This is a genomic window from Oscillospiraceae bacterium MB08-C2-2 (genome assembly GCA_035621215.1).
Lineage (GTDB): Bacteria > Bacillota > Clostridia > Oscillospirales > Ruminococcaceae > WRAV01.
On record CP141729.1, the window covers coordinates 57,672 to 115,342 of the forward strand.

47 protein-coding genes and 2 tRNA genes (1 of these 49 only partly in view) are annotated in these 57,671 nt (G+C 50.5%); 27 read left to right on the forward strand and 22 right to left on the reverse strand.

Annotated elements, in window-relative coordinates; genetic code table 11:
- Nucleotides 1-28: 28 nt before the first annotated feature.
- The 3 genes from U6B65_00290 to U6B65_00300 all read left to right on the forward strand — a co-directional run bounded on the left by U6B65_00290 (nucleotide 29) and on the right by U6B65_00300 (nucleotide 4,424).
- Nucleotides 29-1,180 (forward strand): iron-containing alcohol dehydrogenase, encoded by a 1,152-nt coding sequence (locus tag U6B65_00290; protein WRS27598.1) that lies wholly within the window; start codon nucleotides 29-31, stop codon nucleotides 1,178-1,180.
- A 44-nt stretch (nucleotides 1,181-1,224) separates the two neighbouring features.
- Nucleotides 1,225-3,177: an NAD(P)/FAD-dependent oxidoreductase gene (locus U6B65_00295; GenBank protein WRS27599.1), complete on the forward strand. Its 1,953-nt coding sequence runs from the start codon at nucleotides 1,225-1,227 to the stop codon at nucleotides 3,175-3,177.
- A gap of 65 nt (nucleotides 3,178-3,242) precedes the next feature.
- Nucleotides 3,243-4,424, forward strand: coding sequence for an MFS transporter (locus U6B65_00300; protein ID WRS27600.1), 1,182 nt, complete (start codon nucleotides 3,243-3,245; stop codon nucleotides 4,422-4,424).
- Nucleotides 4,425-4,680: 256 nt separating this feature from the next.
- Here U6B65_00300 and U6B65_00305 read toward each other — a convergent pair whose 3' ends face one another.
- The 10 genes from U6B65_00305 to nifH all read right to left on the reverse strand — a co-directional run bounded on the left by U6B65_00305 (nucleotide 4,681) and on the right by nifH (nucleotide 15,453).
- Entirely contained in the window at nucleotides 4,681-5,499 is an 819-nt protein-coding gene (locus tag U6B65_00305) for a homocitrate synthase (protein ID WRS27601.1), read from the reverse strand.
- Nucleotides 5,496-6,467 (reverse strand): isopropylmalate synthase, encoded by a 972-nt coding sequence (locus tag U6B65_00310; GenBank protein ID WRS27602.1) that lies wholly within the window; start codon nucleotides 6,465-6,467, stop codon nucleotides 5,496-5,498. Before U6B65_00310 ends, U6B65_00305 begins: the two co-directional genes overlap by 4 nt.
- Before the next feature lie 60 nt (nucleotides 6,468-6,527).
- Nucleotides 6,528-6,836: a 2Fe-2S ferredoxin gene (locus U6B65_00315; protein WRS27603.1), complete on the reverse strand. Its 309-nt coding sequence runs from the start codon at nucleotides 6,834-6,836 to the stop codon at nucleotides 6,528-6,530.
- 5 nt (nucleotides 6,837-6,841) lie between these two features.
- Nucleotides 6,842-9,517 (reverse strand): nitrogenase component 1, encoded by a 2,676-nt coding sequence (locus U6B65_00320; protein WRS27604.1) that lies wholly within the window; start codon nucleotides 9,515-9,517, stop codon nucleotides 6,842-6,844.
- Nucleotides 9,495-10,832 (reverse strand): nitrogenase iron-molybdenum cofactor biosynthesis protein NifE, encoded by a 1,338-nt coding sequence (gene nifE / locus U6B65_00325; GenBank protein ID WRS28967.1) that lies wholly within the window; start codon nucleotides 10,830-10,832, stop codon nucleotides 9,495-9,497. Before nifE ends, U6B65_00320 begins: the two co-directional genes overlap by 23 nt.
- Nucleotides 10,833-10,916: 84 nt before the next feature.
- Nucleotides 10,917-12,281 (reverse strand): nitrogenase component 1, encoded by a 1,365-nt coding sequence (locus U6B65_00330; GenBank protein ID WRS27605.1) that lies wholly within the window; start codon nucleotides 12,279-12,281, stop codon nucleotides 10,917-10,919.
- Nucleotides 12,281-13,876, reverse strand: coding sequence for a nitrogenase molybdenum-iron protein alpha chain (gene nifD, locus U6B65_00335; GenBank protein ID WRS27606.1), 1,596 nt, complete (start codon nucleotides 13,874-13,876; stop codon nucleotides 12,281-12,283). The genes U6B65_00330 and nifD overlap by 1 nt, the downstream gene beginning before the upstream one ends.
- A 13-nt stretch (nucleotides 13,877-13,889) precedes the next feature.
- Nucleotides 13,890-14,273 carry a P-II family nitrogen regulator gene (locus U6B65_00340; protein WRS27607.1) on the reverse strand — a complete coding sequence of 128 codons (384 nt, stop codon included), beginning with the start codon at nucleotides 14,271-14,273 and terminating at the stop codon, nucleotides 13,890-13,892.
- Nucleotides 14,274-14,286: 13 nt separating this feature from the next.
- A complete protein-coding gene (locus U6B65_00345) occupies nucleotides 14,287-14,610 on the reverse strand; it encodes a P-II family nitrogen regulator (protein ID WRS27608.1) in 324 nt (107 codons plus the stop codon).
- Nucleotides 14,611-14,634: 24 nt separating this feature from the next.
- Nucleotides 14,635-15,453, reverse strand: coding sequence for a nitrogenase iron protein (nifH, locus tag U6B65_00350; GenBank protein WRS27609.1), 819 nt, complete (start codon nucleotides 15,451-15,453; stop codon nucleotides 14,635-14,637).
- Between the two features lie 322 nt (nucleotides 15,454-15,775).
- Here nifH and U6B65_00355 point away from each other — a divergent pair, with 322 nt between their 5' ends.
- Both U6B65_00355 and U6B65_00360 read left to right on the forward strand, forming a co-directional pair.
- The gene (locus U6B65_00355; protein ID WRS27610.1) at nucleotides 15,776-16,396 is read left to right on the forward strand and encodes a Fe-only nitrogenase accessory AnfO family protein; all 621 of its coding nucleotides are present in this window, start codon (nucleotides 15,776-15,778) and stop codon (nucleotides 16,394-16,396) included.
- A gap of 18 nt (nucleotides 16,397-16,414) precedes the next feature.
- Entirely contained in the window at nucleotides 16,415-17,386 is a 972-nt protein-coding gene (locus U6B65_00360) for a hypothetical protein (protein WRS27611.1), read from the forward strand.
- Nucleotides 17,387-17,466: 80 nt separating this feature from the next.
- Here the strand turns inward: U6B65_00360 and U6B65_00365 are convergent, their stop codons facing one another.
- The gene (locus U6B65_00365) at nucleotides 17,467-18,411 is read right to left on the reverse strand and encodes a helix-turn-helix transcriptional regulator (protein WRS27612.1); all 945 of its coding nucleotides are present in this window, start codon (nucleotides 18,409-18,411) and stop codon (nucleotides 17,467-17,469) included.
- Nucleotides 18,412-18,634: 223 nt separating this feature from the next.
- Between U6B65_00365 and modA the strand changes: the two genes are divergently transcribed.
- From modA to U6B65_00380, 3 genes are all read left to right on the forward strand, one after another.
- Nucleotides 18,635-19,474: a molybdate ABC transporter substrate-binding protein gene (gene modA / locus U6B65_00370; GenBank protein WRS27613.1), complete on the forward strand. Its 840-nt coding sequence runs from the start codon at nucleotides 18,635-18,637 to the stop codon at nucleotides 19,472-19,474.
- A gap of 103 nt (nucleotides 19,475-19,577) precedes the next feature.
- Nucleotides 19,578-20,267 carry a molybdate ABC transporter permease subunit gene (gene modB / locus U6B65_00375; GenBank protein WRS27614.1) on the forward strand — a complete coding sequence of 230 codons (690 nt, stop codon included), beginning with the start codon at nucleotides 19,578-19,580 and terminating at the stop codon, nucleotides 20,265-20,267.
- A 40-nt stretch (nucleotides 20,268-20,307) separates the two neighbouring features.
- The gene (locus tag U6B65_00380; protein WRS27615.1) at nucleotides 20,308-21,357 is read left to right on the forward strand and encodes an ATP-binding cassette domain-containing protein; all 1,050 of its coding nucleotides are present in this window, start codon (nucleotides 20,308-20,310) and stop codon (nucleotides 21,355-21,357) included.
- Nucleotides 21,358-21,715: 358 nt separating this feature from the next.
- Here the strand turns inward: U6B65_00380 and U6B65_00385 are convergent, their stop codons facing one another.
- The 5 genes from U6B65_00385 to U6B65_00405 all read right to left on the reverse strand — a co-directional run bounded on the left by U6B65_00385 (nucleotide 21,716) and on the right by U6B65_00405 (nucleotide 31,346).
- Nucleotides 21,716-27,274: an S-layer homology domain-containing protein gene (locus U6B65_00385; protein WRS27616.1), complete on the reverse strand. Its 5,559-nt coding sequence runs from the start codon at nucleotides 27,272-27,274 to the stop codon at nucleotides 21,716-21,718.
- A 409-nt stretch (nucleotides 27,275-27,683) separates the two neighbouring features.
- Nucleotides 27,684-28,562, reverse strand: coding sequence for a response regulator (locus U6B65_00390; protein ID WRS27617.1), 879 nt, complete (start codon nucleotides 28,560-28,562; stop codon nucleotides 27,684-27,686).
- Complete coding sequence (locus tag U6B65_00395; protein ID WRS27618.1) at nucleotides 28,540-30,441, reverse strand: histidine kinase; 1,902 nt, start codon at nucleotides 30,439-30,441, stop codon at nucleotides 28,540-28,542. The genes U6B65_00390 and U6B65_00395 overlap by 23 nt, the downstream gene beginning before the upstream one ends.
- Before the next feature lie 747 nt (nucleotides 30,442-31,188).
- A tRNA-Gly gene (locus U6B65_00400) sits at nucleotides 31,189-31,264 on the reverse strand.
- A 5-nt stretch (nucleotides 31,265-31,269) separates the two neighbouring features.
- Nucleotides 31,270-31,346: transfer RNA gene (locus U6B65_00405), tRNA-Asp, on the reverse strand.
- Between the two features lie 235 nt (nucleotides 31,347-31,581).
- On the opposite strand from U6B65_00405, the gene malQ reads away from it, so the two are divergent.
- Nucleotides 31,582-33,105, forward strand: a complete 1,524-nt coding sequence (malQ, locus tag U6B65_00410) for a 4-alpha-glucanotransferase (protein WRS27619.1) — start codon at nucleotides 31,582-31,584, stop codon at nucleotides 33,103-33,105.
- Here malQ and U6B65_00415 read toward each other — a convergent pair.
- From U6B65_00415 to acpS, 5 genes are all read right to left on the reverse strand, one after another.
- Nucleotides 33,069-33,875: a GNAT family N-acetyltransferase gene (locus U6B65_00415; protein WRS27620.1), complete on the reverse strand. Its 807-nt coding sequence runs from the start codon at nucleotides 33,873-33,875 to the stop codon at nucleotides 33,069-33,071. The genes malQ and U6B65_00415 overlap by 37 nt on opposite strands.
- A 231-nt stretch (nucleotides 33,876-34,106) precedes the next feature.
- Nucleotides 34,107-34,457, reverse strand: coding sequence for a type II toxin-antitoxin system PemK/MazF family toxin (locus U6B65_00420; protein WRS27621.1), 351 nt, complete (start codon nucleotides 34,455-34,457; stop codon nucleotides 34,107-34,109).
- 242 nt (nucleotides 34,458-34,699) lie between these two features.
- Nucleotides 34,700-35,233 (reverse strand): hypothetical protein, encoded by a 534-nt coding sequence (locus U6B65_00425; GenBank protein WRS27622.1) that lies wholly within the window; start codon nucleotides 35,231-35,233, stop codon nucleotides 34,700-34,702.
- 70 nt (nucleotides 35,234-35,303) lie between these two features.
- The gene (locus U6B65_00430) at nucleotides 35,304-36,842 is read right to left on the reverse strand and encodes an NAD(P)H-hydrate dehydratase (protein WRS27623.1); all 1,539 of its coding nucleotides are present in this window, start codon (nucleotides 36,840-36,842) and stop codon (nucleotides 35,304-35,306) included.
- Nucleotides 36,843-36,873: 31 nt separating this feature from the next.
- On the reverse strand, nucleotides 36,874-37,257 hold the full coding sequence (gene acpS, locus U6B65_00435; GenBank protein ID WRS27624.1) for a holo-ACP synthase: 384 nt from the start codon (nucleotides 37,255-37,257) through the stop codon (nucleotides 36,874-36,876).
- 426 nt (nucleotides 37,258-37,683) lie between these two features.
- Here acpS and U6B65_00440 point away from each other — a divergent pair, with 426 nt between their 5' ends.
- The 18 genes from U6B65_00440 to U6B65_00525 all read left to right on the forward strand — a co-directional run bounded on the left by U6B65_00440 (nucleotide 37,684) and on the right by U6B65_00525 (nucleotide 56,986).
- A complete protein-coding gene (locus tag U6B65_00440; GenBank protein ID WRS27625.1) occupies nucleotides 37,684-38,556 on the forward strand; it encodes a DUF5685 family protein in 873 nt (290 codons plus the stop codon).
- A complete protein-coding gene (locus U6B65_00445; protein WRS27626.1) occupies nucleotides 38,553-39,188 on the forward strand; it encodes a J domain-containing protein in 636 nt (211 codons plus the stop codon). Before U6B65_00440 ends, U6B65_00445 begins: the two co-directional genes overlap by 4 nt.
- A 119-nt stretch (nucleotides 39,189-39,307) precedes the next feature.
- Nucleotides 39,308-39,841 (forward strand): hypothetical protein, encoded by a 534-nt coding sequence (locus tag U6B65_00450; GenBank protein ID WRS27627.1) that lies wholly within the window; start codon nucleotides 39,308-39,310, stop codon nucleotides 39,839-39,841.
- A 55-nt stretch (nucleotides 39,842-39,896) separates the two neighbouring features.
- Complete coding sequence (locus U6B65_00455; protein ID WRS27628.1) at nucleotides 39,897-40,148, forward strand: hypothetical protein; 252 nt, start codon at nucleotides 39,897-39,899, stop codon at nucleotides 40,146-40,148.
- 208 nt (nucleotides 40,149-40,356) lie between these two features.
- A complete protein-coding gene (mraZ, locus tag U6B65_00460; protein WRS27629.1) occupies nucleotides 40,357-40,776 on the forward strand; it encodes a division/cell wall cluster transcriptional repressor MraZ in 420 nt (139 codons plus the stop codon).
- Nucleotides 40,776-41,732 (forward strand): 16S rRNA (cytosine(1402)-N(4))-methyltransferase RsmH, encoded by a 957-nt coding sequence (gene rsmH, locus U6B65_00465; GenBank protein ID WRS27630.1) that lies wholly within the window; start codon nucleotides 40,776-40,778, stop codon nucleotides 41,730-41,732. The genes mraZ and rsmH overlap by 1 nt, the downstream gene beginning before the upstream one ends.
- 27 nt (nucleotides 41,733-41,759) lie before the next feature.
- Nucleotides 41,760-42,260 carry an FtsL-like putative cell division protein gene (locus tag U6B65_00470; protein WRS27631.1) on the forward strand — a complete coding sequence of 167 codons (501 nt, stop codon included), beginning with the start codon at nucleotides 41,760-41,762 and terminating at the stop codon, nucleotides 42,258-42,260.
- 172 nt (nucleotides 42,261-42,432) lie between these two features.
- On the forward strand, nucleotides 42,433-44,694 hold the full coding sequence (locus tag U6B65_00475) for a penicillin-binding transpeptidase domain-containing protein (GenBank protein WRS27632.1): 2,262 nt from the start codon (nucleotides 42,433-42,435) through the stop codon (nucleotides 44,692-44,694).
- Nucleotides 44,695-44,799: 105 nt separating this feature from the next.
- A complete protein-coding gene (locus U6B65_00480) occupies nucleotides 44,800-46,251 on the forward strand; it encodes a UDP-N-acetylmuramoyl-L-alanyl-D-glutamate--2,6-diaminopimelate ligase (protein ID WRS27633.1) in 1,452 nt (483 codons plus the stop codon).
- Nucleotides 46,252-46,275: 24 nt separating this feature from the next.
- Nucleotides 46,276-47,631, forward strand: coding sequence for a UDP-N-acetylmuramoyl-tripeptide--D-alanyl-D-alanine ligase (gene murF, locus U6B65_00485; GenBank protein WRS27634.1), 1,356 nt, complete (start codon nucleotides 46,276-46,278; stop codon nucleotides 47,629-47,631).
- 44 nt (nucleotides 47,632-47,675) lie between these two features.
- Entirely contained in the window at nucleotides 47,676-48,689 is a 1,014-nt protein-coding gene (gene mraY / locus U6B65_00490; protein WRS27635.1) for a phospho-N-acetylmuramoyl-pentapeptide-transferase, read from the forward strand.
- 222 nt (nucleotides 48,690-48,911) lie between these two features.
- Complete coding sequence (gene ftsW, locus U6B65_00495; GenBank protein WRS27636.1) at nucleotides 48,912-50,054, forward strand: putative lipid II flippase FtsW; 1,143 nt, start codon at nucleotides 48,912-48,914, stop codon at nucleotides 50,052-50,054.
- Nucleotides 50,055-50,162: 108 nt separating this feature from the next.
- A complete protein-coding gene (gene murG / locus U6B65_00500) occupies nucleotides 50,163-51,287 on the forward strand; it encodes an undecaprenyldiphospho-muramoylpentapeptide beta-N-acetylglucosaminyltransferase (protein WRS27637.1) in 1,125 nt (374 codons plus the stop codon).
- 288 nt (nucleotides 51,288-51,575) lie between these two features.
- Nucleotides 51,576-52,826: a UDP-N-acetylglucosamine 1-carboxyvinyltransferase gene (gene murA / locus U6B65_00505; protein WRS27638.1), complete on the forward strand. Its 1,251-nt coding sequence runs from the start codon at nucleotides 51,576-51,578 to the stop codon at nucleotides 52,824-52,826.
- 119 nt (nucleotides 52,827-52,945) lie between these two features.
- Nucleotides 52,946-53,770, forward strand: coding sequence for an FtsQ-type POTRA domain-containing protein (locus U6B65_00510; GenBank protein ID WRS27639.1), 825 nt, complete (start codon nucleotides 52,946-52,948; stop codon nucleotides 53,768-53,770).
- A 156-nt stretch (nucleotides 53,771-53,926) separates the two neighbouring features.
- Nucleotides 53,927-55,069, forward strand: a complete 1,143-nt coding sequence (gene ftsZ / locus U6B65_00515) for a cell division protein FtsZ (GenBank protein WRS28968.1) — start codon at nucleotides 53,927-53,929, stop codon at nucleotides 55,067-55,069.
- A gap of 254 nt (nucleotides 55,070-55,323) precedes the next feature.
- Nucleotides 55,324-56,154, forward strand: a complete 831-nt coding sequence (locus tag U6B65_00520; protein WRS27640.1) for a ketose-bisphosphate aldolase — start codon at nucleotides 55,324-55,326, stop codon at nucleotides 56,152-56,154.
- Nucleotides 56,155-56,209: 55 nt separating this feature from the next.
- Nucleotides 56,210-56,986, forward strand: a complete 777-nt coding sequence (locus U6B65_00525) for a 5-deoxy-glucuronate isomerase (GenBank protein ID WRS27641.1) — start codon at nucleotides 56,210-56,212, stop codon at nucleotides 56,984-56,986.
- Between the two features lie 119 nt (nucleotides 56,987-57,105).
- Here the strand turns inward: U6B65_00525 and htpG are convergent, their stop codons facing one another.
- Nucleotides 57,106-57,671, reverse strand: partial view of a molecular chaperone HtpG gene (htpG, locus tag U6B65_00530; protein ID WRS27642.1) — the end only. It continues 1,333 nt past the right edge of the window; 566 of the gene's 1,899 nt are visible here — the last part of the coding sequence; its start codon lies off the right edge, out of view; its stop codon occupies nucleotides 57,106-57,108.

Here is a 57,671-nt window from a genome sequence, read left to right on the forward strand (position 1 = left end):
ACTACTATAATAGTGAGGAGACGATCTAATGTCAAGGTATTCACAGTTATGCCCGGTGTATTTTGGTAATGGGGAGATTAACAGAACAGGCGAGATTGCCAAGGAGCTTGGCATGACCAAGGTGCTGCTTGTCACAGAAAAAAGCATCATGAAGTTCGGCATCCCCCAAAAAGCCATCAGCAGCCTTGAGGCTGCCGGAATCCAAGTCGCTGTCTATGATGGTGTAATGATGGATGCGCCTGATACGACCGTGATCGAGGGCACAAGGCTTGCCCAAGAAATGGGTGCAGATGGTATCATTGGCTGCGGAGGCGGCTCCACTCTTGATACCGGCAAGGGCATTTCTTTGTATGCCACAAACAACGACAGCGTAGCACTCAAGCAGATTATTCATTTTGAGGTTGCGCCTCAGTCTCTCAAGCCCGCTATCAAATCCATCATGATTCCTACCACCTCCGGCACAGGGTCTGAATCCACTTTTGTGGCGGTCATCACCGACACGGATACCCACCAGAAATGTGGCTGTCTGGTGACTGCCGCTGCTGCCATTGTTGACCCTGACCTTACAGTAGGGCTGTGCCCAGAGGTTACTGCTTACACTGGCATGGATGCCTTCTCTCACTGCAACGAGGCGCTGTGTAATGTTGGCCCCAATCCCCACTCCGATACACTGGCCATTAATGCAATCGAACGCATTTACAAGTGGCTGCCCGTTGCAGTGAAGGATGTAAACAATGTAGAAGCACGCCGCAATCTTGCTATTGCCAGCAACTTTGCCGGTATTGCATTCCAGGATTCTCAGGTTAATGTTGGCCATGCTATGGCGCATGCATTGGGTGCACGGCTTCACATTCCCCATGGCATTGGATGCGCACTGGTAACACCTAGCGTTATTGAGCTTGTTGCATCTGCCCGGCCGGATGTTTATATGCAGATTGCTAAGATTTTCGAATTGAAAACCACAGAGGAGGCTCTCCCGAAAGCGCTGGCTGAAGCGGTGCGCGGTTTCAACAGAGAAATCGGCATCTCATCTATACGTGCACTGGGCTTTACCCGTGAGCAGGTTATGGATACAGTAAGCTATGCCATGGGCGAAATGATGCGTATGGGCTGCATTGTGCAGCAGGACGAGGAAGTTCTTGCCCGCATGATGGCGCAGGTTTTTGATCTCTACGAATAAGGTTTGTTTGTCGTGTGCACAAAATGCATAGAAGGGAAATTAATATGAATTATCCGAATTTATTTTCACCAATAAATATAGGCTCGCTGGAAATCCGCAACCGTGTGGTTATGGGCGCAATGGGCAATATGACCGCCAATCCCGATCAAACCGTATCCGACCGTGAAATCGCTTACTATGCGGCCCGGGCAAAAGGCGGCGTAGGTCTGATTGTCAATGAAGTTACAAGGGTAAACGATGAGCACGGCATGATGGGTGATCGGCAGACCTCCGCATCAGACGACAAGTTTATCCCCGGGCTTACTCAGCTTGCTGATGCTGTTCACTTTTACGGCGGCGCCATTTTCATCCAGCTTCACCACCCGGGCAGGCAGACAGTTGTTCCCGGCGGCATGTGCGCCACCCCAAGCGGCGTAAAAAGCCTGATGCTCAACTGGCCCTGCTTTGAAATGACAACCGAACAAGTGGAAGAGCTTGTTCAGCAGTTTATCGATGGCGCAGAGCGCTGCAAGAAGGCAGGGATTGACGGTGTGGAGCTTCATGCCGCCCATGGCTACATGCTTAACCAGTTCTTGTCCCCCTACACGAACAAAAGAACGGATAAATATGGCGGAAGCCCCATCAAGCGTGCAAAAATTATAGAGGAGATTATCATCGGCATCCGGGAGCGTCTGGGGGACTATCCCATTATGCTCAGAATATCGGCGGATGAATTCCTTGAGCGCTCCATTTTCCCCATTCCCGAGGGTGAAATCGGCCTGAAGCTTGATGAGTCTGTTGAGATCGTAAAACATCTGGTTCCCTTCGGCCTTGATGCTGTTAATGTCTCGGCTGGTGTATATGAAACCATGAATGAAGCATGGGAGCCGGTTTCTTATCCCGAGGGCTGGAAGATTTATCTGGCAGAGGAAATCAAAAAGGTAGTTGACGTGCCGGTCTTTGGTGTTGGCGTAATTAGAAACCCTGCGTTTGCCGAAACCATTATTTCTGAAAAGCGTGTAGATGGTGTAACCATTGCTCGCGGCATGCTGGCTGATCCGGATTGGTGCAACAAAGCCAGCGGGGGACACACAGAAGAAATCCGCCGCTGCATTTCCTGCCTGAACTGTATGGAAACCATGTTTGACGGGATTAACTGCTCGGTGAATCCCAGAACCGGATTTGAATGGTTCTATAATGATATTGACTGCGATGGGAATGGACGTGCGGTCGCCGTGATTGGCGGAGGGCCAGCAGGTATGGAAGCGGCCTTGACCCTTGCCGAGCGCAACTTCAGCGTAACTCTGTTTGAAAAGGAAAACCACCTTGGCGGACAGGTTTGGCTCGGTTCCCGAACTCCCCACAAGCAAAAGATGAGCTGGATGATTGACTACTATGAGACCATGTTTAAGAAGAAGGGTGTCAAGCTTTGCCTTGGCGTTGAGGCAACAGCGGAAAGCATTAAAGCACTCAACCCTTACGCAATCTTTGTAGCAACCGGCTCCCAGCCTATTGTGCCACGTTCGATCTGTGGCGTGGATAACTGCAATGTTTGTACAGCGGATGACATTTTGTGCGGCAACGTGAAATACACCGGAAAACACATCGCAGTGATTGGTTCCGGATTGACCGGTATGGAAACAGCAGAAATGCTTGCACAGCAGGGGAATACCCTGACCATCATTGATATGGCGGATGAAATCGGCCCCGGTGCCTATTGGCAGCCCCTCTCCGACATCAAAGCACAGCTTGCACCCTCAAATCCTATATATTGCCCGGGACACAAGCTGCTGGAGATTCAGCAGGATGGCGTTCTTGTGGAAGATAAGAGCGGGAAGAAAAGCAAAATTGATGCGGATGCCGTTGTGCTTTCGTTGGGTGTGAAGTCTGAAAAAACACTGGGAAATGAACTGAAAGAGCTTTATGATCGGGTCATCTTCATCGGCGATGCTCACAACACAGGCAGAATCAAGCAAGCGGTCGCCGCCGGCTACCGTGAGGCTTATCGGCTCAGCTAGTTATATAAAAAAGCTGTTTTGTGCGGAGCATACGTGCCATTTTCTAAAATTGAGGAGGTTGTTTTATGTTTAAGGGAAATGTAAAAACCGTCATAGGTATATTGATGATGGGCCTTATTTCCATGGGTGCCATGAGCATTTCGGCAGGACTGAGCAGCATTGCCGCAGCATACCCTGAGGTTAACATAGAAACCATTCAGACCCTGATCACCATTCCCGCAATTGTAATCATTGTTGTAAGCTTTATTGCAGGCCCTCTCTCCAATTTTATCTCAAAAAAAGCGGTTGCACTGATCGGTTTGGCCATTTTTACCGTAAGCGGCTGTCTGCCCATCTTTTTTGATTCCTTTTCGGCGCTTTATGCGTCTCGTCTGCTGATCGGCCTTGGCATTGGCTTGGTTCAGCCCCTTGGACAAGCCATTATCTTTGAGCGCTTTGCAGATGCGCCGGTTCAGCGTGATACCCTGCTGGGCTGGATCAACTCCTCCGGCTCTGTCGGGAATGTCATCATGACAGTTCTGGGCGGAATCTTGGTTATGGCCAGCTATAAGCAAATATTTTGGGTTCATCTCGTTGGACTTGCTGCGTTTATAGGTGTGCTGCTTTTCCTTCCGCAGGATCGCCCTCAGCACGCGCAGAAGGCTGCTGGTACCAAGGAAAAAATCAAAATCCCCGGAAAAGCAATCTACTGGTTTTTCGTTGCTTTTGTTTATATGACCTTCCTCCACTGCTTTGCTGTCAACTTGTCTCTTTTTGTTGAGGGAGAAGGAATTGGAACCGCTGCAATTTCAGGCGTTGGACTTTCCATGCTCACAGTGGGCGGGTTCGTTTGCGGCGCAATCTATGGTGGGCTGGCAAAGGTACTGAAAAAATGGACAATGGCTGTTGGCTTTGCCCTTTCCGCGCTGGGCCTGCTGTCAATGGCAATCGCACAAGCCCCCGTGTTTGTATACATTTCTGGATTGCTGACTGGGTTCGGAATGATGATGGTATTTCCTCAGTTGATTACCAACATCCTGACCGCTGTTTCTCCGGCAGCCATTACCCTGTGCATTGCTTTAAACGGTGCCGTTGTGAATGTTGGGCAAACCATTGCACCCTATGCGGTTTCCGGCGTTTCCTCCGTTTTTGTTGGTGACAGTGTTCGCGGGCGCTACTATGTCTGTGCCGCTATACTAACGGTGATCTTTGCGGTTTCCGCAATGAGAACCCTGCGCCAGAAAAGCCAAGAAGAACTTCCTGCATAGTTAACAATTGCCAAAGTTACAATCAATAAGCCTCATACTCTTCGGAGTATGAGGCTTATTTTTGATGATTTGGATATTTCTTTTTTGGCAGACAAAGCAGCAATACTTTAATACACTTTGGTGGGAGCATGAGAAAAGATTGACTGCTAGGCGGTACTGAAATTATTAAGTTAATCCTCATAATTATATACTACTATCATGGGGTTAACAGTATATAAGCGCATATTCCAACAGTTCCGCAAAACCTTGAATCATCTCAGCATATGGGGATCTTTTCTGTTCCTACAATGGTTTGCATTTTGTGTTCCAACGCAAATGCCTGCTGTGCATTCAGGCTTAGCTGAAAAAGTCTTTCCGCTGCAAAAACGAATTCCCCGAAGCGGCAGTTCCCGGCCCGTTCACCAATTCCACCCAAAGTGGTGTTGATATATTCTGCACCGGATTTAGCAGCTGCTACCGAGGTTGCCACAGCCATTCCCAAATCATTGTGGGAGTGAATCTCAATGGGCAATCCACAGCCCACTTTTAATTGGTGCACCATTTCTGCAATGGGTCCGGGAGCGGATACACCCACTGTGTCCGCAACACGAATGCGGGAAACTCCCACTTCGTGTAACCTGTGGGATAGCGAAATCAAGAAAGACATATCAGCCCGGGTAGCATCTTCAAACCCAACGGTTACCTCGTAGCCTTCCTGGCGCACCAGATCCACTAGATACAGTAACTTTTTAAGAAGCCACGCTTTATTCTTATTCAGCTTGGTGTATATCTGGGCGTACGATACCGGTGCGCTGATGTGGATAATATCCGGCTTGCAAGAAAAGGATTTGGCGATGTCATCTTCCCGCATGCGGTTCCAAGTAGAAACCTTGATGCGGCTGCGTTTATTCATAATGGCACGAATGGTTTCTATTTCGTATTCGCCCATAGCCGGTGTGCCGGCCTCCAACTGATAAACACCTGCATGTTCCAGCAGCGAAGCAATCTCCACCTTCTGCTCCATGCTCATGGCTACCGAGGGAGACTGTTCCCCGTCCCGCAGCGTTGTATCCACAATATAGCACACCGGATTCATATTGCCTCCTCCTTTCGGTAACCCTGAGCCAGATGAAGAAAGAGATCATCTGGCACACACCCCTGCTGGTCAATGCTCTGGCCTCTCACTGCATCCAACAGTTCTGCCAACTGGAAGGCTTCCGGATTTAATCCGTTTTGTTGGAGTTTGAGCCGAATTGACTGCAAACCGGAGTGCTTGCCCAACACAAAACGGCGCTCACTGCCAACCAATTCGGGAAAATACGGTTCGTATAGCTGCTGCCGTTTCAGGATACCATCCACGTGAATACCCGATTCCACATGAAAGATATTACTGCCGATAACCGGTTTGTTATGGGGAAAGGTCTGACCTGTGATTTCCTCAATTAACGCCTTCATAGCTGGAAAACACGAAAATTGATTGCCGGGCTTGTGGTGAGCCTGCAAGCGCAGCGCAAGGAGCACCTCCTCCAAGGGGGCTTTGTGGCCCAGCCCGCCAAAACTGGTTACAATATCCGTTCCACCGCCCAGAACCCACTCCACCGCCAAGGCTGTTGCACAAAAGTACTGGTTTTCCGGGCAAAACTCTACCCTTCCTGCCATACGGGCCCGCAAATCCACAAAAGCCTCCTGCCAATCATGGAGCAAAAGATCATCCAAGCCGGTGATACGAACACTGGGCAATTCCCGCACGGAACGTAATAAATAGGCTTCCCTCAGATCATTGACCTGTACTTCCGTGGTTACGCCATTGGGCACCGACATACCCCGGGCCGGGCATACAAAGCGAGAGAATTCCGGAAACTGCAAGGCTTCTCCCGGCATAGAAAGCCGCAGAATATATTTGCCTTTGGGATTCAGCGTTCCCAATTTGCGGTAAATAGAAGGAGTCAGCTCAATGTAATCCACCTTGATTGCAATTAGCGCCTCCAGCAGCATGGCCAGTTGCTGGGAACTGACAGTATAGCGTTCCAAACAGGCAAGGGTCGTGTCAATCACGCAAATCACAAATGAACCCCCTTTTATCCCAGGCTCTGGCAAAACACGATATTTTACCAGAGTCCCGGCTCAAATTTGATATTGTAAAACCACCGTTCCACCCTCAATATGCTGCTCTACAATTTCTTCCACGGCTTCTTCGGTCAGCCCGCCGTACCAAACCCCTTGTGGATATACCACGGCTATGGGCCCTTTGTCGCAGATGCCAAAACAGCCTGTATTGGTGACCATGCAATTGCCCGAAAGATCCCGGTCTTCTATTTCTTCCATAAACTTTTCTACCAGCTCAGGGCTGCCCTTTGTGCTGCAAAAACCTTTTTGCACCCCGTTAATGCGGCAGCTGGTACATACAAAAATATGATATTGGGGAGAAACCATTTCACTCATCCTTTCCTAACAGCACAACTTGTTTGAGACAGTTTCTTTGCGCAGGCTCCCACAGCCTCTTCAATTCGCTCATACATGGGGAAGAATATAATCCCTGCCGCCTCCAACCTGCGGGAAGGCGCTTCGCCTATACGCAAAGCGGTTACAGCCTGACAGTCTGCAACCACATCAAGAACGCTTTCCTTCTGCTCTTGGGTTTGATCACAATCGGCTTTGCCGCCGCAATAACGGTTCACATCCCGCCGTTCTATAAAGCAGACTGTTTTTCCATCGCTTTCATAAATATAAAAGGTGTTAGCATGGCCGAAATGAACATCCACCAACATCCCGCTTTTGGACGCAACAGCCACTCTCCACACCGGAAGTTCCGGTTCGTCTGGCTGGTATAAGGATATATTTTCTTCCTTTTTTCCCCGAAAGGCAATGGACAAGTCGTTATCCAGTGTTCCAATGGCGTCTGCCCTGCACTGGCGGCAATGAAGCATTTGAGGCAGATATTTTCCACAGTTCTTCCGCAGGGTGTGGATTTCTGCCATACTAACCTGTGGCATATCAGCGAAGGCGCTGCCTTCCACCGGAATGAGCTGCATGATATTGGTTATGCAGGCACCAAGTTCTTTTACAGTCTGAACAATTTGTGGCACATGCTCGTGGTTACAGCCTTTAAGCACCACAATATTTACCTTGCACTGCACACCCCGCCGGGATAAATACTGCAAACCTGCAAGTTGATTGGCCATTAGAATAGAAGCTGCCTCCACTCCGGTGTAGCGTGTGCCAAGATAATTAACATGGTGATAGATATCCGCACCAATTTGGGGATTCACCGCATTGATCGTAATGGTTACATGAGAAACCCCCAGATCAATCAGCTCCTGGGCGTAAAGTGGCAGCAGCAGGCCGTTGGTGGAAAGGCAAAAGGTTACTTCCTGATCCTGCTCCCGAATCAGCCGCAGGGTTTCCCGGGTTTCCTCAAAATTGGCCAATGCATCGCCGGGGCCTGCAATGCCGACTACGGTAAGATTCGGAACCTTTTCCCGAACCGCAAAATACTTATCCGCCGCTTGCTGGGGTGAAAGAATCTCTGTGGTAACGCCGGGGCGGCTCTCGTTGGGGCAATCAAATTTGCGCACACAATAGTTGCATTGAATGTTGCACTTGGGTGCCACAGGCAAATGAATGCGGGCATTTTTAGTTCCCGAGCAGGTATAGCAGGGGTGGGTCAGGGTGCGTTCTTCAATGGTTTTGGGCATAGCAATCGCCTCCAAAGTAATGGGGGATTCTGCTGCACGGTGCAGCTTCTGCTGGTAATAGCGTTGGTACAGTTCCTGGCGAAAGCCCTCTTCCTTTCGTGCAAGCATCGTGTTCGCAATTTGTTCCACTAATTGCTGTGAAGCGGTGTATCCCAGCATGCGCACATGCTGCCCGCCCACACGATCGTGAATGGGAAAGCCAAGGCGAATCAGGGGGATATGCTGGCGGTGGGAGATACGGCGGCCATCGGAATTCCCAATCATTAAGTTCACCTTTTGTGAAAGGCACAGGGCTTCTATCTGTTCAAAATCGCAGTCACTGCAAACGATTGGGTCCTGTTCAAACCAAAGAGCGGCTCCACGGCTCATGGGCTCCAATAAAGCTTGGGATAAAGAAGGGCATACACTGCCTGCTGCCGCTACCAGTGGTATGGTGCCATTTTCCAGACACAGCCCCACGCAGGCCGCTACAAGATCGGGCTCACCAAACACAGCGGTGCGGGCATCGGCACAGTATTTGTGGGCATCAATCATAGTATCTGCCAGCCGTCCCCGCTCTTGCTCCAGAGCCGGTGGAAAAGTAGCACCCAAATCTTCCAAAACGTTAATAAATGTGTCGGTTGCCTCAATTCCCACCGGCAATCCCAATCGAACAAACGGCACCTGATGGATATCGTAAAGGTATTGAGCGGGAGAAAGCTCAGGCTCCACAAACTGTGAGAGCTCAATGGTCATTTGTGCCCCTGCCATTGCAGAAATTTGCTCCAATGAAGTCCCCTGATTGGGCAGCCGATCGTATACAGGGGCATGAACACCGTCTAAATTTTCAGACAGGTCCGGCAGTAACACATAGGAAAGCCCAGAGAAATTCAGCAGGTCTTTCAGCCACCGGGTATCCGCAGGAGAAATATGAGGAGTAATAATGTTAATACCGCTATGGGAACTTCGCTCCATTTCTACCTGCTCTAGCACGGAACGCAGTGCCCGGAAATAGCCCTCGTTCTGGGTTCCGCCATAACCGGGAGAGGCCACTGAAAGCAGTTTAACTTTAGAATTGGGGTGGCTGCTCCGGTATTTATGCAGAATTGCACCCACATCCTCTCCGATGGTTTCGGCCAGGCAGGTGGTGGCAACCCCCACCACCTCCGGGTGATATTGCGCAATCAGGTTGTCAATGCCCCGCAGTAAATTTTCTTCTCCGCCAAACACGGTACCCTGCTCAGTGAGTGAAGACGAAGCCACATCCACCGGCTCGTTGTAATGGGTAGCCATATGGCGGCGTATGTAAGTGGCACAGCCCTGTGAGCCGTGAAGAATGGACATACACCCCCGAATGCCATACAATGCTGTAACTGCTCCCATTGGCATACACATTTTGCAGGGATTCACATTCAGGTTAACCAGCGGCTTTTCCTTCACGGTGTTTCCTCCTTTCTCCAATGTGCTTCCAGACCGGGCTGTTAATGGATAGATTAACCTCATTTACAAAGTTCTCAATGCCTTCAAAACCGGCAAGAGCATGCTTGCGCTCATGGTTGTGGTCACAAAAAGCAATTCCCAGCTTGTAGGCGAGGGGGCGCTCTTTGACACCGCCCACCAGAATATCCACTTGCTTTTCCAACATAAATTTTTCGAGTTCAGCCGGGTTGGCATCATCCAAAATAACAGCATCATCCTTTAGCAGACAGCCGATGATGTCATAGTCTTCTTTTTGGCCTGTCTGCGTGCCTACAACCACACTTTCAATGCCCATTTCGTTAAACTGGCGAATGAGAGAAATGGCTTTGAAGCCACCACCTACAAAAATAGCGGCTTTTCGCCCAGCCAAGAAGGGGCGGTAGCGTTCTAAAAAGCCTTTCATTTCCTCAGATTTAGTTTTGCAGAAGGCACGTGCCTTCTGTTCAGCCTCCCGGTTCTCCAATGCCTGCGTCACCCGGATGAGGGAGTTGGTGGTATCCTCTATACCAAAAAAGCTCACTTTGATGTAGGGAATTCCAAACTCCTCCTCCATCTGGTTGGCCAGATAGGTGGAAGAACCGGCACACTGAACAATATTTAAAGAAGCAGAGGGTGATTTCATCAAGCTATCCATAGAGGCGTCCCCCGTAATGGTAGAAACCACCGGAACACCAATCTTTTGCAGATAGTTTCGAATAATCCACATTTCTCCGGCCAAATTGTAGTCTCCCAGAATATTGACTCCCTGCTGCCGGGGCAACGGCACAGCAGGACGCACAAGCCGCATAATAGCATCGCAGGCCAGCTTATAGCCCTGAGACTTGGTGCCGGAAAATCCGGGGGCCTTCACCGGAATAACCCGGATGCCATGCTGCTGCTCGGCTTCCCGGCAGACTGCCTCCACATCATCTCCTATTACCCCTACAATGCAGGTGGCATACACAAAAATCAGCCGAGGCCTGCGCTCGTGCATTAACTCATCAATGGCTCGGCGGAGCTTATCTGCCCCTCCGAAAATTATATCCCGTTCCCGTAGGTCGGTGGAAAAGCTATGGCGAAAAGTTTCACTTCCACTGGTGAGGCTGCCCCGAATATCCCATGTATAGCTGGCGCATCCAATGGGGCCGTGAACAATGTGGTAGGCATCGGTAATGGGGTTCAGCACCACTCGGGCCCCGCAATAAACGCATGCCCGCTGGCTAACGGCACCGGAGACGCTTTCTTTTTCGCAGGACAGGCCTTTTCCGTTTCCCGAACAGAATCCTTTTTCCCAAATGGAGCCGGCTCGTTCCTGCAAAACCGATGTCTTTGAAGCTGTCACAGCGTATTCCTCCTATCCCCGCAGCGGGTAATTTATTGGTTACATAATAACGTCGAGATCTTCGTCGGCGCAGTCACGGTCGTATCGATCCATCAGGGCACCAATAATTCTTTCTACAAACAGCATGGCTCCCCGGTAACCCATCATAGGCAGATAACTGTGAACATACCGATCCAAAATAGGAAAGCCTGCCCGAACAAAGGGAATATCTTCCGCCTTGGCAATTTGTTTGCCGTAGCTGGTGCCCAGCAGGAGATCCACCGGCTCGTTTTTAATCCACTGGTGCAGCTCAAAGAGATCGGCAGATGCTTTCACAGTGGAACCTTCCACATCATACCGGCCCAGCAGTTCGTTCACCAAACGAACAAAATCCTCCTTGGGTGTGCCGGTGATAACGTATTTGGGAATCATGCCCATCTCCAAGCACAAGGCACACAGGCCGATTACTGTATCCGGGTCTCCAAAGATAGCCACCTTTTTTTGGCTGCTGTATTGGTTGCTATCCAGTAAAATATCCACCAGCTGGCCACGCTCCTCTTCCAGCTCTGGGGGAACCTCTGTTTTGGAAAGGCGGGAGAGCGCCATGACATATTCATCGGTGGCTTCAATGCCAATGGGCAGCGGCAGTTCTGTAAAAGGAACAGCGTGCCTCTTTTTCAGCAGTTCAGCAGGCTCTGTGCTGGTGAGCCGCCCCAAAGCCAGAGTATGGGCACAGTCTCCTAACCCGGCTATTTCGGCAAGAGTGGTTCCGCCTTGGGGATACATTTCGTATTCCCCGCTCATAGGGGCATCCATTACTCCGCTGGTGTCGGGAAATAGGGTAAAGGGCACCTGCATCAGAGAAGCAATGCGCTTAATCTCTCGCATATCGCCGGGATTCACAAACCCGGGGAAAATAGCGGTTTTGCCGTTGCAGCTTCCTGTTGACTTGGTAAGGTAGGTAATAAAGCCCTTCATCATATTAAAAAATCCGTTTATGTGGGAACCCGAATAACTGGGTGTGTTGCAGTGCACGACCAGTTTTCCTTCGGGAATCTCCATATCGGTGATGTAAGAGTTCAGATCATCGCCGATGGTTTCGGAAAGGCAGGTAGTGTGTACAGCAATAATGTCGGGATTGTAAATATCAAACACATTGCGTACAGCGGTTTTCAGGTTGCTCCCTCCGCCAAACACCGAGGCGCCTTCAGTAAAGGAACTGGAAGAAGCAATGGCCGGGTCCTTAAAATGGCGGGTGAGAAAGGTTCGGTGATAGGATACACACCCTTGGGAACCATGGCTATGGGGCATGCATTTGTGTACACCCAGCGCCGCATAGAGAGCCCCCACCGGCTGGCAGGTTTTACAGGGATTGATGCGCAGGGCAGTGCGCTGACTAATGGTTTTGGGCGTTAAATCCAGCATTATAGATCACCTCCACTCAGGGTTCCGGTTAGCATGGGCACGGTTTTCCAAGGAGGCGTCACAAAGTTCCACGCATTGGTATACAGCGCCATGACAACATCTTGGGCAAAATTCACCGCCCCTTTAAACCCGGCATAGGGCCCCTTGTAATCATAAGAATGCATCTGGCGGGAGGGCGTTCCCGCCTTTTGGATGACATACTTATCTTTGATGCCGGAGAAGAAGATATCCGGCTTAAGCAGTTTGATGAGCATCTCGGTTTCAAAGTGGTTGTAATCATCCACCACAATATGTCCGGATTGCATATCCTGAATCATGCCTTCATATTGATCCAAAGGAATTTGGTCTTTGAGCCGTGCAAGGGTCTCTTCATCCAAGAAGGTATGGAATTTTTCCGGGTCTGGCTCCACGGTCATATTCTCGATGTTCTTGCTGTCAGCATCCAGCTTAATGGTGGGGATTACTTTTCGGCCCTCGTAGTCGTCCCGGTGGGCAAACTCGTAACCGGCGATAATCGTCTCCATGCCGAAATCCTCCAGCAGCTTCTGATAGTGGTGGGTACGGGAACCGCCTACAAAAATTCCGGCATTTTTGCCTTTCAGCTTTCCCTTGTAATACTCCATATCATCAAATATATCTGCCAATTCATCGGCAATGACTTCTTCGGTCCGCTGTTTGATCTCCTCATCACCAAAAAAGGTGGCGATGTCTCGCAGGGATTGAATGGTGGCCTCTACACCGATGAAATTCACCTTAAGCCAGCTGATGCCGTATTTGGCCTGCATCATTTCGGCGATGTAGTTGATAGAACGGTGGCACATGACCAGATTCAGGTTTGCCAGATGCGCATTCTGCATGGTCTCCACAGAACCATCCCCTGTAAAGATGGATACCACCTCATAGCCGATGCGTTTCAGAACCCGTTCCTGCTCCCAGCCGTCACCGCCGATGTTATATTCGCCTAGAATATTCAGGCTGTATTTGCTTTTGGGTATCTTGTCACCGGTGCCGATTACCCGTTTCATCAAGCCATTGTTGGCAATATGGTGGCCCGCAGATTGAGAAACCCCTTTATAGCCCTCGCAGGAAAATGCGATGCACCGGATATTAAACTCTGATTCTGCCCATGCAGCCACAGCATGCACATCGTCTCCAATCAGACCGATGGGGCAGGTGGAGCAAATCATGATGCTCTTAGGATTAAAGATTTCCATTGCTTCCACAATGGCTTGCTTTAGCTTTTTTTCTCCGCCGAAGACAATATCGGGCTCTTGCATATCGGTGGAAAAGCAGTAGGGGATAAAGTTTTGGCCGCCCTCCTGTGCAACGGCCTTGTTTCGGCGGGTGCCCCAGCTGTAAAAGCCGCACCCAATAGGACCATGGGTGATTACACAAACATCCTTAAGAGGGCCCACTACCACGCCTTTACAGCCTGCATAGCAACAGCCCCGATTGGTCATAATGCCCGGAACGGCCCGGGTGTTGGCGGCGATTTGGGGAACCCCCGGGGCTTCTTCCAGTTCCAGCACGTGCTCCTTGCGGTTTTTATACACCCGCGAAGAATATTTTTCCAATAATCTAGCTCTGTTATCCAAGTTTTTCACCTCACTAATAGGCTTCTACAGTGGTCTCAAAGGTGCGAATTGTATATGCTTCTTCAATGGGACTTATAAAGATTCTTCCATCACCCGGGTTGCCGGTCTGGTTGGTATCGATAATCGTTCGCACCACATGCTCCACCTGATCATCCTCAACAACCAGGGTAAAGTAGCGTTTTGCAATCAGCCGATGGGATTCGGTCAAATGTTCCCCCACCGCATTAGTGGGAAGCTCCCCATGCTCAATAATTGCATTCAGGGCCATTGCGTCAATGCTCTTTTTACCTCGTCCAAGACATTTGCGGCAGGTAAATGCGGGATACCCGGCCTTAGCCAGCGCATTTTTGGTTTGGTTGACCATATTGACACGTATAAAAGCCATAATCTCTTTCATGATGCGGCCCCCTTCACAATCCCGATTTACCGGAACTGATGGTATATGCCTCTTGAATTTGTGAAACAAAGATGCGCCCATCACCATAAGTACCACTGCCCGTGCGGGCATTTTTTATAATAATGCGAATCAAATCTTCTTTGTCCTCATCCCGGCACACAATGATCAGCATTTCTTTTGGGATTTCGTCGTAGTGCACCTCACCCACTGTAATGCCTTTTTGTTTGCCTCGGCCGTATACATCCATTTTCGTAATGGCGGGAAATCCTGCGGCGGCCAGTTCGGACATAACAGTTCCGCTTTTCTCCGGTCGGATAATCGCTCGAATCATCTGCATAGTAATTTTTCCCCTTTCCATTATTTAGTCAAGAATTCCATGCTCCATTAGGATTGCTTCCAGTCGGTCAATATCCATCGGTTTGGGGATTACGAACATATCATTTCCATCAATTTTTCGGGCAAGCTCTCTGTATTCGTCGGCCTGCGGCTCATTCGGGCTGTAATCAATGACAGTTTTTTTGTTGATTTCCGCTTTTTGCACTGCATTGTCCCGGGGAACAAAATGAATCATCTGGGTGCCAATTTCTTTGGCGACTGCACTGACCAGCTCTGCCTCACCATCCACCTTACGAGAGTTGCAGATCAAGCCACCCAATCGAACACCACCGGTGTTTGCGTATTTCATAATCCCTTTGGATATGTTGTTGGCGGCGTACAGTGCCATCATCTCGCCGGAACAGACAATGTAGATTTCCCGTGCCTTTCCCTCTCGGATTGGCATCGCAAACCCACCGCACACCACATCACCCAAAACATCGTAGAAAACATAATCCAGATCGTCCTCATAGGCACCCAACTGTTCCAGCAGGTTGATGGAGGTGATAATGCCCCGGCCTGCGCATCCTACACCGGGTTCCGGGCCGCCCGATTCCACACCCTTAATACCGGCAAACCCGGTTTTCATGATGTAGTCCAGGTCGATGTCGTCCCCTTCCTCCCGCAGGGTATCCAAAACCGTTTTTTGTGCTAGGCCTCCCAGTACCAAACGAGTGGAATCTGCTTTGGGGTCACAGCCCACGATCATAATTTTTTTTCCCATTTCACCCAAACCAGCTGTTAAATTCTGCGTAGTGGTGGATTTTCCGATACCGCCCTTGCCATAGATTGCCACCTGCCTCATAGTTCTTGCCTCCCTTTTGTAATAAGACAAAGGAGCCCGCACTAAAAAAAGTGCGAACCCCTTTGTCCTGCTGTATATTCAGTTTTCTGCCTCTCGATTAGCTTAAATCCATTATGAGGCATCCAAGCCAAAACCACAATACACTATATTTTAAACAATTGCAGGAAGGACAAGTTGGAAATTGTGCAAGTTCACTAGATGTATTCCTGCAAAAAATATTTTCAGGAAACCGGCTTGCAATTGTAGAAAAACTGCGACATACTTAATAGCGAATCACTGAATTTTTTACATAGGATAAATAACCAAGTATAGGGGGAATCCGATGGAACAGCAAAAAATCGCAGTATACACCGATGAAAGCAACCAACTCTGCCTGTTTGAAGATGCCAAGAAGTGCATATTATTCGACAATATTCTACATTGGCAGACCGTGCAGGAATACTATGTTCCATCCTATCAAAAGCACTCGATGAGGGATATTCGCTCGGCTATCGCCCAGCTTATTACACGGCTGAATGATTGCAGAATTATTGCGGGCCGTTCCATGGGAGGGCTGCCTTATCAAATGTTCAATTCGGCCGGCTACAGCATTTTTGAAATTTCAGAGATCAGCAGCGTCATATTTGACCAAATTCTTTCTGATATTGCAGAAAGCGCCACCGCCCAAAAGCTTGCATCGAAAGCACCGGTAGGCCCCGAAAAAGCCGAGATTCCTGGAGTTTACAAGCTGGATTTGCTCCGCTTGCAGCAAGAGCACCCGCATCTTTCTTCAAAACAGGCTTTGACCCATTTTTTATCCGACACATCTTTTACCCAGCTGCACCTCTATTGCGATCATCTCCCGCCGTGGATTGCCAGAGCCGGTTTTCGCATTGAAATGCAGCAGCGGAGTGAGGGTGGCATATGTGCAGTGCTCTTTAGTGAAAGCGACCACGGACAATAGGAAAGAGAGGTATTTGCCATGACAGAAACAACTTTGGTGCTCCCCTTTGGTGTCCTTAACGGAGTGGCTACGGTTTCGCATTATCCCAACGGTACACCTCAGGATGTAACCTTACGAGAGAAAAACGTGATTCTTACCCATGTGGGAGAGCTGATTCCTCTGTATAAAACAGATTCTGCCCGCCGTAAATATAAGAGCGCTATAAGCTTTCACCCCAGCGGTACAATCAAAAGTGTTTCATTGCAGCAACAGCAGGATATTCAAACTCCAATCGGTGAATTTCCCGCAGAGCTGGTCACTTTTTACGAAACAGGCGAGCTTAAACGTTTTTTTGTGCTGGATGGCCAACTCAGCGGATTTTGGAGCATAGAAGATGAACGTGCCCTCAATATTGCCTTTTCATTTGAGTTTCCATTTGCAGCGTTTCAGGCTATGCTGGTGGGAATCTGTTTATACAAAAGCGGCTCTATCCGCAGCCTGACCCTATTCCCCGGTGAGCAAATTTCCCTCACGCTGGATGGCTTGGGCACGATTTCTGTTCGTACCGGGTTCTCTTTGTATGAGGATGGGCAGGTTCGTTCGCTGGAACCGGCTGTACCCTCAGCCGTGAAAACACCCATTGGCACACTGTGGGCTTACGATGCCCAAGCACTGGGAATCAGCGCAGACAGCAGCTCTCTTATGCTGGATCAAGAAGGCCGCATTATCGCTTTATCAACCATGACCAACCGGATTGTGGCCACTGTTCCCGGGTATCCAGTTACCACCTTTACACAGCAAAGCGTAACCGACCCCATTAACCCTTTGGTTCAGATGAAAATGCCTCTGCGCATCGTGTTCGATTATCAAAAAAATCTTGTCATCATCGGTGATTCCGAGCCTTTGCCTATGAGCAAAGAGTGGTTCATTGTTTTTCAGGAAGAGGGTGCACCGACATGTTCACCCGATGCGTGCGCCAGCTGCCGCCTATGCCAAGATAAAACCAAATAAGAACTAACAAAGCAGAACAAACATCAAAAAAGCAGACCGTGCGCCTGAAAAGGCATGCGGTCTGCTTTTTTGATGTTGTATCATACCCGAAAAATACGTCCGGTTTCCGAAAAGTCGTAATCGCCTAGAGGAGACAGCTCCAGCATAAACCGCTCAGAAGAAATAAAATCCAGCATCACCCGGAAAGGCATTTCATCTTGCTGACGAGCCAAAAACACCAAATCATACCATTCCCGTTGCAGGGGCACAAATTCCACCCCACGAACCTGCTGTGCAGTACGCCCGATGCCCAACCCCACATGAGCTTCTCCCGAAGCCACTGCCCCGGCCACCGAAAGATGCGAACTTCTAGGCGTATAGTATCCATCAAGGGAATCGGACGATAGGTGCAGTGTGCGAAGTTTTTCATCCAGCAAAACCCGCATTCCACCTCCCGGTTCCCGGTTAGCCAATACCAAACCGGGTTGCCGCAAATCTTCCCATCTGCGCAGATTCCGTGGGTTCCCTTCGGCGGTATAAAATCCGACAGTGCGGCCAAACAAGCGCACAACAACAGCATCGGTGGCGGGCAACAGCTTTTGAATATAGGGCAGGTTATAGGTTCCTGTTTGTTCGTCCCATAAATGGGCGGTAGCGGCTTGGGCATGCCCACGGTACAAATCCACCAACCCGTTATAGCTTCCCTTTTGGGAACGAAGCGCTTGTGGCATGCCGGGTTGAATGGAGAGTTCACCGGCGATTAAATCCAGTGCCACATCCTGCCCGCAGAGAACAAAGGTCTCTAGCTGAGTAGTCGGGCGAGAGGCCAGTGGTGAAGCGGGGCGCATGAAAACAGGCTCCTGCGGCAAGGTGGAAGAGAGTGGGGGAGTAGGCGCAAACAGGTTCTGCACATCCTCCTGCCGAATACGCAGCTGTTTGCCTATTTTGTGGGATGGCAAATCCCCACGCTTAATCATCTCATAAACTGTACTTTTCTTTACCTTCAGGATCTCAGCCGTTTCTTGTGCGGTTAACAAGTCTTCCATAGGCCTTCCCTTTTTCACATTATTTTCTTTATTGTAACCAAACGAAGCAACGCTGTAAAGTCTTTCTGGCTGTTTGCAAAATGCCTACAAAAATCCCCTTTGTTATTTTGATGATTTTTACAAATAGATGTATTGTTTTTGTCGGTTTGATTCGATAAGATTATTAAAATAAACAGATCAAAACACAACAAAACCGATTTATTTATTAAAGGGAGGGTTCGTTATGAAACAAGCTCGTGTATATCTGAGTATAATTCTTATGTTCGCCATGCTGCTGGTGCAGGGATGCTCCAACAACACGCCCACTCCATCCTCAGCCCCAGAAAGCGCCATCTCTGCCGAGCCATTTTCATCGGAAGATTCCCCTGAACCGGTAGAGATACAGGTTTTTGCAGCAGCCAGCCTGACCGAATCGCTAACTGCCATTCAAAAACTATATCAGGCAAAGGCACCAGAGGTTACACTTGTATTCAATTTTGATTCCAGCGGTACATTGAAAACGCAGATCGAATCAGGTGCACAGGCTGATCTATTTATTTCAGCCGCACAAAAACAAATGGCCGGATTGGAGGAAGGCGACTATCTGCTGACAGAAACCCGCAAGGATTTGTTGGTAAACAAAGTGGTTATGATTGTGCCGGAAGGTTCCGACAAAGGCATTACCGGCTTTGAGGATGCTTCTACCGATAAAGTAGAGCTGATTGCACTGGGCAACTCGGATGTTCCGGTGGGGCAATACGCACAGGAAATCTACACTTCATTAGGCTCATGGGATCAAATTTACGCCAAAGCCTCTTTGGGTACCAATGTAAAAGAGGTTCTCTCACAGGTAGAAAGCGCCTCAGTAGATTGTGGTGTTGTTTATGCCACAGACGCCACTACTGCCAGCGGCATTACAGTTGTGGCAGAAGCACCGGCCGGGAGCCATTCCCCGGTAGTCTACCCAGCCGCCGTGCTTAAGACAACCGCTTCCCGTGAGGCCGCACAGGCATTTTTGGAATATCTGACAAGTCCGGAAGCTATGGCAGAATTTGAAGCGGTGGGCTTTACCGCAGCCTCCTGACAAAGATATCCAGCAAGTGAAGGCAAGCTTTGTCAATGGTAAAAAAGCGATCCGATTTCTGATCCAAATTGTCTGATTAAGACTGGAAAGGGGGCTCTTGGGTATGGATTGGTTTCCACTCTGGAATTCTCTGCGGATTTCCGCGATTTCCACTATTATTACATTTTTTCTAGGGCTATTCTGCGCCCACTGGATTGCCAAAGCCCCCCGTATTGCGAAAAGCATTCTGGATACGGTGCTCACGCTTCCCTTGATATTGCCGCCTACTGTCATCGGCTTCTTTATTTTGGTTACCGTAGGCCCCAAAGGGCCGATTGGGTTGCTGCTCCGCTCTTGGGTTGACTACACAGTGACCATGAAATGGCAAGCCTCTGTCATTGCCGTGGTGATCGTGACCTTTCCTCTGATGTACCGCACTGCACGGGGCGCTTTTGAACACTTTGACCAGAGATTGTTCCATGCGGGGCAAACACTGGGGTTAACGAATTTTTACATATTTTGGCGCATTGTGATGCCCAACTGCCGGCAGGGAATTTTGGCCGGAACTGTCTTGGCCTTTGCACGAGGGCTGGGTGAATACGGTGCCACAAGCATGGTATCGGGCTACATTGCCAATCGCACAGCCACCATTTCCACAACAGTAGCCTATTATTGGCAGACCAATCAGGAGGGAGAAGCCTATCGCTGGGTGCTGCTAAACCTATTGATTTCTTTTTCCGTAATGGTGAGCATCAATTTTTTAGAAAAGCGGCAGAAAAATCCGCTCAGGTCATACACACAAGAAACTGTTTGAGGCTGCGAGGGCTATTCTGCTTGCCGAGGGAGGTAAAAGCATGTCACTGATCGTCGACATTAAAAAGAGTTTCGGGCAGTTTGTATTGTGCATTGCCTTTGAGGCGAACAACGGTATTCATGCTTTTTTGGGGGCATCCGGCTGTGGAAAGAGCCTCACACTGCAATGCATTGCGGGAATCATAACACCCGATGAAGGCCATATTATTCTCGACGGGATTACACTGTTTGACTCCAAAAAAAAGATCAATCTTTCCCCGCAGCAGCGCAGAGCGGGCCTTCTGTTCCAGAGCTATGCCCTTTTCCCCAATATGACAGTGGAACAGAACATTAAGCTGGGTATGAGAAACAGGCGAAAAACAATCCGTGATGGGAGCACTGTGGAACTCATTAAAATGCTGTGTTTAGAAGGGCTGGAAAACCACTATCCCTCTCAGCTTTCCGGTGGACAGCAGCAGAGGGTGGCACTGGCCCGCATGCTGGCACCAGAACCCCGCATCTTAATGCTGGATGAACCGTTTTCTGCTTTGGATAGCTATCTGCGCTGGCAGCTGGAACAGGATGTGGGAGCGGTGCTGCGGAGCTTTTCCGGAACTACACTGTTTGTTTCCCATAATCGGGATGAGGTCTATCGTATGTGCGATTATATCACTGTTGTATCAAAGGGCAAAGTCAGCATCAGTGATGAAAAATGGGCTTTGTTTGGCCATCCCCGTACCCATGCAGCGGCATTGCTTACCGGCTGCAAAAACATTTCACCAGCGGAAAGAATTGATGAATATACTGTATTGGCCAAGGATTGGGGCATAACGCTTCGTTCAGCCGCCCCTGTCTCCAAGGAAACATGTTTTGTTGGAATAAGGGCCAAGCAAATCCAACTTTGTGGCGATCAGGAAGTGGACAATATATTCCAATGCCAAGTTGGCTCTTTTATTGAGGATACTTTTAGTTATATTCGTATGCTGCGGCCCACTTTTGATGCTTGCCGGCAGATCCGCTGGGAGTGCAGTAAAGAGCAGCCTTTAGGGCAGGATGCACATTCGGTAAAGATTTACATTGAGCCGGAACACGTGCTGCTGTTGACAGACTGAACATCTATATTAAAGCAGGCGTGTTCTCAATGTTGGAAGCGGTGGATATGCTGCCAAATTCAGTAAAAGACGAGTAATATTGTTAAGAATACAACTGTTTTCAAAAGGGTAGTGTCAACAGGCCCAACGATGGACACTACCCAAGAAAACCTCTTTGGTTTTCTATGTGTTTGAGCATACAACAAGATAAAACACGGTTCAAATGGAGGCAATGCCAATCCCTTGAACCGTGCTTTTTATTTATCCTGTATTATGCAGGCTGAATCTGTTTTTGAGCTGTTAGTGGCGGCCCCCTGTACAAGAAGGGCATCAATTTTGAATCAAAACATTGTTGCCGCAAGGAGTTAAAGCCATGGCTTCAGTTAGCACCCTCTGGGGCTCTGCCGGTTTTCAGTATGCCATTGGTATCAAACGAGTAAGTTATCCCCTCAATGGCGTGCGTTCCCACAAGTGCCTTACCTTGCTGATAATACAGCCACTGTCCCGCATCATTTTTTGCCCAGCTCTGCATGGTGTTGCTGTGAATCGTTAGCTTGACATAGCGGTGCAGCATGGAGGAAATCTCTGCTCGGGTGGCACTGGCAGTCGGATCAAACTTGTTTCCGGTTTTTCCCATTGCAACGCCTGCCTTCTGCAGGGTTGTTACAGCAGTTTTATAGGAAGCGGCGATACTGGAAGAATCGGTGAACACAGCCTGACGAATATCCGGCAAAGTATAGCCCGTGGCCTTGGCATAGTTGGCAAAAATCAGTGCCGCTTCTTGGCGGGTAACCACCTTATCCGGCGCAAACTGCTTGTTGCCAATATCCTGAAGGATGCCTTTGCTATATGCCCATTCAATATAAGGGCGGAGTGCGCTGTCGGCCTTTACATCTGTGAAGGTATTGGTTTGATAGCTCTTTTCGTTGATACCCGCCAGTTTGCCTAGAGCGGTCACCAGTGCGCCTCGGGTTATAGCGGCATCAGGCGAGAAGGCAGCTTCCGAGGTGCGGGACAGCAACCCGCGTCCCACGACATAATCAATGCTGTCCTTCGCCCAATGGGAAGAAATATCGGTCAGCTTAGCGGTGGGATCGGTGTAGCTGACACCATATACAGAAAAGTGATTTGTGGCAAAAATAATACTATTAGTATTAGCATCATAGGCCGAATCGGGAACACGTCTGACAATTCCCTTGTCGTCTACATACACCACATGCAGGTACCCTACCTTTTCACCGGCGGCTGGAGTATAGGGAATGCTTACATAAACAGTTCCCTTGCCGAAGTTTGTCACGCTGCCATTGCCGCTCTGATAGCTTGCCTTGAAATTATAGACAGGGCGGCTGCCAATAGCCGTTTTTGCTGCGGCGCTCAACATGGTGCTGCTGGTTCTGGTGGCACTGAGCTGCACATCCATTTTGGCTTGTCTGTTGATTTCAGTAATGGCTGCATTGTTCAGCCCCATTACAATATCCGGACGATCAATGGTCAGCTCCACAGCGGCAATTTGATTGTTGATCACCTTCTGCTGAACCGTTTGGGGCAGGTTTACCGATACAGTGTTTGCATCCTTGCCACCCATGGAAACGTTGATAACAACCGTAATTTCGCCTGCGTTTTTCCCTAGCTTGGCGGCGTTTGCCTTTGCGTTGGAAATGGCGTCGGCAATGTTTTTATCGGTTACAGTGGCTTTGGTGTTGCCATTGCTGTCCACACTGGCTTTGTTCTCTGAGCCGCCGGTTACCGGAACGCTGGAAATGTTTCCTGAGTCGCCTGAACCGCTGCCGCTGGAATTGCCTTTGCCAGTGTCACGGTCATCGTCGTCCTTATCGGAGTTTACGATGGCGGGATTGTTTTGGCGGGTGATGGTGAGGGTATAAATCTTGGTGGAGCCGTTTTCTGCCGTGACCTTGATGTATGCTGTATTGGCCCCTGTGTTGAGCGCTATAGTTTTATTTGTAATCTCTTGTGTGCAGGCCGCATCGCCGTAGAGCTTCCAGCCTGCACCCCCGCTCACTGTCACATCAATGGTTTGGCTGGTGACACTGCCGGCTACTGTGGCGGTGACGGTGCTTGCTGTGATGGCTGCGTTTGCGGGAACCACTGAGGAGAGCACAGAGTTCTCACCGCTGCTAGCCTCAATCGCTCGAATGGTTACGGTTGTAACCGGGCTGGCATTGAACAGTTCGGTGGCAGGATAGCGCACCGCGTAAGTGCCTGCGGAAAGACCAGAAATTTCTCCGCTAAAACCGGCATAGAAGGGGGTATAGCTTTCACCTGTATCGGGAGTGAGCACATTCCTGTATTCATACCGGGCACTGGGTGTCAAACCGGTAATTTGGCCGCTGACAGGGCTGGGCGGCGTTACATTCACTGCTGTGAGACCAGCTGGTGCATCCTGATCCCCTTTTTCCACAAGCAGGGTGGCCGTTACCGGCAAGCTTTCAGTATAGTTTGCGGTTTCCGCCGTTACAAGCTGGATTCTGAAGGTTCCCAAATCGGTAACGGTGAGTATGCTGCCCGAAATGGTTCCACTGCCGGTGGTTCCGGTGGAATCAATGGTGTAGGTTGGTGCGCCTCCGTTGGGATCCGCCGTAAACAGCCCGGGCACTGCGGAAAGGTTGATACCCGCCGCTTTGTATTTTGTATTGGTGCTGCCCCCCGTGTTCACAATGGTTCCCCGATTCACCGTAAAGGTCAACGATACCGTTTGGGAAATACCGTTGTCTCCTGTAACGGAAAGAGTATCGGAATATGTTCCGGTGGGAAGCCCGAGGCTCGGTTGTACACGGACAGTGGCTGTTGCATTGGGTGCAAGCTGAGTTGCAGACAGCGGTGTGCTAATGGTAAAATTCTCTCCGTTGCTCAGAGAAGCAGCCAGATTGGTAATGGTGCTGGTGCCGGTGTTCTGAATGGTGAACTCCTGCTCCTGCTGCTGTCCGTAACCGTATGCCGCCTCTGGAAAGGTGCGGCTTGCGGGGGTCACTGTAGCCGAATAGGCAACAGCATCCTCTCCGATGGTCACTATATTCGAATCGTCACTTACAGCATGCAGAGCGTTTTCGGGATAGCGTACCACATAGGATCCTGGGGGAAGCCCGGTAATCTGGCCGTATTGATCGGTGGTGGCAGTGGTGTAGCTGCTTGCGCCGACAATTTTGTATTCCACCTCTTTGTAAGCAATCAGCCACCTGATTGCGCCGTTGCTGCTGCCAACGGTTGCATTCACGGCTCCAATGGTTGGGGCAGGGATTACTCCCTTTACTATGTCCAGGATAACCGATACCTTGGGGGTTTGGGCATAAACCTCTGTTTCTTCTGTTACAAGGCCGACTATATAGCTGCCCGGGCTGGTAAAGCAGAGATGGCTGCCATTAAATGTTCCCTGGCCGGTGCTCCCTTCCTCAATGGTATAGACCCGCCTGCCATTGCTTGTACCATACGAAAAGGAAGTCATCATGTTAAAAGCGAGAACATTACCGTAGGTATAGCTGCTGTTCATGGTATAAGTATAGGAGCCGAATGCAGGGTAGTTGAGGGTTTGTATCTTATTGACCTCAAAGGACAGAGCCACCGAAACCGAAACGCCGTCACTTCCTCTGACGGTCAGCGTTCCGGTGTGAATTCCAGCCGCCAGACCGCTCTGCGGCCGGACACGGACAGTTGCCGATCCATTCGGTGCAAGATGCGTCACAAACACCATAGAAGTAATGGCAAAGCTTGCATTATCCAGGGAAACCGACATACCGGAAATCGTGGCGGTTCCTGTATTGGTAATCGTGAATTCCTGTTCCACCTGCTCTGTATAGTTGACCGTTGCTGCGGCAAAGGTATAGCTGGGTGTATTGAATGCAGCGGAGTAGGATAAGGAGGCTTCATTGCCCACTGTGATCGGGGCTGAATCGGTGCTTGGGCTGTAGAGAGGTGTTTCGGGATAGCGCACCACATAGGCTCCTGCCGGCAGATTCATTATTCTGCCGGATGCATCAGCGCTTACCTTGCTGTAGGCGGATGCGCCTGTAAGCTTGTATTCATATTCGATACCGCTTGTCAGCCCGGTGATTTTGCCATCGCTTGCACTGGAGGAAGAGGCATTTCCTGCGCCAAGACCACTTGGAGCAGCCTGTATTCCCTTTTCCACTGTCAGAGTGGCAACTGTCTTGGAGCCTGCCATATGGGTGGATGATTCCGCTGTCTCAAGACCAATTTTAAAGATACCGGCCTTGGTGACGGTGAGGGAAGTATCGTCGCTCATTTGCCCTTCGCCATCGCTTTCACTTGCGGAATCCGGGGCTTCAATGGAATAGGTTCGATCTCCTGCTCCGGCATCCAGTGTGAATAGGCCGTCTATATCAGAAAGAGAAATATCTGCACCCGCATAGGTAACAGAAGCAGAGCCGGCAGAAATGGCAACCGGCACCTTGGGCTCTGCTGCGTATTTCATCACCTTGACGCTGGAATTGGTGGAATAGGAAACATAGGGGGTGCTGTCATCCACAAACAGGGAGATGCCCTTAACGCTGCTGCTCCCGATAATTTTAGACCCGCCCAAGGCGGTCCAGCCGGAAGCATCGTCAAACATCTTCACTGTAACGCCACTGCTTGAAGAGGATTCACCATCCTTGTACGCCACATAGGGTGTTTCGTTATCTATATATAGGGAGACGTATGACACGGCTCCGTCTGTCAGGTAGCTGCCTACGGATACCCACTGATTCCCGCTCAGTTTTTTCACCATAAGGCGATCGCTGGTGCCCGGGTCCGCATAGGCTACATAGGGAATACCGCTGTCAGAAACCTTCATAGAAACGCATCCGCTGGTTACATAGGACGATTTAAGGGTTGAAATTTGTTGGGGTCCTACTGCGGACCACTGACTGCCATCAAATGTGCGCATGGTTACATAAGATCCCCTGTAAGCATTGCTATCGTCAGGGTAAACGTAGGCTATATAGAGGGTGTTCTGATCGATATCCATAGAGGCAGAAAAAGCCTGCCCTCCTGCGGCAGAGGGACTGCCCACATACTCCCATGCGGAGCCATTGTATTTTGTTACGGATACACGGCCGGACATGTTGTTTTGATTGCCTGCCACATAGAGTGTTTTGTTTTCATCCATCATCAAAGTGGGGGATGACACCCGGAGGACTGATTGATTGTTGACCAAATCAGGGGCACCCAGAGAAGTCCAAGGCGTACCAAACTTCAGCACCTTTGTGTTGGCTGCGGTTGTTGGATTGCTGTAGGCCACACAGGGGCGTCCGGTATAATCTATATACAAGGAGGTATAGGTTGCGGTGGTAGACTGGGTCAAAAGCTGCTCCCAGCTAGAGCCGTTTACCATCCATACCTTAACCTGACTGCCAGTGGCAGCCGATACATAGGGTGCGCCGTTTACCACAAATAGAGAGGTAGACTGGGCCGAGCCACTCATAACATCGCTTGCCACCTGCTGCCAGCTGGAGTTGCTGACCGACCGGTATGTAGCCATAACCGGCACAGGCAAATCGCTTTTCACCGTTACGGTAATAGAAGGAAGCTCCACATCTTCCGCCAGCGCATATGCAGTCGCAAGCTGGGGTGTAAAAACAAAAACTCCCTCTGCCTCTGTATTAAATTCCGTATTGGATTCCCAAGTTACCGGAATGGAAACAGATGGAGAATCAGGCTCTGCTTCTTCCAGAGAAGTCAGGGATGCATCCGCCACAGCCTCGGAAGTCTCCTCGTTCTGAGCTGAAGAGCTTGTTTGGAAGGTAGCTTTCAGCACTTCCGGCAGGGTGATATCCAAAAGAGTGGCTCCAATGGACACCTCCTGCACCGCAACAGCCTCCGGCAGATTTTCAAATGCTGATATTTCCCCGCTTATTCCGATGGGGACCTCTGCCATCGTTGTGATAGGAGCGATACCCAACGTCATAGCGGCGGATAATGCCATTGCGACTATGCGCCGGTAAAAAGTGTGCTTTCTGATATGAATTCCTCCTCTTTTTTGCTGTTTAGAGAATACTCCAGAGCGCCTCGATTCGCCCTTTTTCGACAATATTCCTATGGTGATTGTAACATTTGCCCCTCTACGGATTCTCAACAAGCTGCATCAAAAAAAGGCTGGGTAAAATTATTTATTCATATAGAAATAAATCGTTTAACAGGTTAGACAGCCACCCCAACAATAAGGGGGATATTAATTGCCTGAAAACGGCTGAATCTGACAACCTGGTATGGTGCCGCAGGGATAACTGTGGGGTTGAACCCCAAGTTTTTTTAAGCTAAAGAATTATCCAAATAAAAAATCCGGGGAAAAACAGCGCGGCCCGCTGGTTTTCCCCGGATTTTTGCTTATAGGTTCAGAGCTGAATTTTATCCTCCGATAATCGCAGCAGAAGCTTGCGCTGCTTTATAGTATAATTTGCCCGCCTCTGAAAGGCCCATCGCCAATCCTCATATGCCAGATAATCTTCCCCATAGAGCATGGCTGCCTCCTGACCGGTGCAGGCATCATCACTCTGCATATATGCCGCATACGCTTGATCATACTGCTGCAAATCCCACTGCACACCACCAAGCTCAAGAAGATAACTATCGCTGGAATAGCTGATGCCTATAGCCGAAACACCGTATTCCCGCAGGCATTTTCGGATGGCCCATACCGCCGTCTGCAAATTGCGCAGTGCCTGATTTGGGGGGCTTTCCGGCCAGAGGTCATCGCAAATCTTAAATTTATCCAGCCAAGCCCCCTCATTTGCAAGAAAATAGGCCAGCAACTCTCTTGGTTTGCCCCGGCTCCATTTGATTGCTTCACCGCCTTGATACAAAGCAAACTTACCAAAAAATTGTATCCGCAAAGTTTTGGACGTATTTTTCAGTCCACGCTCTCGCCGTATCCGTTCCACTGCCTTTTCCAGCCGCTCCGGGCGCACCGGCTTCAGGATATAATCAATGGCGTTTATCTCGAAGGCCTCCACAGCATACTGGTTGTAGGCTGTCACAAAAACCACATCCATTTGCGGATTCTTTGCCAGCAGCAGCTCGGCCAGTTCAATTCCGCTGAGGGTGCGCATTTCAATATCCAAAAAGGCAAGCTCGGGTTTGACCGTTTCGATTTTTTCCAGTGCCTGCAAGGGATCGGTGTAGCTGCCGACCAGCTCCAAATCTGGGTAACAGGAAAGCAATTCCGCCAATTCCCGCAGCAGAGGCGCTTCATCATCTACCAAAATAATTCGCATCACATACCTCCTCATAGGGTATTTTAAGAATTACCGTTGTACCTTCGCCTTTTATGCTTTCTATTTCAAGGGCTGCGCCCTGGTATGCCTTCAGCCTGCGCTGGATGTTTTTCAATCCCACACCGTCGCCTTCACCACGGCGTATGCTCTCCAACCGGGCTTGTGGAATGCCTATGCCATTATCCTCCACCTGAATCACAACAAAACTGCCTCTTCGATGAACGCCCAAAGACACAAGCCCGCCCTCTGTACGTTTTAAAATGCCGTGGCGGACAGCATTCTCCACCACCGGCTGAAGGCACAGAAGGGGAACCATAGCATCAAGATTTTTCTCAATAGCATATTCGATCTGCAACAAGTTCTCAAACCGTGCCCGCTCAATGGCAAGGTATGCCTTAACCGTGTTGATTTCCTCAGAAAGTGGGATTTGGCCATCCTGTGTTTTAAAATGAAAGCTGCCCCGCAGATAATCGGTCAGGTTATAAAGAAGATTTTTCGCTTCCTGGGGCTTCTGCATTATTTGCGCAGCAATTACGCTGAGAGAATTATAGAGGAAGTGAGGGTTAATCTGTGCCCGCAGAAAGGCAATCTCAGCATCCTGCGCTTGTTGCATGGAGATACGCAGGTGCGCTACCGTGCTGCGGTATTCAACAGACAAATAAACGGTCATCACAACCGTAAAAAGCAGGATATATATTTGTAGAAAGCCAGAGCTTTCCTTGCGGCCCACCGCAAATAGGATAGCATCTATAGAATACAGATTGATTGGCAGCAATGCGGCGAACAGTAAAAACCCACTGGATTCCCTGATACAAAAATAAGCGGATCGTATGAGCAGCCCCAGCAGAACAACTGTATTCAAGAGCATCATGGCTCCGGAAAGCTTATGATACATATAGAGGGGGAGCACAAGAATTGCCACCAGATAACAAGCGTATATCAGCGAAACGATGATTGCCAGCCGCAGGGGGAGAAACCCGGCTTTGCATTTATAAAAAATCCACAGCAGCACAATAAAGCATGCGAACAGCAGGATATCTTTGAGCTTAAAGGCTAAGGTGAAGGGGATATCCGGCAAAAGCATGAGCACGGAGCGCTGATCTGCCAGCCCATTTCCCAGAGCAAACGAAACGCAAAATAGAGAAAAAAGAAGAAGCTGGGAATTCCTTAGAACACCATCCCAGGTAACGAAAAAGAAAATCAGGTATAGCAGGGCAAGGGTGCACAACACCGCAAAAATTAAAAGCGCTGTTAAATGCTTTCGCTGGTGTTCCAGCATTAGGAATCTATCCAGTCCCAGCTCCAAGGAAGCAGGAATGCCTGAATTTATGTATTCATAATTGGCCGCCTGCACAATGATTTCAACAGTTCCGCCATTATGCTCAAAAAAGCCAACCTTCGGTGTGTTGCCAGAGCGATATTCCGCAGCTGTCTTTGCGGGGATACCATCGGACAGCAGCTCCTGACCGTTGACATACACCCGGCTGGAAAAGCGGACATTAACCTTTTTCAGTGCCAGCATGCCCTGATACGGTATATCTTCCAGTATAAGCCGATAGGTGGCACAGCCAAAGATGGGCAATTTTTCACCCTGTATCTTTTTTTCGTTCCACAGGGAGGGTACCTGCATATATGCATCGGGAACTGGGGCGTTCCTCTCAAAATCCTCCGGTGTCAGCAGCTGATTCCAGTAGAACTCCCACTCGCCGTCCAGGCGGATAATTGGGCTGCGGGAAATATCCCATGGGGCGGCACTCAATTTTCCTTGACGGGCCACAAAGTCCGGCTGCGGTGTTCCCCCCTTATTCCAAATAAAAGGCAGCAGGAGGAACAGCAGCCCGATTAACATAAAAAGAAAAATGAAAGTGCGTTTTCTCATATTGAATTCCTCAACGAAAGGCTTCTGGGTTTATTGCCTGTTTTCTATAGCGGCACATCGTTTGCATCCACAGTCAAAAGCACTTCTCTGGTATAATCACCGCAAAGAGCAGAAAAAGGATGATCCCGAATGGAATAGGATAAAGCCAAGTATAGCATAAATAGCAGCAGCCTGAAACACCTCGCCGGAGGAATCAAAAAGATAAAGGATAAAAAAGAGACACGGTTTGCAGCCTTTGATAGAATGAAGTCACAACACACCATTCTGAAAGGAGACAGCAAAACCATGTTTGAGAAAATTGTACAGTTAAATGAGAAAGCAATCAAGGGGCTAATTAAAGAATTGGTTCGGGGAGTGTGGAGGAAACTCTCAACGGCCTGCTGGAAGCAGAGGCACAGAATGATTCGCTCGTCTTGCTAACCCTGAATGGGTACTGCAAAATTAACAACGCTCCATTCTATAAATGGAGGTCACCGTCACAACAATTGCCAAGTTACTCAGTATTGATTTAAGACCCTATAAACTCAACGTCTGGTTTTATCATTTTGTTGTGCACTTACTTTGCAGCAATCTTAGAGAAGACAAGGCCGGGTGGAATTTCACAATTGGGAGAAACAGACCAGGCCCAAACGGCATATTGGATATTTGCGGAGAAATTCGCAGAATAGAAAAAAGTCATAAAAAGCGAGTATTATTTTGCCAAAATAAAAAATCCTTTTAACCGTATGGTTAAAAGGATTTTAAATGTGGAGCGGGTTACGAGGCTCGAACTCGCTACCTCCACCTTGGCAAGGTGGCGCTCTACCAGATGAGCTAAACCCGCATATTTGGCGACCCGGAAGGGGCTCGAACCCTCGACCTCTAGCGTGACAGGCTAGCGTTCTAACCAACTGAACTACCGGGCCAAATATAGCTGCCCGCATAGCGCTGCGAAGACAGTAAATGCATTATACACCATTTTCCCCGCCTGTGTCAACCTAATTTTGACAAAAAATTTATTACCCGAATAAATGGCATGGTTGTGCTGAAAAGTGCTTTGTGGTAGTATGTTTTTATAAGAAAAAGGTGCTGCGGTTCCAAAAAAATGTATTTAAAATTATAGTAAAATTGAATGCGTATCTTCGAGCAGGAGGGGATCAGGTGAAAAATGGCGGAGTACTGCTTCCGGTATTTTCGCTGCCGGGAAAGGGCGGAATTGGTACCATGGGCAGTGAGGCCCGAAGGTTCATTGATTTTCTTGTGAAGGCCGGGCAATCCTGCTGGCAGATTCTGCCCTTAGGGCCCACCGGCTACGGTGATTCTCCTTATCAGCCGCTTTCTGCCTTTGGAGGGAACCCTTTGCTGATTGATCTGGAGGATTTGTATCAGCAGGGATTGCTTTCGCGGGAGGAATTGGAAAAAACCGCACTTGACGGCGATTCTCGAGAAGTTTTATATGACAGCCTTCTTGGAAGCCGATACCGGCTTTTGTATACGGCTTTTGGCCGAAGCAGGTGGGAAAGCGCTGGTCTGGCCGCATTTCAGGAACAGCAGAAGCATTGGCTGCAGGATTATGCGTTGTTCATGGCCATTAAAAACGTTTCCGGGATGCGCCCGTGGTGGGAGTGGCCCACCGAGCTTGCCCAGCGGGAGCCGCAGGCTCTAAGACGCTTTGCCGATCAGCATACAGCAGATATACACTTCTGGATTTGGCTTCAATACATATTTTATACCCAGTGGGGGGCTGTCCGAAGTTATGCCAACGGCCGGGGAATTGAAATCATGGGGGATATCCCCATCTATGTGGCACGGGATAGCGCCGAACTGTGGGCCTCGCCTCAACTGTTTCTGATGGATAAGGATGGAATTCCTACAGGGCAGGCCGGGGTTCCACCGGATTATTTCAGTGCCGATGGCCAGCTTTGGGGCAATCCTCTCTACAACTGGCCGGTTCATGCCAAACAGCAATACAGCTGGTGGATTGACCGTCTGCGTAACGCTTTTGAATTGGTCGACTCCGTTCGCATTGATCATTTCCGGGGCTTTGAGGCTTATTACAGCGTCCCCTTTGGAGCGGAAAATGCCCGTAACGGCCATTGGGAGCCGGGGCCGGGTCTGAAGCTTTTTAAAGCGGCCCAAAACGCTTTAGGGGATAATCTTCCCATTATAGCGGAGGATTTAGGCACACTGACCCCTTCTGCCAGAGCCATGCTGGCGGCCAGTGGTTTTCCCGGTATGAAGGTGATGCAGTTCGGATTCGACCCCAAAGGGGATTCGGAGCATTTGCCCCACAATATGCCGGAGCACTGCGTGGCCTATATCGGCACTCACGATAATTCAACTGTGAAAGGATGGCTCGGCACTGCCCCAGCGGAGGAGGCGGCCTTTGCACGAAAGTATCTGGGGCTTGAACCCTCACGAGACCCGGCGTGGGGGTTTATTAAAGGGCTGTATGACAGCCCGGCCCAGCTGGTGGTGGTGCAGATGCAGGATTTTCTTTCACTGGATGACCGGGCCCGTATGAACATTCCATCAACCTTGGGCGGTAACTGGTGCTGGCGTATGTTGGAGGGAGAAGCTTCCCCTCAGCTGGCACAAAAAATCAGGGGGCTGGCTGAATCCTATGGCCGAGCCAATACAAAAGCCCCTTATCGCTCGATTAGTATGGAGGTACCCGCTGAATGATCGCCGCTTAACCACTGCCATATTTCTGAAAGCTCGATTTTCCCGTTCTCCAACAGGCGAGGGACGCTGTGGCATTTGCCAATTTTCATGTCAGAGCTTTGATTCATGTGCTGATAGTAGAAATCCAGCGATCCATCCTTCGAAACTTGGCCTATCAAATGGCCTTTCATTATTTCGCCCCCTGCATAATCGGCCCAAAGCAAGCTTCCGGTTTGATGATAGGCGAATATGGTCTGATCACTGACCTCGCCATTCTCAGAGTTTTCTTTTGCCACAAAGAATCTGCCGTTGTAGTTAATGGAGCTTGAGCCGGAGGATAGCGCCTTTTCCATAACCTCATAGACCAGCACCGCCCCATTTTCCAAAGTCAGGCTTTCGTGGCGGAGAGTTCTGTAGCCTAGTCTTTCATACAGAGCGCTTGCGGGAAGGGAAGCATCCAATCGAACAGTGCCATGCTTTAAGCCTATTTCTTCTTCCAGCTTTTGAATGATGTATCGGCCATATCCCCGGCCCTGATAAGCAGGGGCGACATATACCCGAGTTATGTGGTTGCCATCGCGGCTGCCTGTTCCCACCAATATGGAATTTTCCCATAAGAGGTTAACCTTGCCGTTTTCTATATCCCGGCGAATATTTTCTTCATTGTGGTAGGCAATAAAAAAGTCGACTACTTCCTTGGGATAATATTTTGGATAAACGGCTGCAATGGTTTGTTGCACAAGCTCCGAAACCCGTTTGACATCAATTTCTGTCGCTGTTGTGTATTCCAATGGTTTGTCACCTCTATGCTTTAAGATTTCTTTTTCAGCATTGTATCACATTCACTCTGCAATAAAAAGGATACCCCACCGAAAAGTTCCGGTGGGGTATCCTTTTTCATATAGAGAGCAAGCTCTAAGTGCCGATTTTCTTCCGTGTTAAACGCAGGAAAGCTGCGCCAAAAGCACAAACACCGATCACGCTATGTATGTGGCGTGATTCAGGTCAGCGCCTTTGGGGGATTACTCTGCGCCTAACCCGAAGCTGATGGACAACGCCTTGTTGATATTATCCATAGAGTGATCGTCGATGCTTCCCATCTTTTCTTTGAGCCTCCGCTTATCAATGGTGCGGATTTGCTCCAGGAGCACCACCGAATCACGGGAGAGTCCGCAATTGCTTGAAGGAAGCTCAATGTGCGTTGGGAGCTTGGACTTCTCTTTCTGGCTGGTTATAGCCGCCGCAATGACAGTTGGGCTGAATTTATTCCCTATATCATTCTGAACGATTAATACCGGCCGCACCCCGCCTTGCTCCGAGCCTACCACAGGGCTGAGATCGGCATAATAGATTTCTCCTCGTTTGACAGTCACGTTATCACGCTCCGCCCAAAATATATTTTCATCTTTATTGTTGCCAAGGCTTTTGCTGATTAAACACAGCCGGCAAAACATCGGAGTGATTTTTTTACAGGAAAATTTAAACTGCGCCGGGGCGGGAAGGAGACGCAGGCTTCGTTTTCAGTGGAGGCTCTTATTCATTTTATACCGGGATGAGCTCCCTTGACAGCAGGCAGAAAAAAAGCACCCCTTTTACAAAGGATGCTTTTGCCGTTCTAGGCTAAAAATTCAAAGCTGACGAACTCGATTTCCAATTCTTCGGAAGGAACCGAAAGTTTCAGCAAACTGCCGTTTTCCCGATCCAGCTTGAGAGTGAAGGCGCCGCTTTCCATCACACCGGAAAAAGCCAGTGCCGTGTCGGTGTAATCCACAGTCAGCCCCTGGTCCGAGGTGACTTTGTTGATGGCGGCTACGGCGATTCGGGCAGCGTTGCTGGTGGGGATATCCGCCGGGTCCACATCAAAGCTCAGCCCCTTGTAACGGATGGTAACCAGATCCTGTGTAAACATAAAGGACATATCCTTCAAAGAGGCGGGGGAGGAAAAGGTTACCGTGCAGGCCTGCGGTGTTTCCCGGGAGAGCACCGCCGTGGCGGCCAGCTCCTTATAGGAAATGTTGGCGCTGGTGGAAAAAGGAGCGTTGAGTGCGGCTGAAACATCGGGGGAAGGCTTTTGAGTGTCCTGTTTTTTTGCACATCCTGTGCCGGTCAGCAAAACCAGCAGAGCCAGCAGAAGCAGGCGAATGCGCATGGGGCATACAGTCCTCTCTATTGAGTTGTAGAAAACAGGCTTCGGGCTTTTGTTGCCGGGAAAGGGGCGGCTAGCGGCCGTTTTCCAGAAAGATGCCGCACAGGTCGGTGAGAATGTCGCTGGGAAGCATAGCATACTGGGAAAGCCGCTCTGCCGCCCGGTCGGCCGCCAGACCATGCAGAAATACCCCGCACACCGCCGCACGGTAGGGGGGAACCCCCTGGGCGGCCAATGCGCCGATCATACCGGCCAGCACATCGCCGCTGCCTGCCTTGGCAAGGCCGGGATTGCCGGTGGTGTTGACCGTGGCCAGCCCATCGGCGTTGGCGGTGACCGTTTCATGACCCTTGAGCACCACCGTAACCTTGTGGGCGGCGGCGAAATCCAGAGCCGCCTTATTGCGGTCAGCCTGAATATCCTCCACAGGCAGTCCGGTCAGGCGGGACATTTCCCCGGGGTGGGGTGTCAGGATCACCGGGCAGGTTATCCCTTCCAGTATATTTATATTGCCAGCCAGCGCATTTATTCCATCTGCATCCACAATAACCGGACAGGAAGCGTTTTTCAGCACAAGCTCCAAAAGCTGGGCGGTATCCTCGGTGTTGCCCATGCCACAGCCAAACAGCACAGCGGTTGCCTTGCCCAGGGCAGGCAGCAGCTTTTCGATGGAACCAGCCGCACTGATCCCCCCGGAGGCGCTCACCGGCAAAGGCAGCATAATGGCCTCAAGGGCCCGCTGTGTCACACCGGCGCAGACAGCGGGCACACCGGCCACAACGGTATAGCCTACCCCACAGCGCTGAGCCGCCATGGTGGAAAGCACCGGCGCACCCTGATAAGCAAGGGAACCGGTAATGTTGAGCAGCCTGCCATGAGAACCCTTGTGAGATTCCAGCTCTCTGGGCGGCAGGCTGGCCATCACTCCCTCAAGATCAGCGTGCATGACCATGGTACTCAAGCCATAGCGGGCCTCCTCGGGGATGCCGATATCCACCACCTGAATCTGGCCGAAAAAGGGCTGGCAGGCAGGCTGGATGTGAGCGGGCTTGAGGCTGTCAAACACAATGGTGAAATCTGCCTGAACGCTGCCCGGATCAACCCGCCCGGCATCGCAGGAAACACCGGTGGGCAAATCCAGTGAAAACACGGCCGCAATGGCTTCGTTAATCAGGTCACAGGCCCGGCGGTGCATGGTATCCAGCTCACCGGAAAAGCCGGTTCCAAAAATGGCGTCCACAATCACATCGGTGTTATCCAGATAGCGCACAATATCGTCGTATTTTTCCGTAAAGCTGAGAATCGGCAGGCTCATCAGCTCCACCATGCTGTACATAGAGGCGGCCTCGCCGCTTTTAGGCTGGCCATCCACCATGACAATCAGAACATTGGCTCCATTTTCAAAAAGGCGGCGGGCCACCACAAGGCCATCTCCGCCGTTGTTGCCCTTGGAGCAGAAAATCATGCAGTTGATTCCCTCCACCGGGATGGTTCGGCGGATAAAGGCCGCTGCGGCGCTGCCCGCATTCTCCATCAGCCGGTAAAAGGTAATATCGTATTGCCCGGCGTTTTCTTCAATCTCCCGCATTTGCTTGCTGGTTACAACCCGCACAGCGAATCCCTCCTGCTATGAATTTGTATGTTTAAAGCGAATTGGGGGCAAAATCAGTGGGAAAGGCAATGACCATAGCCCCGGCATATTCCATGGTATGGGTCAGACTCACATCAAAGGAAAGGCCGGATTTTTCCACCAGCTGGGCCGCATTGCCTGAAAAGACAAAATAGGGCTTGCCAAGGCTATCCCGCAGAACCTCCACCTCGCAAAGGGCAAAGCCGCGGATGCCGGTGCCCAAGGCTTTGGAAAAGGCCTCCTTGGCGCAGAAATTGGCAGCAGCCCGGGCAGCCATGTTCTTGTGGCCCTCAAAAAGCTGCCGCTCCCGCTCACCGAAAACCCGGCTGATAAAATGGGCGCTTTGGAGACTTTTTTCCATGCGGGAAATTTCCAGCATGTCCATTCCGCAGGTCATAAGGGCACACCCTTTCTTGCCACAGACAGAAATTCACAAGGCGTTGCCCGCTGTGGACCGTCACAATACTCACACGCATAATTCTTCCGGCGTTGAATTCATTTCAATGCAGGAACACCGCATTTTGCGCCGCTGCGGCGCAACCCGGGGGGCCTATGGGGGGCATTGGATGCCCCCCATAGAGTTTGCAGACTTCTCTTGCAAACTCATTTTAGCATACCCGAAAAGGCTCGTCAAACGAAGAATGACGAGGAGAACAGCGACTTTTTAGCTCGTTTTTGCTGGGAAAAGAGCAGAAACTGTCGAATCCGCACCAAAAAAGGATATTTACATTTTATTAACGAAATCTATGGTTGTTTGCTGTACAATATAAAGTATTCATCAAAACAGGGGCGCTTGCACCCAACAACTTAAGGAGAGCAGGGTTTGTTTGGATATCTGCGGCCTTTTAAGCCGGAGCTGAAAATCCGGGAATACGAGAGCTACAAAGCTGTTTACTGCGGCCTTTGCCGGGAAATGGGCAGCAGCTTTGGCCCTCTTTGCCGTATGACCCTCAGCTATGATTTTACCCTCATGGCGATGCTCCATATGAGTGTGACCGGCAAGGTCCCTTCTTTTGAGCGGCAGCGCTGCTGCTGCAACCCGCTGAAAACCGTTCCCATGTGTGCGCCGGGGGAGAGCTTGGCCCTGAGTGCCCGGGTTGCGGTAATTATGCTGTATTATAAGCTGGTGGATAATGTGGCGGATAGCGGCCCGATTAAAAGCCTGTTGTGGCGGGCGCTGTATCCGTTGGTAAAGCCGGCTTATAAAAAGGCCGCCTCTTTGGCTCCCCGGGAGGACAGGCTTGTTGCCGCCTGTATGGAAAACCAGCGTGAGCTGGAAGCCCGTTTGTGTTCCAGTGTGGATGAGGCCAGCGAGCCCACCGCCAAAGCCATGGCTGCCATTTTTCAGGAATTTTCGGAGCAGCCGGGCCAGCGCCGTGTTTTGGAGCGCATGGGCTATTTTATGGGTCGTTATGTGTATCTTTGCGATGCGCTGGACGATATTGAGCAGGATCAAAAAAGCGGAGGCTATAATCCCTTTGTGCTTCGAGCGAAGGCTCAAAGCCAGTCGGTGGAGATTCCCTCCATTTGCGAGGAGGCACAGGGCTCCCTGTATATGACCATTGCTGAAATTGGCCGTGCTTTTGAGCTGTTGGAATCTTCGGCCTTTGCACCCATCATAGAGAACGTGGTCACTCTGGGGCTGAAAGCCAGTGTAGACGCCATTGTTTTAAAAAAGGAGAATCCCAATCCATGAGCGACCCCTATCAGATTCTGGGCATATCCCCCGAGGCTACCGATGAGCAGGTGAAGGATGCTTATCGAGAAATGGCCCGGAAATATCATCCGGATAAGTACCATGGAAATCCCTTAGCCGATTTGGCACTGGAGCGTATGCAAGATATCAATCAGGCCTACGACCAAATCATGGCTCAGCGCAAAAGCAGAGCCTCCGGAAGCTCGGGTCAGAGCTATGGGGGCAGTTCTGCCCGCCAAAATTACAGTGGAGCTTCCCAGTATTCCGATATTCGACGTATGATCAATGCCCGGCGCATTACCGAGGCCGAGGAGCTTTTGGATGGCGTTCCCGCTTCCTCACGGGATGCGGAGTGGTATTTCCTCAAGGGGAGCATCCAGTATATGAGAGGCTGGCTGGATGAGGCTTATCAAAGCTATTCCCAAGCCTGCGCTATGGACCCCTCCAACGGGGAATACCGGAATGCGCTCAACAACCTTTTGTGGCAGCGCCAGCATGCCCGCCCAGCGGGTGGCTTTAATACCATGGGCGGCAATACCGGCGGATGCAGTATGTGCGACATTTGCAGTGCCCTGTGGTGCGCCGATTGCTGCTGCGAATGTATGGGCGGCGACCTGATTCGCTGCTTCTGAGGTGGTATAAATTTTTGTGGGCTGCACCTTGAAGTTTTCAGCGGCTTTTGACTGAATACTCCGCCGAGAGTGGGCGGGGATCTTTGTGACTCAACCGATGTGGAGGGAATGGACTTTTTATGACAAGAAAAAGCACACAGATCGCTTTGGGTGGTCTGGCGGCGGCTATGTGCCTGATCCTCATGTTTATGACCGGCCTCATTCCTTTTGCAACCTATCTCATGCCGGTTATGGCCGGAGCGATGCTGATTCCCATCGTGCATGAAAACGGCCGCAGGGCCGCTTTGATGGTTTATGCGGCGGTGGGGCTGCTTTCTCTTTTGGTGGTGCCGGATAAAGAAGCCGCCGCTATGTTTGTGGCTTTTTTTGGTTATTATCCTGTGATCAAGGGCAAAATAGAAAATGCATTCGCCAAGGCATCGGCTCTGCTGGTTAAGCTGGTTATTTTTAATGTAGCGGTAGTGGGCGCTTATGCTCTGATTATTTTGGTATTGGGTATGCCCGATCTGATTAGTGATTTTGGGGATTTCGGCCGGTATACTGCTGTTGTTTTCATTGCAGCGGGCAATGTGATCTTTTTTGGCTATGATGTGGCTTTGGAACGCTATACCCGGTTGTATGTCCGATGGTTTAAGCCCACCTTTCTTAAATGATCTGGTTTTAAAATTGTTTTACAGTGGAATTTATATATAGAGGAGGCAAATGCAAATGCTTGAACTTGCTGTTTCGGCCGTCACGGGTTTTGTGGCCAATTCGGTCAGTTTGGTAGCGGGTATTTTTTCGGTGATTTCTCAGGGAGCCCGCAATATGTGGAACAAAAGAAAGGGTTATCTTCCCTCCAATCGGGAAACTACGTCATCAGTCACCGATATTTTCACCATCCTGACAATATTCTGCAGCGCCGTGTCGATATTGCTGATGCTTTTAACTATTTGTAACCAAAGCAAAAAACAGGGGTAAACCGCTAGATTTGGTGTCTCGCCTTCGGGTCGACAACAAAATATAGAACCGAACACAAAACCGGCTGATGGATAGCCGGTTTTTTTGTTTTCGTGATGCGGCGAGGGGTTGCATTTTAGAAAAGTGGCATGTATAATAACCTCAGTGGTTAAAAGTGGGGAAAAGTGGGGGACATGCCCACTCAAATAGCAGGAAAGGGTGAGGATGCGTGCTCATTGGTGAATTCCAGCATAGCCTGGACAGCAAAGGCCGTGTCAATTTTCCTGCTAAAATGCGTGATGATCTCGGTTCCCGCTTTATTGTAACCAAAGGTATGGATTCATGCCTTGCGGTGTATCCTATGGAAGAGTGGGCTGTGCTGGAAAGCAAAATCCGGGCGCTTCCCATGTCTAAATCCAGAGATTTGCAGCGTTTTCTTTTTGCGGGTGCGGCTGATTTGGAGCCGGACAAGCAGGGGCGTGTGCTGATCCCCCAGAATTTGCGGGATTATGCCGGCCTGAGCAAGGATGTTATGATCATCGGCGCTTCTGTTCGTGCCGAGATTTGGGATAAGGCCCGTTGGGAGGCAAGCTGCAGTGAGCTGACTGCCGAGCATGTGGCCATGGCTATGGAAGAGTTGGGCTTTTAATGGAAAAGAATCAGGAGGGGTTCCCCCTCGAATTTGAGCATATCTCGGTGCTGCTCCACGAGTGTGTGGAGGGCCTGAATATACGCCCCGGCAAAATTTATATGGATCTCACCGCCGGCGGAGGCGGTCACAGCTCTGCTATTGCCCGGGAACTGACCGGGGGAGGCAGACTGATCGCCGTGGATAAAGATCCCGATGCCATCCGGGCAGCCGGTGAAAAGTTGGCACCCTATCCCGCCGCACAGGTTGTGCAGGGGGATTTCGGCGACTTTGACCGGATTCTGGATCAGCTGGAAATTACCGCTGTGGATGGAGTGCTCATGGATTTGGGCGTTTCTTCCCATCAGCTGGATGTGGCGGAGCGGGGATTTTCCTATCATCAGGATGCACCGTTGGATATGCGCATGAGCCAACAGGGGCCGGGTGCCCGGGAACTGGTGAACACCGCCGATGTTTTGGAGCTGGAACGCATTTTGCGGGAATACGGCGAGGAAAAATTTGCTCGCCGAATTGCCCAGCGGATTGTACAGCATCGGGGAGAACAGCCAATCGAGACCACCGGGGAACTGGTGGAAATTATAAAGGAAGCGATTCCTGCGCCGGCCCGCCGTCAGGGAGGGCACCCCGCCAAGCGGAGCTTTCAGGCCATTCGTATTGCCGTCAACGGCGAGCTGGAAAGCCTTTCCTGCTGTTTGGAGCAGGCCTTTGAGCGGTTGGCTCCGGGGGGAAGGCTGGCCGTGATCACCTTCCACTCTTTAGAGGATAGAATGGTCAAGCAGCGCTTTGCAGAGTATTGCAGGGGCTGTATCTGCCCGCCGGATTTCCCGATTTGCACCTGCGGGAAGACACCTCGGGCAAAACTTGTGCAGCGTAAGCCGATCTTGCCGAACGAGCAGGAGCTGGAACAGAACAACCGCAGTCGGAGCGCCAAGCTCCGTATTCTTGAAAAACTCTAGTATACTTTGAAAAGGGGAGAACAAACCATGTCGGCAGCCAACACCAATTTAGCTTATGATTTTTCAGCCTTTCAGTCCCGTACGCTTACCCTGCCCCGCAAACGGCTGGAAGTTGTGGAAAACAAATCAGATAATCGGCGGGCTTCGGCATTCTTTTCGATCAAGGCAGTCGCTTCTTTCGCTATTGTGGTTACTCTTCTCTCCCTTATTATTTACAATCAGGCTACCCTTCATGAAATGACAGGCGAAATCAACCAGATTAACCAGCAGCTGACTGAGCTTAAAAGCGACAATGTTAAGCTGACCAGTGATCTGGAATCCATTGTATCTTTGCGCAATGTCGAAACCCGTGCCCATGAGGAGCTGGGTTTGCAGCGCATGGATAAGTATCAAACCGAATACATCAACCTGTTCGGTGAGGATAAAGTTGTGCTGCCCGAGGGGGCAGAACAGGCCGGGACTGCTCAAAAGGTCAAGGATACAGTTAATGATGCAATTAACGGAATCAAGGAATATATTGGGGATTAAAGCAATATGCTTTTACAGGGTCAGGATGACATAAAAAGAGAAGACAACGCCCTCCTTTTTGGGTGAAAATGTGAATTTTATACGAGAGTTAAGCGGAAAATCGTCTTAGCTCTCCATTTGTTATATGGAGCAATGGCAAACAAGGAAAAATGCTCCAAAGGGAGGATCTTGCATGCAAAAATCAGCCTCGGCCAGCATGCGCCGACGCATGGGGGTTATTCTGGCTCTGTTTATGGTTGGCGGCTTCTGCCTTTTGATCTGGCAGCTGTTCAAAATCCAGATTATAGACGGCGAATGGTATCAGGCACAGGCTTTTCGCCAGCAAACCCGCTCACAGAATCTGGGAGCCAAGCGGGGAACCATCTATGACCGGAACAACAATGAACTGGCCCGAAGCGCATCGGTTTGGAATGTATGCATTTCGCCAGCAGAGATCAATCAGGAGACCATCGGTCAGGTAGCCAAAGATTTGGGCGAAATCCTGAATGTAACCCCTGAAAGTATTATTGAGCAGGCTAAGGATATCAAGTCCTTCTATAAGGTGATCGGCCGCCGGGTGGAGCGTGCCACCATGGAAGCCGTTACCCAGTACATAACCGAGAACAAGGTAAGCGGTGTCAACTTTGAGCAGGATGCCAAGCGGTATTATACCTATGGCTCCTTGGCCTCTTCGCTGCTGGGCTTTACCAATTACGATGGCAATGGGGCTTATGGACTGGAAGCCTATTACGATAAAACCCTCAGCGGCACACCCGGTATGGTGGTTTCCACCAAAAATGCCCGGGGCGCGGATATGCACTTTAAATACCAGCAGATGTATGAAGCCCAGGATGGCAACAGCGTGGTGCTCACCATAGACGAAGCCATTCAGCACTTTCTGGAAAAGAATCTGGAGACTGCGGTTATTGAGCACAGCATCCAAAACCGTGCGGCTGGGATTGTGTTGAATGTAAAAACAGGTGAGATTCTGGCTATGGCCACCAAGCCGGATTTTGACCCCAATGACCCGTATACTTTGCAGGACCCTGCTGCAGTGGAACAACTGGCCAAAATGGTTGTAGGTTCTCAGGAATACAAGGATGCCCAGCGGCAGTTTCAATACGATCAGTGGCGAAACAAGGCCATTTCCGATCCATATGAGCCGGGCTCGGTCTTTAAAATTGTCACAGCGGCCACAGCTTTGGAAAATAAAAAGGTCACCATCAACGATCATTTTTATTGCAGCGGCTCCATTAAAATTGCCTCTGAAACTATCCATTGCTGGCAGGCGGGTGGCCATGGAGACGTTAACTTTATTGAAGGCATGCAGAAATCCTGCAACCCTGTTTTCATTACCATTGGTCAAAGAACCGGCGCCCGCCTTTTCTATGACTCTATGCAGAGCTTTGGATTCGGCGAGCAGACCGGGGTTGATTTGCCCGGTGAGGCACCCGGCATTCTCCACGGCTTTGATACACTGAATAAGGAAGGCGGCGTGGAGCTGGCCAGTACCTCCTTTGGCCAGACTTTCAAGGTAACCACTATCCAGTTGGCAAGTGCTGCTGCCGCCGCTGTCAATGGCGGCAACCTGATGCAGCCTTACATTGTCAAGCAGGTTTTAGACCCGGATGGCAACGTGATCAGCACCACACAGCCTACCGTTCGCCGGCAGGTTATCTCTGAGGAAACCTCTGCCACCATGCGTATGCTGGTTGAGGCGGTTGTAAATGGCGGCTCCGGCCGTTTCTCTGCCATTCCCGGCTATCAGATCGGCGGCAAGACCGGTACATCTGAAAAGCTGGATCCCGGTGCAGGAGATGTTCATATTCTTTCCTTTGTGGGTATTGCCCCTATGGATGACCCGGAGATTGCGGTTTTGGTTATGCTGGATGAACCAAATCTGGGAGGCAACGCTTACGGTTCCACCATTGCCGCACCTGTAGTCGGTGCTATTTTGCAGGAGACTCTGCCCTACCTGGGCTTTGAGCCACAGTATACTGCCGAACAGCTGGAGGAACGAGAAGTTAATGTTCCCAACGTGATGTATAAAAAGCCTCACGATGCACAGGCTGAGTTGACAGTGGCGGGCCTCAACACCCGCATCATTGGCAACGGCCCCATGGTGCTTCAGCAGATTCCTCTGCCCAACCAGAAAATGCCCAAGGGAAGTCAGGTGATCCTTTATACCGAGGAAGCCAATATGGAACAAGAAATCACCGTGCCGGATGTGGTGGGAATGCTTTCTGCCGAAGCCAACAAGCTGGTGGTCAATTCCGGGCTGAATGTGCAGATTCGGGGCGTGATCAAGGATGGGGTTTCCACAGTGGTGGGTGAGCAGTGGCCGCTGCCCGGTACCGTTCAGCACCCGGGTGATGTGGTTATTTTAACCCTTGTGGAGGGTGCTTCCGCCGAAGAACGTGCGGCCGATGCACAAGCCAATATACCAATGCCGTGAGAAGTTAAATTTTCTTTTAATGTGATATACTTACTTGAAAATGGCGCACACTGTAAATATTGGGGCGGGGCCTTTTAGGAGGCCCCGAAAGGGAGATGGTAATGGATGACACTACAGCAGCTTGCCAAGGATCTGACCTATACCGGTACGCTGACCGATGCACAGGTTACGGGGATTACAGCCGATAGCCGGCAGGTGGAGCCGGGCAGTGTTTTTGTCTGCATCGCAGGCGGGAAGTTTGATGGCCATGATCATGCTGCCTCCGCACTGGAAAAAGGGGCCGTGCTGGTGGTTGCCCAGCGGGATTTGGGGCTTTCACCACAGATTCTGGTGGAGGATACTCGGGAGGCCTATGGCCTTCTTTGCGGTGCCTTTTTCGATTACCCTGCCAAAAAGCTCAAGCTGATCGGCGTAACCGGTACCAACGGAAAAACCACCATCACCTATCTTGTTAAACAGATTCTGGAAGCGGCAGGCAAAAAGGTTGGCCTGCTGGGCACCATTCACAATGAGATTGCCGATATGGTCATCCCCTCCAAGCACACCACCCCCGATCCCCTGCAGCTGCACGCCATGTTTGCACGGATGGCGGAGGCAGGCTGTGAATATGCGGTTATGGAGGTTTCCTCTCATGCGCTGGATCAGAGAAGAGTGGCGGGCTGCCGGTTTGACTGCGGCATCTTCACCAATCTCACACAGGATCATCTGGATTACCACGGCAGTATGGAGAGCTACTATCTGGCTAAGAAGAAACTGTTTGAGCTTTCGGATCGTGCGGTCATCAACTTGGATGATCCCACAGGCCAAAAGCTGATTTCAGAACTTTCCTGCCCTGTAACCAGCTTTTCCTGCCAGCGGGACGATGCGGATTACACCGCCCGGGATATTCGCTTTTCTGCCAAGGGCAGCCAGTTTTCTCTGTTGGCAAACAGCCAGCTGGCCCGGGTCTCCTTTGCTATGCCGGGGGAATTTTCAGTTTCCAATGCACTGGCGGCAGCCGTAGGCTGTATTTCGGTGGGGCTCACCTTTGAGCAAGCTGTGGCGGGGCTGAACCAATGTAAAGGTGTTCCCGGCCGAATTGAGATTCTCCCCACCGATACCCCCTTCACCATCATCCGGGATTATGCCCATTCCCCAGATGGGCTGGAAAAGATTATCACAGCGGTGAGGGTCTTCGCACCCGGCCGGGTGGTCACCCTCTTTGGCTGTGCTGGCAACCGGGACCGCACCAAGCGGCCCATTATGGGCGAGATCGTTTCCCGTCTTTCGGATTTTTGCATTCTGACCTCCGATAACCCCCGGGATGAAAATCCCCAGCGGGTGGTGGATGATGTTTTGCCCGGGCTTTTGGAGCACGATACCCCTCATGAGGTGATTGTGGATCGTTACAGTGCCATTGAGTGGGCGTTGGATAATTGCCATGAGGGGGATATCCTCATTCTGGCGGGCAAGGGCCATGAGGACTATCAGGTGCTGGATTATGGAACCATCTTTTTCGATGAAAAAGTGATTGTAGATGAACTTTTGGCGAAGAAAAAAGGGGAAGCCAAGCGTTAAAGCGGGGGAAGGAGAAACACAGATATGGAAAAAATCAGCATGGCAGAGCTTGCCGGTGCTTTGAGTCTCGATTATACCGGTGATGCATGGATTGGTGCGGTTTCCACCGATTCCCGGAGCATTCCCCCGGGTTGTCTCTTTATTGCGCTGGAGGGCGAAAACTTTGATGGCCACCAGTATATAGCACAGGCTCTGGAGCAGGGGGCAGCCTTTGCTCTTGCCCATAAACCGGGGGATTACCCCGCCGGGCGGGTGTTTATAGTGAAGGATACCCGGCAGGCGCTTTTGGATGTGGCGGGGTTTTACCGCCGCCAGCTTGGCATTCCTGTTGTGGGTGTTACCGGCAGTGTAGGCAAAACCACCACCAAGGAAATGATCGCCTGCGTGATGGCTCAAAAATACAAAACCCTGAAAAACGAGGCGAACCTCAACAACGAGATCGGCCTTTCCCAAACGGTGCTGGGCCTGACTGGGGAGCATGAGGCGGCGGTGCTGGAAATGGGTATGGATGGCCCCGGCCAGATTCACCAGCTTACCCTATGCGCCCGGCCGGACGTTGCGGTGGTCACAAATATCGGTGTTTCTCATCTGGAGCGGCTGGGCAGCCGGGAAAACATCCTGCAGGAGAAGCTTTCCATTACCGATGGCATGGTTCCCGGCTCCACGGTGATCCTCTGCGGGGATAATGACCTGCTGAGTCAAACGGAACTGCCCAACTTCAAGGTTTTGCGTTATGGGCTGGAAAACAAGGATTGTCAGGTAATTGCCCGGCAAATACTGTCTTTTTCCACTCATACGAATTTCGTCATCTCCTTTGACGGCAATGCCTATGATGCCCAAATTCCCACCATGGGGCGGCACAATGTCCTCAACAGTCTGGCCGCCTTCTGTGTGGCAATCGCTTTGGAGATTCCCCCTCAAAAGGCTATAGCGGCACTGCGGGGCTACCGGCCGGCTGGGATGCGGCAGAATATTGTGCAGCATGCGGCTTATACAGTGGTGGAGGATTGCTACAACGCCAGCCCCGATTCCATGCGCTCTGCGCTGGAAACGCTGGGGCAGCTCAAATGCACCGGCCGCAAGATTGCTGTGCTTTCGGATATGCTGGAGCTTGGACCCATTGAAAAGGAAGCGCATTTTCAGGCGGGCAGGGAAGCGGCAGAAAACGGTGTGGAAGTTTTGCTCAGTGTTGGTGAGCTGGCTCGGGAATACCACCGGGGTGCGCTGGAGGCCGGTATTGGCAAGGCAGTGCATTATGAGGATAAGGAAGCCCTCTTTCAAGAGCTGGCCCAGCTGGTGGCTCCGGGCGATATTGTGTGGTTTAAGGCCAGCCGGGGTATGCGGCTGGAGGAAGTGATTCACCGGCTGTATGCGCAATAACACGGCGGGACAGCCGATTCGGTGAAATGAGGAGTGTTGGAGAAATGAAGGAAATGCCGGTGCTTTCGGCGGTTTTGGTAGCCTTTGTGGTGACCGCTGTATTGGGGCTTTGGCTGGTGCCGCTGATGCGCCGCCTGAAATACGGCCAGACTATCTTGGATATAGGCCCTGCGTGGCATAAAAAAAGCAAGCAGGGAACCCCCACCATGGGTGGGCTGATGTTTATTGTGGGAACAGTGGCGGCGATTATCGCCGGGTATATGACCTCGGCGGCCGGTGGGCAGAGCGGGGCTCTTCTCTGGGCGGCCGCTGATAAGGCCAAGCTGCTTTTGGGTGCTCTCATGGCTCTTGCATTTGGTATGGTGGGCTTTGCCGATGATTTTATCAAGGTGGTCAAAAAACGGAATCTGGGTCTGAATGCTCGCCAGAAGCTGGTGATGCAGTTTTTGATTGCGCTGGTCTATCTGGGAGGGCTTTATCTGGTGGGCGAGCGCTCCTCCATGGTCTTTGTTCCCTTTTTCGGATGGCTGCAATTGGGCCCTCTCTATTGGCCTCTGGCTATGGTGGGCATTGTGTATCTGGTCAACTGTGTTAACCTCACCGATGGGTTGGATGGCCTTTGCGCTTCGGTAACCTTGGTGAGTGCCTTGGGCTTTATCATTCTCTGCACCCTTTTGCCGGTTCCCGGTGTGGGAATTATGGCTGGGGCTTTGGCCGGGGGATGCCTTGGCTTTTTAATCTGGAATTTTCACCCGGCTAAAATCTTTATGGGCGATACCGGTTCCATGTTTTTAGGCGGAATGGTTGTTGCCTTGGCATTTAGTTTGGGAATTCCCATAATTTTACTGTTTATGGGCATACTATATATTTGCGAGGGGCTTTCGGTGGTGTTGCAGGTGATCAGCTTTAAAACCACCGGAAAGCGCATCTTTAAAATGAGCCCCATTCACCACCACTTTGAAATGTCCGGGTGGTCTGAAGTGAAAATTGTGGTGGTGTTTTCTCTCATTCAGCTTATTGGATGCATTGTGGCGGCTGTAGCTGTCCGAGGCATGTAAATCCCCAGCAAACGCAAGATACGTTTGCTTTCGGTATCCAATGCCCCCCATGTGCCCCCGGTTTCGCCCCACGGTCGTGTGGCGAGGGTAGAAACTTTTGGGCGAAATCAATTCGCCTGCGAGATATTACAAAACAGAGCGGATTTTAGGGCACATTATTCTGTAAGTTAACCATAAGATGTAAATCGTTCTTTCAATTAAAATCCCTGCGAGGTGAAGCCTTTGGAAAAGACCGGAAAACGCAGATTTTCCTTTTTTAACACCAAAACCGGCAGTGTGGATCTAACCTTTTTGATCCTGCTTCTTTTGCTGCTGACCATCGGGCTGATTATGCTGTTTTCGGCCAGCTTCGCCAATGCCTATTATAATCGCGGCAACTCCTATGCTTTTATTTCCAGCCAGCTGGTCAACGGTATTCTGGGGTTGGTTTTGATGGCGATTATTTCTACAGTGGATTATCGAGTGCTGAGCAAGCTGTCTTGGCCGATTTTCTTTGCCACGATCCCTATGCTCATTGCGGTGTATTTTTTCGAGCCGGTCAATGGAGCCAGAAGGTGGATCAAGCTGGGGGCTTTTCAGTTCCAGCCTTCTGAGATTGCTAAATTTGCTGTAGTCATTCTGTTTGCCCATATGATCTGCCTCAACTATGATCGCATGAAAACCTTCCGATATGGCATTGTACCGTTCCTTTCTGTATTGGCTGTATTGGCGGGGCTGATTGTATTTGAAACTCACCTTTCCGGTACCATTCTGATTCTATCCATTGGGGCTATTTTGATGATTGTAGGCGGAACCAACCTGAAATGGTTTGGTATGGCGGGGCTAATTGCAGTTGCAGGCATTGCCATTATCATCATGATTCCCGGTGTTATCGAATACGCCTCCAGCCGAATTCAGCACTGGATCGATCCTTTTTCCGATCCCCGGGGCAAGGGCTTTCAGACCATTCAATCCCTGTATGCCATTGGCTCCGGCGGGCTTATGGGAGTGGGAATCGGAAACTCCCGGCAAAAGTATCTGTATCTGCCTGAGCCCCAGAATGACTTTATCTTTTCTATTGTCTGCGAGGAGCTGGGTTTTGTGGGCGCTACCTTTATCTTGATTCTCTTTGCCCTTTTGGTTTGGCGTGGTTTTGTTATCGGCATGCGCTGCAAGGATCGCTTCGGGGCGCTGGTGGCCGTTGGCTTGACCTCACAGGTGGGGCTGCAAACGGTGCTGAACATTATGGTGGTAACCAACACCATCCCCAACACGGGTATCGGGCTTCCATTCTTTTCCTATGGCGGTACTGCGCTGATCATGCTACTCTGTCAAATGGGAGTGGTTCTTTCCATATCCCGTTCCGCAAATCTGGAAAAACAGTAGCCACGTTCCATGAGAAAAGAGCCGATCTGGCTTATGAACTGTATTGTTATTCCAACTATATACAAACTGTATAAAATATGATGCGTTTTATGTTTTGGAGGCTTTAGAATGTCTGTTAAAATCTTATTTGCCTGCGGTGGTACAGCGGGTCATATCAATCCCGCCATTGCGGTTGCCTCCCACATCCGCCGTAAGCAGCCGGGTGCGTCCATTTTATTTGCGGGAAATCCAAACGGTATGGAAGCAAATCTGGTTCCTAAGGCTGGCTTTGATTTTGTACCCATTGAAATTCAGGGTTTCCGCCGCCAGATCAATGCCGAGAATATCCGGCACAATGTTAAATCCGCTTGCCTGCTGCTCACCAGCGGCGCCAAGGCCAGAAAGATTCTCGCCGATTTTGCTCCCAATGTAGTGATGGGAACCGGCGGTTACGTCAGCGGGCCGGTGCTCCGGACCGCTTCGCAAATGGGCATCAAAACCCTGACTCACGAGCAGAACGCTTATCCCGGTGTCACCACCAAGCTGCTGACCCGGTATGTGGATACAGTTCTGTTGGCCGTGGGCAAGGCTAAGGAGCATTTGCCTGAGGGGAAAAATTATGTTGTAACCGGCAACCCCATCCGGGAGGAAATCCTTTTGGCCGATCGGGCCAAAACTCGTTCGGAAATGAAAATTGGGGACAGGCTCTGTATTCTGAGCTTTGGCGGCAGTCTGGGTGCCCAGCGCATCAATGAGGCCATTGCCGATGTGACCGCTTGGCACTGGAAAACTGGCCGTGTACATCATATTCATGCAACCGGGCAGTATGGTACCGAGCTTTTTCCGGCACTGCTGCGGGAGCGCAAGGTGGGCTTTGAGGGCAATCCCCATCTGGATATCCGGGAGTATATCGATAACATGCCAGATTGTCTGGCGGCGGCTGATTTGGTGATCTGCCGGGCTGGGGCTATTTCTATCAGCGAGCTGGAGGCGGCAGGCAAAGCGTCTATCCTGATTCCCTCTCCCAATGTGGCCGAGAACCACCAATACCACAACGCCATGGTTCTGGGCAGCCAGAATGCCGCTGTTGTGCTGGAAGAAAAAGACCTGACTGGGCAGGTTCTCTGTGGCATTGTGCAGGAGTTGGAGCATGACCGGCAAGAACTGGAAAATCTTGGGAAAAACGCGTCTAGGCTTGCGATTGTGGATGCCTGTGACCGCATTTGGGCGGAAATCAAAGCACTGGTTGAATAAAATCCCTGCCGGGCGGCAGTACAGGCTTTTTAATGAAACTCTGCGGAGGAACTCTCAAAAATGTCTTATAGATTTATGTTAAAAAAGGTTTTAAATGCAAAACCCGTGGTTAATGGGGTATATTTGACACAAAAAAGAAAAAACAGGCCAATTATCACCACTTTCTTTTACTTTGCATAGTATGTTTTGCAGGGAAAATTTTAAGGAGAGACTGCACTGTCCTCTGCGTTCCGACACCGGGAGCCGGTGGGCTCGTTTCCTTGCAATGTTATGAAAGGGTGGGAATCCATGGCTAAATACTACATACAGGGCGGCAACAGGCTGGATGGCCAGCTGTCTGTACATGGTGCAAAAAATGCGGTGCTTCCTATATTGGCGGCAGCGCTGCTGACAGATGAATGCGTCCTGCACAACTGTCCTCATCTGACCGATGTCACGGCGGCCTGCAATATTATGAACTACCTGGGCAGCACAACGATACGCCAGGGGGATACTGTGGTCATCCGGTCGGGTGAAATGACCAGCCACGATATTCCCGATGACCTGATGCGTGAAATGCGCTCCTCTGTTATTTTTTTGGGGGCGATTATTGCCCGCTGCAAAAGGGCGAGAATCTCACTGCCCGGCGGCTGTGAACTGGGGCCCCGCCCCATTGATATGCATTTGGCAGCGCTGGAAAAGCTGGGCGTTACCATCACCGAGGATCATGGCTACCTTGACTGCACAGTAAAAGGGAAACTCCGTGGAACCAGCATATCCCTTCCTTTCCCCAGTGTGGGTGCAACCGAGAACATTATGCTGGTTGCCTGCACCGCTGAGGGAGATACCGTTATCCATAATCCGGCCCGGGAGCCGGAAATTGAAGACTTGGCAAACTTCCTGAACAAAGCCGGAGCCAATATTTCCCTGCGGGAAAACGGCACCATCCACATTCAAGGTGTGCCCAAACTGGGCAAGCTGGAATACCGTGTCATCCCCGACCGTATTGCGGCGGCTACCTATCTTTGCTGTGCTGCCATTACCGGCGGCAGTGTTCTGCTGCGGGATGTAGTCCCTCAGCATTTAATGGCCATTTTCCCGATTTTGGAGGAAATGGGCTGCACCCTAGGCTGGAATGGCGATACCATTTCCCTGACCGCTCCCAAGAGGCTGAGACCGGTTCGCAGTGTGCGCACCATGCCGTATCCCGGCTTCCCCACCGATGCACAGTCACCGGTGATGTCTTTGGCTACCTTGGCGGAGGGGACCTCTGTTTTTGTTGAGAATATTTTTGAAAACCGTTATAAGCAAGCTGGCGAGCTGGCTCGTATGGGCGCCAACATCAAGGTGGAGGGCCGTGTGGCCATCATTCAGGGTGTTGAACAGCTGCACGCTGCAACCGTGGTATGCACCGATCTGCGGGGAGGGGCTTCTCTCTGCGTGGCGGCGCTGGCTGCCGAGGGAACCAGCGAGATCACCCATATCCACCATATTGAGCGTGGATATCAGGATTTTGAAAGAAATCTCACTTTGCTGGGAGCAAGCATCCGCAAAGCGTGATTCGACATAAAAACGACTTCGGGGAAGGTAAACTGGATATGGCACAGCCTAAGCGTTCCAATCGAATATCCGCTCAGTCTGCCAACAGGACACGTCGCGTCCGAAAGCGGCGGGGAAGAATGACGCTGCATTACATACTGATTGCGTTGTTTCTGTTGGCGGGGGGGGCTGTGCTGTCTCTGACTGTGTTTTTTAAAGTGGCGGAAATTTCTGTTGTGGGAACGGACAAGTATTCCAGCCAGGAGATCATCGCCGCCAGCGGGCTTAAACTGGAAGAAAATCTTTTCCGGGTTGATACCAAAGCAGTCCGTGAAATTCTCATGGAGCGGTTCCCTTATATTGAGCAGGTTTATGTCCGCCGGCGTCTGCCTCCCAAGGTGGAAATTGAAATTGTTCAGAGCACACCGGTGGGAGCGGTTGCAGATGGCGAAAACTATGTTTTGATCAGCAAAAACGGCAAGCTTTTGGAAAGAGGAATCCTGTTTATACCGGTGGATATTCCCCTCATAACCGGGGTGGATGTGGGTCAGGTAGCCGTGGGACAGCCTCTGGGAGAAGAAGCGGCCGAGCAGATGAAAATGCTGGAATATCTTTTTGCAGCTATGGAAGAAAGCGGGTTCAAAAACATCACCAACGTGGATCTCAGCGATCGGCTGAACATGCGGGTGGTCTATCAGGATCGGATTCTTTTGGAGCTGGGCAGTGAGGCGGATTTGGCCTATAAGCTGACCTTTGTGGAGGCAGTTCTCCGGGATAAGCTGGGGCCGGACGAGCAGGGTGTGCTGGATGTTACAGCCGCATCCAAGAAAAAGGCGGTTTTCCGCGCAGGAAATATTCACCAGACTGGAGAGATTACAGGCGGCAGTCAAGGGTTGGAGGAACCTGTTGAGATCCAGCTGGATGGGCAGTCAGAAGGGGAATCCCAGCCTTCGGCGGCAAGCTGAGGGGATGCTTAATGCTGTGCCGTTTTTCAAATAAATACCTGTATAGAACTTGAAATTTCTTGTGAAATTTGGTACAGTATTGAGAGTATAGGTTTTATGCCCAAACCACATTGTGGGAATAGAAGGAAATGCATTCTAGGAGGGGCTTTGATGCTGATGAATTTTGACATGGATAACGATACCGAAAAGGTTGTATCGATAAAGGTTATAGGAGTTGGCGGCGGCGGCGGAAACGCCGTAAACCGCATGATTGAATCGGGGCTGAAAAGCGTCGAGTTTATTTCAGTCAACACCGATAATCAGGCACTTCAGTTTTCCCGGGCCAATCACAGGCTGAATATCGGGGAGAAGCTCACCAAAGGTAAAGGGGCCGGCGGTCTTCCGGAACGGGGCCAAAAGGCCGCTGAGGAAAACCGTGAAGAGATTGCAGCCGCTCTCAAAGATGCCGATATGGTGTTTATCACCGCCGGTATGGGCGGTGGCACAGGAACTGGTGCCGCTCCCATTGTGGCTGAAATTGCGCACGAAATGGGAATACTTACTGTGGGCATTGTGACCAAGCCCTTTGTTTTTGAAGGCAAACGGCGCATGGAACAGGCCGAAGCGGGTGTATTCGCTCTTAAAGAGAGTGTGGATGCGCTTTTGGTCATACCCAATGAAAGGCTTAAGCTGATTTCAGATCAGAAGATTACCCTGAAAAACGCCTTTTCTGCGGCAGATGATGTACTTAAGCAGGGTGTTCAGAGCATCAGTGACCTGATCAACATTCCCGGCGTGGTCAATCTGGACTTTGCCGACGTCACCTCGGTCATGAAAGATGCGGGCTACGCACACATGGGAGTGGGACGAGCTCAGGGCAAGGATAAGGCACAAGTTGCCGCCAGTCAGGCAATTTCTTCTCCGCTGCTGGAAACCTCCATTCAGGGGGCCAGAGGTGTTATCATCAACATTACAGCATCCCCGGATATTGATCTGGAAGATATCGATATGGCCAGCTCCATGATTCACAGTCAGGCACATCCGGATGTCAACCTGATCTGGGGTGCCGCCTTTGATGAAAAGATGCAGGATGAGATGGTGGTTACCGTGATTGCTACCGGCTTTGATGAGGTTAATACCAAGACCGTGGCTTATTCGGCACCCGGCAAGGGGGCTGCCGCTGCCAGCACATCGGCGCCTTCCTTCTCACATGCAGGTGCAAAGGCCGTTGCCGCCAGTGTTGAGGCTGAGCCTGAGGCGGATGAAGATGACGACCAGGGCTTCTTTGATATTATGACCATCTTCAACAATAAGCGTTGAATTTCAGCTCCTGAATCTTCTGGATTTGGGAGCTTTTAAATTGGCCTTTAAAATGACTATCAAGGCCTTTATTTAGCCTAAATTATCCTGTTGGTTATTGTTGCTCAACTTAATTGGAGACGTTTTGGTAAAGTTGTGTTGACTTTTGAACGATTCTTTATTAAAATGGGAATGCAAGGCAGTGCATGTGCAGAAAGCTCTTTGCCGACACTGCCGCTTACAAACACAAACCTTTATAACAGGGAGAGATTACTATGCCGATCGTCAATATGAAGCAAATGCTGGCAGATGCAGCCGCTGGTGGATATGGAGTAGGTTGCTACAGCACTCTGAATCTGGAAATGACTATGGGAGCCATCAAAGCTGCTGAAGAGACCAATACCCCTATCATGATTCAGGTTCCGGAGATGCGCGCTGCCCATTCGCCTTTGCATATGATTGTGCCGCTGTGTGTTTCGGCTGCAAAAGCTTCTAAGGTGGATATCTGCGTCCATTTTGATCACGGCGCAACTGTCGAAAATATTCAGAAGGTTCTGGATATGGGTATGACTTCGGTTATGATCGATAAATCCCACTCTCCTCTGGACGAAAATATTGCCATCACCAAGGATGTCATTGCCCGCGCCCATAAGGTAGGCGCCACTGTTGAAGCCGAGATCGGCTGCATTGGCCGCACTGAGGAAGGTATGGATTCTCCCGTTGTTTATTCCGATGTTGATCAGTGTATCCGCATGGTTGAAGAAACCGGCATTGATGCTCTGGCTGTCGGTATCGGCAATATTCATGGTGTATATATGTCCGAGCCTAAGCTGAACTTTGAAGTTCTCCAGAACATCGCCAAAAGCGTTAATGTTCCTCTGGTTCTTCATGGCGGCAGCGGTATTTCTCCTGAGGATTTCCGTGAGTGCATCAAGTATGGCATTCGCAAAATTAACATTGCCACCGCCAGCTGGCAGGCAATGATCCACCATGCCCGGGAATATCTTGCTGATCCCAAAGCCAACTTCTTTGGCCTGAACGAGGCGCTGGTTGCCGGAACCTACGAGCAGGTTATGATCCACAATAAGGTTTTCAGCATGAAATAAGGGCTGACCGCCTTTGTTCTTTGCTGGGAAATACTTCTGAAGGGAAGAATCGCCAATGCCCAGAGATTTTGATAAAACTCCAATGGAAAACGGCATGCAGATTGTCTGCCGTGAGGATGGAATCCACGAGAATATGCTGATGGATATTACTGTTTATCAGCTTGAAAAAGGGAGCAGCAAGGAGTTCCTGCTGCCCACTAAGGAAACGGCTGTCCATCTTTTTGCGGGCGATGTGACCTTTCAGTGGGAGGGGCAGTCCGCAGAGGCTACCCGTACATGGATTTTTGATCTGAAATCCTATACGCTGCATGTTTGCAAGGGCGTTCAGGTGGTTGTAACTGCCAACACCGACAGCGAGATTATGGTGATCTCCACAACCAATGACCGTACCTTTGCTTCTAAGCTCTATACGCCCGATGATCTGATCACCGGCACCACCTTCCCCGATAAGTGGGATGGCGCTGCCCGCCGGGATGTCAGCACCGTGTTTGATTATGACAACGCCCCCTATTCCAATCTGGTTGTGGGTGAGGTTATCAACGCACGGGGACGCTGGGCCGGGTATATTCCGCATATCCACCCCCAGCCGGAGCTTTACTATTACCGCATGGATCATCCCAATGGCTTTGGTGCCGCTTTTATCGGGGATGATGTCTACAAGATCACCGACCGGAGCTTTTCGGCCATTCCTACCAACAAGAGTCATCCCACAGTAGCCGCTCCCGGCTACCGTTTAGGCTATATTTGGGTTATCCGCCATCTGGATGGCAATCCTTGGCTAAAAACCCGCAACGATGAGCCTGCCCATGAATGGCTTCTGGATGTGGAATAAGCTTTCTGCCTCCCGGCTGTTCAGTTGAATTGCCTGCATACACAGGAAATTACCTGCTTAAATAAAAACTCCCTGTCAGATTTCTCTGACAGGGAGTTTTTATTGGGATAAACAAAGCTTTATTTCAGCAGACCGAATACAATGTCGGAATAAGCGGCGGGGTCTTCCAAGGGAAGCCCTGCCATCAAAACAGCCTGATGATAAAGAACTTCCACATATTTTTTGGCTTGCTCGGGGTTCCCAGTGTAAAGCGTTTGCAGAGCGGCAAAGACCTCATGACCCGGATTCAGCTCCAGAACCCGCTGTGCCTTGGTATCGCTGTCAGGCTGAACTGTGTTGAGGTATTTCTCCATTTCAAAAGAAAGAGGGCCTTCAGCGGTGAGGCAGACAGGGTGGCTGCGCAGCTTGTGGGAAATTTTCACATCCTGCACCCGATCGCCCAACGCTTCCTTGGCGAATTCCAGTAGGCTCTTGTTATCCTCGGATTGCTTTTCAGCCTGCTTCTTTTCTTCTTCGGTTACCAGCTCGGGATCTTCGCTGTTGCCGGAGCGGAAAGGTTTTTCTTTGTAATCCCGCATAGCCTGTACAGCAAATTCATCCACCTCATCGGTGAAGTAGAGGATTTCATAGCCCTTTTCACGGATAGGCTCAAGCTGGGGCAGACCAGCGATTTTCTGGATGGTCT

Bases quoted from the DNA above. Each gene is read 5' to 3' on its own strand.
- U6B65_00290 (WRS27598.1), top strand. From the start codon at position 29: ATGTCAAGGTATTCACAGTTATGCCCGGTGTATTTTGGTAATGGGGAG.
- U6B65_00295 (WRS27599.1), top strand. From the start codon at position 1,225: ATGAATTATCCGAATTTATTTTCACCAATAAATATAGGCTCGCTGGAA.
- U6B65_00300 (WRS27600.1), top strand. From the start codon at position 3,243: ATGTTTAAGGGAAATGTAAAAACCGTCATAGGTATATTGATGATGGGC.
- U6B65_00305 (WRS27601.1), bottom strand. From the start codon at position 5,499: ATGAATCCGGTGTGCTATATTGTGGATACAACGCTGCGGGACGGGGAA.
- U6B65_00315 (WRS27603.1), bottom strand. From the start codon at position 6,836: ATGGTTTCTCCCCAATATCATATTTTTGTATGTACCAGCTGCCGCATT.
- U6B65_00330 (WRS27605.1), bottom strand. From the start codon at position 12,281: ATGCTGGATTTAACGCCCAAAACCATTAGTCAGCGCACTGCCCTGCGC.
- U6B65_00340 (WRS27607.1), bottom strand. From the start codon at position 14,273: ATGAAAGAGATTATGGCTTTTATACGTGTCAATATGGTCAACCAAACC.
- U6B65_00345 (WRS27608.1), bottom strand. From the start codon at position 14,610: ATGCAGATGATTCGAGCGATTATCCGACCGGAGAAAAGCGGAACTGTT.
- nifH (WRS27609.1), bottom strand. From the start codon at position 15,453: ATGAGGCAGGTGGCAATCTATGGCAAGGGCGGTATCGGAAAATCCACC.
- U6B65_00355 (WRS27610.1), top strand. From the start codon at position 15,776: ATGGAACAGCAAAAAATCGCAGTATACACCGATGAAAGCAACCAACTC.
- U6B65_00360 (WRS27611.1), top strand. From the start codon at position 16,415: ATGACAGAAACAACTTTGGTGCTCCCCTTTGGTGTCCTTAACGGAGTG.
- U6B65_00365 (WRS27612.1), bottom strand. From the start codon at position 18,411: ATGGAAGACTTGTTAACCGCACAAGAAACGGCTGAGATCCTGAAGGTA.
- modA (WRS27613.1), top strand. From the start codon at position 18,635: ATGAAACAAGCTCGTGTATATCTGAGTATAATTCTTATGTTCGCCATG.
- modB (WRS27614.1), top strand. From the start codon at position 19,578: ATGGATTGGTTTCCACTCTGGAATTCTCTGCGGATTTCCGCGATTTCC.
- U6B65_00380 (WRS27615.1), top strand. From the start codon at position 20,308: ATGTCACTGATCGTCGACATTAAAAAGAGTTTCGGGCAGTTTGTATTG.
- U6B65_00385 (WRS27616.1), bottom strand. From the start codon at position 27,274: ATGGCATTATCCGCCGCTATGACGTTGGGTATCGCTCCTATCACAACG.
- U6B65_00390 (WRS27617.1), bottom strand. From the start codon at position 28,562: ATGCGAATTATTTTGGTAGATGATGAAGCGCCTCTGCTGCGGGAATTG.
- U6B65_00395 (WRS27618.1), bottom strand. From the start codon at position 30,441: ATGAGAAAACGCACTTTCATTTTTCTTTTTATGTTAATCGGGCTGCTG.
- U6B65_00425 (WRS27622.1), bottom strand. From the start codon at position 35,233: ATGCGCATTCGCCTGCTTCTGCTGGCTCTGCTGGTTTTGCTGACCGGC.
- acpS (WRS27624.1), bottom strand. From the start codon at position 37,257: ATGACCTGCGGAATGGACATGCTGGAAATTTCCCGCATGGAAAAAAGT.
- U6B65_00445 (WRS27626.1), top strand. From the start codon at position 38,553: ATGAGCGACCCCTATCAGATTCTGGGCATATCCCCCGAGGCTACCGAT.
- U6B65_00450 (WRS27627.1), top strand. From the start codon at position 39,308: ATGACAAGAAAAAGCACACAGATCGCTTTGGGTGGTCTGGCGGCGGCT.
- U6B65_00455 (WRS27628.1), top strand. From the start codon at position 39,897: ATGCTTGAACTTGCTGTTTCGGCCGTCACGGGTTTTGTGGCCAATTCG.
- rsmH (WRS27630.1), top strand. From the start codon at position 40,776: ATGGAAAAGAATCAGGAGGGGTTCCCCCTCGAATTTGAGCATATCTCG.
- U6B65_00470 (WRS27631.1), top strand. From the start codon at position 41,760: ATGTCGGCAGCCAACACCAATTTAGCTTATGATTTTTCAGCCTTTCAG.
- U6B65_00475 (WRS27632.1), top strand. From the start codon at position 42,433: ATGCAAAAATCAGCCTCGGCCAGCATGCGCCGACGCATGGGGGTTATT.
- U6B65_00480 (WRS27633.1), top strand. From the start codon at position 44,800: ATGACACTACAGCAGCTTGCCAAGGATCTGACCTATACCGGTACGCTG.
- murF (WRS27634.1), top strand. From the start codon at position 46,276: ATGGAAAAAATCAGCATGGCAGAGCTTGCCGGTGCTTTGAGTCTCGAT.
- mraY (WRS27635.1), top strand. From the start codon at position 47,676: ATGAAGGAAATGCCGGTGCTTTCGGCGGTTTTGGTAGCCTTTGTGGTG.
- murG (WRS27637.1), top strand. From the start codon at position 50,163: ATGTCTGTTAAAATCTTATTTGCCTGCGGTGGTACAGCGGGTCATATC.
- murA (WRS27638.1), top strand. From the start codon at position 51,576: ATGGCTAAATACTACATACAGGGCGGCAACAGGCTGGATGGCCAGCTG.
- U6B65_00510 (WRS27639.1), top strand. From the start codon at position 52,946: ATGACGCTGCATTACATACTGATTGCGTTGTTTCTGTTGGCGGGGGGG.
- ftsZ (WRS28968.1), top strand. From the start codon at position 53,927: ATGAATTTTGACATGGATAACGATACCGAAAAGGTTGTATCGATAAAG.
- U6B65_00520 (WRS27640.1), top strand. From the start codon at position 55,324: ATGCCGATCGTCAATATGAAGCAAATGCTGGCAGATGCAGCCGCTGGT.
- U6B65_00525 (WRS27641.1), top strand. From the start codon at position 56,210: ATGCCCAGAGATTTTGATAAAACTCCAATGGAAAACGGCATGCAGATT.